At 63.3% G+C, this 42,657-nt stretch carries 53 protein-coding genes and 1 pseudogene; 23 read left to right on the top strand and 31 right to left on the bottom strand.

Features of this window, described 5'->3' with window-relative positions; all coding sequences use genetic code 11:
* Positions 1-81: 81 nt before the first annotated feature.
* Complete coding sequence (locus tag C9E82_RS20525; RefSeq protein ID WP_425325178.1) at positions 82-1,806, bottom strand: strawberry notch-like NTP hydrolase domain-containing protein; 1,725 nt, start codon at positions 1,804-1,806, stop codon at positions 82-84.
* Positions 1,807-1,982: 176 nt separating this feature from the next.
* On the opposite strand from C9E82_RS20525, the gene C9E82_RS20520 reads away from it, so the two are divergent.
* Positions 1,983-2,276: a hypothetical protein gene (locus C9E82_RS20520; RefSeq protein WP_119898110.1), complete on the top strand. Its 294-nt coding sequence runs from the start codon at positions 1,983-1,985 to the stop codon at positions 2,274-2,276.
* Between the two features lie 27 nt (positions 2,277-2,303).
* Here the strand turns inward: C9E82_RS20520 and C9E82_RS20515 are convergent, their stop codons facing one another.
* From C9E82_RS20515 to C9E82_RS20505, 3 genes are all read right to left on the bottom strand, one after another.
* A complete protein-coding gene (locus tag C9E82_RS20515; RefSeq protein ID WP_119898111.1) occupies positions 2,304-2,603 on the bottom strand; it encodes a type II toxin-antitoxin system RelE/ParE family toxin in 300 nt (99 codons plus the stop codon).
* Complete coding sequence (locus C9E82_RS20510; RefSeq protein ID WP_119898112.1) at positions 2,600-2,881, bottom strand: type II toxin-antitoxin system ParD family antitoxin; 282 nt, start codon at positions 2,879-2,881, stop codon at positions 2,600-2,602. The genes C9E82_RS20515 and C9E82_RS20510 overlap by 4 nt, the downstream gene beginning before the upstream one ends.
* Positions 2,882-2,993: 112 nt before the next feature.
* Positions 2,994-3,416: an antirestriction protein gene (locus C9E82_RS20505; protein WP_119898113.1), complete on the bottom strand. Its 423-nt coding sequence runs from the start codon at positions 3,414-3,416 to the stop codon at positions 2,994-2,996.
* A gap of 153 nt (positions 3,417-3,569) precedes the next feature.
* On the opposite strand from C9E82_RS20505, the gene C9E82_RS20500 reads away from it, so the two are divergent.
* Together C9E82_RS20500 and C9E82_RS20495 are read left to right on the top strand one after the other, a co-directional pair.
* The gene (locus tag C9E82_RS20500; RefSeq protein ID WP_119898114.1) at positions 3,570-3,845 is read left to right on the top strand and encodes an AbrB/MazE/SpoVT family DNA-binding domain-containing protein; all 276 of its coding nucleotides are present in this window, start codon (positions 3,570-3,572) and stop codon (positions 3,843-3,845) included.
* Positions 3,832-4,221, top strand: a complete 390-nt coding sequence (locus C9E82_RS20495; protein ID WP_119898115.1) for a type II toxin-antitoxin system VapC family toxin — start codon at positions 3,832-3,834, stop codon at positions 4,219-4,221. Before C9E82_RS20500 ends, C9E82_RS20495 begins: the two co-directional genes overlap by 14 nt.
* Positions 4,222-4,225: 4 nt before the next feature.
* On the opposite strand, the gene C9E82_RS20490 is transcribed toward C9E82_RS20495, so the two are convergent.
* From C9E82_RS20490 to C9E82_RS20440, 12 genes are all read right to left on the bottom strand, one after another.
* Entirely contained in the window at positions 4,226-4,870 is a 645-nt protein-coding gene (locus tag C9E82_RS20490) for an antitoxin of toxin-antitoxin stability system (protein ID WP_119898116.1), read from the bottom strand.
* Positions 4,863-5,276 carry a hypothetical protein gene (locus C9E82_RS20485; protein ID WP_119898117.1) on the bottom strand — a complete coding sequence of 138 codons (414 nt, stop codon included), beginning with the start codon at positions 5,274-5,276 and terminating at the stop codon, positions 4,863-4,865. The genes C9E82_RS20490 and C9E82_RS20485 overlap by 8 nt, the downstream gene beginning before the upstream one ends.
* A 74-nt stretch (positions 5,277-5,350) precedes the next feature.
* Entirely contained in the window at positions 5,351-5,545 is a 195-nt protein-coding gene (locus tag C9E82_RS20480) for a hypothetical protein (protein ID WP_119898118.1), read from the bottom strand.
* 9 nt (positions 5,546-5,554) lie between these two features.
* The gene (locus tag C9E82_RS20475) at positions 5,555-5,956 is read right to left on the bottom strand and encodes a hypothetical protein (protein WP_119898148.1); all 402 of its coding nucleotides are present in this window, start codon (positions 5,954-5,956) and stop codon (positions 5,555-5,557) included.
* 66 nt (positions 5,957-6,022) lie between these two features.
* Positions 6,023-6,580: a hypothetical protein gene (locus C9E82_RS20470; protein ID WP_119898119.1), complete on the bottom strand. Its 558-nt coding sequence runs from the start codon at positions 6,578-6,580 to the stop codon at positions 6,023-6,025.
* A gap of 97 nt (positions 6,581-6,677) precedes the next feature.
* Positions 6,678-7,046 carry a thermonuclease family protein gene (locus C9E82_RS20465; RefSeq protein WP_119898120.1) on the bottom strand — a complete coding sequence of 123 codons (369 nt, stop codon included), beginning with the start codon at positions 7,044-7,046 and terminating at the stop codon, positions 6,678-6,680.
* A 182-nt stretch (positions 7,047-7,228) separates the two neighbouring features.
* Positions 7,229-7,525 carry a hypothetical protein gene (locus C9E82_RS20460; protein ID WP_119898121.1) on the bottom strand — a complete coding sequence of 99 codons (297 nt, stop codon included), beginning with the start codon at positions 7,523-7,525 and terminating at the stop codon, positions 7,229-7,231.
* Positions 7,522-7,860: a hypothetical protein gene (locus C9E82_RS24230; RefSeq protein WP_147393080.1), complete on the bottom strand. Its 339-nt coding sequence runs from the start codon at positions 7,858-7,860 to the stop codon at positions 7,522-7,524. The genes C9E82_RS20460 and C9E82_RS24230 overlap by 4 nt, the downstream gene beginning before the upstream one ends.
* A gap of 92 nt (positions 7,861-7,952) precedes the next feature.
* Positions 7,953-10,088, bottom strand: a complete 2,136-nt coding sequence (locus C9E82_RS20455; protein ID WP_119898122.1) for a ParB/RepB/Spo0J family partition protein — start codon at positions 10,086-10,088, stop codon at positions 7,953-7,955.
* 89 nt (positions 10,089-10,177) lie between these two features.
* Entirely contained in the window at positions 10,178-10,462 is a 285-nt protein-coding gene (locus C9E82_RS20450; protein WP_119898123.1) for a hypothetical protein, read from the bottom strand.
* 45 nt (positions 10,463-10,507) lie between these two features.
* Positions 10,508-10,879, bottom strand: coding sequence for a DUF2958 domain-containing protein (locus tag C9E82_RS20445; protein ID WP_119898124.1), 372 nt, complete (start codon positions 10,877-10,879; stop codon positions 10,508-10,510).
* Complete coding sequence (locus C9E82_RS20440) at positions 10,876-12,039, bottom strand: ArdC family protein (RefSeq protein ID WP_425325177.1); 1,164 nt, start codon at positions 12,037-12,039, stop codon at positions 10,876-10,878. The genes C9E82_RS20445 and C9E82_RS20440 overlap by 4 nt, the downstream gene beginning before the upstream one ends.
* A 72-nt stretch (positions 12,040-12,111) precedes the next feature.
* On the opposite strand from C9E82_RS20440, the gene C9E82_RS20435 reads away from it, so the two are divergent.
* From C9E82_RS20435 to C9E82_RS20425, 3 genes are all read left to right on the top strand, one after another.
* Positions 12,112-12,516: a GFA family protein gene (locus C9E82_RS20435; RefSeq protein WP_119898125.1), complete on the top strand. Its 405-nt coding sequence runs from the start codon at positions 12,112-12,114 to the stop codon at positions 12,514-12,516.
* A 230-nt stretch (positions 12,517-12,746) separates the two neighbouring features.
* Positions 12,747-12,941 carry a DUF1127 domain-containing protein gene (locus C9E82_RS20430; protein WP_119898126.1) on the top strand — a complete coding sequence of 65 codons (195 nt, stop codon included), beginning with the start codon at positions 12,747-12,749 and terminating at the stop codon, positions 12,939-12,941.
* A 285-nt stretch (positions 12,942-13,226) separates the two neighbouring features.
* Positions 13,227-13,598: a hypothetical protein gene (locus C9E82_RS20425; protein ID WP_119898127.1), complete on the top strand. Its 372-nt coding sequence runs from the start codon at positions 13,227-13,229 to the stop codon at positions 13,596-13,598.
* A 115-nt stretch (positions 13,599-13,713) separates the two neighbouring features.
* Here the strand turns inward: C9E82_RS20425 and C9E82_RS20420 are convergent, their stop codons facing one another.
* Positions 13,714-14,031 (bottom strand): H-NS histone family protein, encoded by a 318-nt coding sequence (locus tag C9E82_RS20420; RefSeq protein ID WP_119898128.1) that lies wholly within the window; start codon positions 14,029-14,031, stop codon positions 13,714-13,716.
* A 189-nt stretch (positions 14,032-14,220) separates the two neighbouring features.
* Between C9E82_RS20420 and C9E82_RS20415 the strand changes: the two genes are divergently transcribed.
* Positions 14,221-14,490, top strand: a complete 270-nt coding sequence (locus tag C9E82_RS20415) for a DUF6429 family protein (protein WP_119898129.1) — start codon at positions 14,221-14,223, stop codon at positions 14,488-14,490.
* Between the two features lie 41 nt (positions 14,491-14,531).
* Here the strand turns inward: C9E82_RS20415 and C9E82_RS24660 are convergent, their stop codons facing one another.
* Entirely contained in the window at positions 14,532-14,675 is a 144-nt protein-coding gene (locus tag C9E82_RS24660; protein WP_170162066.1) for a hypothetical protein, read from the bottom strand.
* A complete protein-coding gene (locus C9E82_RS20410) occupies positions 14,672-15,847 on the bottom strand; it encodes an MFS transporter (protein WP_221036005.1) in 1,176 nt (391 codons plus the stop codon). The genes C9E82_RS24660 and C9E82_RS20410 overlap by 4 nt, the downstream gene beginning before the upstream one ends.
* 163 nt (positions 15,848-16,010) lie before the next feature.
* On the opposite strand from C9E82_RS20410, the gene C9E82_RS20405 reads away from it, so the two are divergent.
* Positions 16,011-16,472, top strand: coding sequence for a MaoC family dehydratase (locus C9E82_RS20405; RefSeq protein ID WP_119898131.1), 462 nt, complete (start codon positions 16,011-16,013; stop codon positions 16,470-16,472).
* A 2-nt stretch (positions 16,473-16,474) separates the two neighbouring features.
* On the top strand, positions 16,475-17,062 hold the full coding sequence (locus C9E82_RS20400) for a TetR/AcrR family transcriptional regulator (protein WP_119898132.1): 588 nt from the start codon (positions 16,475-16,477) through the stop codon (positions 17,060-17,062).
* A 68-nt stretch (positions 17,063-17,130) separates the two neighbouring features.
* Here C9E82_RS20400 and C9E82_RS24655 read toward each other — a convergent pair whose 3' ends face one another.
* Positions 17,131-17,346 (bottom strand): hypothetical protein, encoded by a 216-nt coding sequence (locus C9E82_RS24655; RefSeq protein WP_183154123.1) that lies wholly within the window; start codon positions 17,344-17,346, stop codon positions 17,131-17,133.
* Between C9E82_RS24655 and C9E82_RS24225 the strand changes: the two genes are divergently transcribed.
* The 8 genes from C9E82_RS24225 to C9E82_RS20370 all read left to right on the top strand — a co-directional run bounded on the left by C9E82_RS24225 (position 17,345) and on the right by C9E82_RS20370 (position 25,778).
* On the top strand, positions 17,345-17,605 hold the full coding sequence (locus tag C9E82_RS24225; RefSeq protein WP_147304493.1) for a hypothetical protein: 261 nt from the start codon (positions 17,345-17,347) through the stop codon (positions 17,603-17,605). The two genes, C9E82_RS24655 and C9E82_RS24225, sit on opposite strands and share 2 nt — an antisense overlap.
* A gap of 69 nt (positions 17,606-17,674) precedes the next feature.
* Positions 17,675-18,406 (top strand): class I SAM-dependent methyltransferase, encoded by a 732-nt coding sequence (locus C9E82_RS20395; RefSeq protein ID WP_119898133.1) that lies wholly within the window; start codon positions 17,675-17,677, stop codon positions 18,404-18,406.
* A 184-nt stretch (positions 18,407-18,590) separates the two neighbouring features.
* Entirely contained in the window at positions 18,591-20,027 is a 1,437-nt protein-coding gene (locus C9E82_RS20390) for a DUF6880 family protein (protein ID WP_119898134.1), read from the top strand.
* A gap of 326 nt (positions 20,028-20,353) precedes the next feature.
* On the top strand, positions 20,354-20,617 hold the full coding sequence (locus C9E82_RS20385) for a YjhX family toxin (RefSeq protein ID WP_116221548.1): 264 nt from the start codon (positions 20,354-20,356) through the stop codon (positions 20,615-20,617).
* Between the two features lie 8 nt (positions 20,618-20,625).
* Positions 20,626-20,793, top strand: a complete 168-nt coding sequence (locus C9E82_RS25140) for a hypothetical protein (protein ID WP_240643527.1) — start codon at positions 20,626-20,628, stop codon at positions 20,791-20,793.
* Between the two features lie 3 nt (positions 20,794-20,796).
* Positions 20,797-21,123, top strand: coding sequence for a GNAT family N-acetyltransferase (locus C9E82_RS25135; protein ID WP_276312092.1), 327 nt, complete (start codon positions 20,797-20,799; stop codon positions 21,121-21,123).
* A gap of 450 nt (positions 21,124-21,573) precedes the next feature.
* The gene (locus C9E82_RS20375) at positions 21,574-23,808 is read left to right on the top strand and encodes an AAA family ATPase (RefSeq protein ID WP_119898150.1); all 2,235 of its coding nucleotides are present in this window, start codon (positions 21,574-21,576) and stop codon (positions 23,806-23,808) included.
* On the top strand, positions 23,805-25,778 hold the full coding sequence (locus C9E82_RS20370) for a UvrD-helicase domain-containing protein (protein ID WP_119898135.1): 1,974 nt from the start codon (positions 23,805-23,807) through the stop codon (positions 25,776-25,778). Before C9E82_RS20375 ends, C9E82_RS20370 begins: the two co-directional genes overlap by 4 nt.
* 5 nt (positions 25,779-25,783) lie before the next feature.
* Here the strand turns inward: C9E82_RS20370 and C9E82_RS20365 are convergent.
* A pseudogene (locus C9E82_RS20365) lies at positions 25,784-26,647 on the bottom strand (IS3 family transposase); the annotation flags it as partial.
* Positions 26,648-26,750: 103 nt separating this feature from the next.
* On the opposite strand from C9E82_RS20365, the gene C9E82_RS20360 reads away from it, so the two are divergent.
* Positions 26,751-28,760: an ATP-binding protein gene (locus tag C9E82_RS20360; RefSeq protein ID WP_119898136.1), complete on the top strand. Its 2,010-nt coding sequence runs from the start codon at positions 26,751-26,753 to the stop codon at positions 28,758-28,760.
* 19 nt (positions 28,761-28,779) lie between these two features.
* On the opposite strand, the gene C9E82_RS24220 is transcribed toward C9E82_RS20360, so the two are convergent.
* Both C9E82_RS24220 and C9E82_RS20350 read right to left on the bottom strand, forming a co-directional pair.
* Positions 28,780-29,574 carry a pPIWI-associating nuclease domain-containing protein gene (locus tag C9E82_RS24220; protein ID WP_147393081.1) on the bottom strand — a complete coding sequence of 265 codons (795 nt, stop codon included), beginning with the start codon at positions 29,572-29,574 and terminating at the stop codon, positions 28,780-28,782.
* 55 nt (positions 29,575-29,629) lie between these two features.
* Entirely contained in the window at positions 29,630-30,475 is an 846-nt protein-coding gene (locus C9E82_RS20350; protein WP_221036004.1) for a hypothetical protein, read from the bottom strand.
* A gap of 423 nt (positions 30,476-30,898) precedes the next feature.
* On the opposite strand from C9E82_RS20350, the gene C9E82_RS20345 reads away from it, so the two are divergent.
* The 4 genes from C9E82_RS20345 (at position 30,899) to C9E82_RS20330 (ending at position 33,824) form a co-directional block, all read left to right on the top strand.
* On the top strand, positions 30,899-31,306 hold the full coding sequence (locus C9E82_RS20345; protein ID WP_119898139.1) for a cupin domain-containing protein: 408 nt from the start codon (positions 30,899-30,901) through the stop codon (positions 31,304-31,306).
* A gap of 4 nt (positions 31,307-31,310) precedes the next feature.
* A complete protein-coding gene (aac(3), locus tag C9E82_RS20340) occupies positions 31,311-32,126 on the top strand; it encodes an aminoglycoside 3-N-acetyltransferase (RefSeq protein ID WP_119898140.1) in 816 nt (271 codons plus the stop codon).
* A 92-nt stretch (positions 32,127-32,218) separates the two neighbouring features.
* Positions 32,219-32,812 carry a DUF6088 family protein gene (locus C9E82_RS20335; RefSeq protein ID WP_119898141.1) on the top strand — a complete coding sequence of 198 codons (594 nt, stop codon included), beginning with the start codon at positions 32,219-32,221 and terminating at the stop codon, positions 32,810-32,812.
* The gene (locus tag C9E82_RS20330; protein WP_119898142.1) at positions 32,805-33,824 is read left to right on the top strand and encodes a nucleotidyl transferase AbiEii/AbiGii toxin family protein; all 1,020 of its coding nucleotides are present in this window, start codon (positions 32,805-32,807) and stop codon (positions 33,822-33,824) included. The genes C9E82_RS20335 and C9E82_RS20330 overlap by 8 nt, the downstream gene beginning before the upstream one ends.
* 143 nt (positions 33,825-33,967) lie before the next feature.
* Here C9E82_RS20330 and C9E82_RS20325 read toward each other — a convergent pair whose 3' ends face one another.
* The 7 genes from C9E82_RS20325 to C9E82_RS20305 all read right to left on the bottom strand — a co-directional run bounded on the left by C9E82_RS20325 (position 33,968) and on the right by C9E82_RS20305 (position 41,404).
* Positions 33,968-35,662 carry a recombinase family protein gene (locus tag C9E82_RS20325; RefSeq protein ID WP_119898143.1) on the bottom strand — a complete coding sequence of 565 codons (1,695 nt, stop codon included), beginning with the start codon at positions 35,660-35,662 and terminating at the stop codon, positions 33,968-33,970.
* A 144-nt stretch (positions 35,663-35,806) separates the two neighbouring features.
* A complete protein-coding gene (locus C9E82_RS24650) occupies positions 35,807-35,983 on the bottom strand; it encodes a hypothetical protein (RefSeq protein WP_170162067.1) in 177 nt (58 codons plus the stop codon).
* A gap of 154 nt (positions 35,984-36,137) precedes the next feature.
* On the bottom strand, positions 36,138-36,623 hold the full coding sequence (locus C9E82_RS24215) for a hypothetical protein (RefSeq protein WP_221036003.1): 486 nt from the start codon (positions 36,621-36,623) through the stop codon (positions 36,138-36,140).
* Between the two features lie 54 nt (positions 36,624-36,677).
* Positions 36,678-37,115, bottom strand: a complete 438-nt coding sequence (locus C9E82_RS24210; protein WP_147393083.1) for a DUF6634 family protein — start codon at positions 37,113-37,115, stop codon at positions 36,678-36,680.
* A 93-nt stretch (positions 37,116-37,208) separates the two neighbouring features.
* Positions 37,209-39,548, bottom strand: coding sequence for an AAA family ATPase (locus tag C9E82_RS20315; RefSeq protein WP_119898145.1), 2,340 nt, complete (start codon positions 39,546-39,548; stop codon positions 37,209-37,211).
* A gap of 126 nt (positions 39,549-39,674) precedes the next feature.
* Entirely contained in the window at positions 39,675-40,667 is a 993-nt protein-coding gene (locus tag C9E82_RS20310) for a GIY-YIG nuclease family protein (protein WP_240643530.1), read from the bottom strand.
* A gap of 200 nt (positions 40,668-40,867) precedes the next feature.
* On the bottom strand, positions 40,868-41,404 hold the full coding sequence (locus tag C9E82_RS20305; protein WP_147393084.1) for a hypothetical protein: 537 nt from the start codon (positions 41,402-41,404) through the stop codon (positions 40,868-40,870).
* A 121-nt stretch (positions 41,405-41,525) separates the two neighbouring features.
* On the opposite strand from C9E82_RS20305, the gene C9E82_RS24205 reads away from it, so the two are divergent.
* On the top strand, positions 41,526-41,708 hold the full coding sequence (locus C9E82_RS24205; protein ID WP_147393085.1) for a hypothetical protein: 183 nt from the start codon (positions 41,526-41,528) through the stop codon (positions 41,706-41,708).
* A 455-nt stretch (positions 41,709-42,163) separates the two neighbouring features.
* Here the strand turns inward: C9E82_RS24205 and C9E82_RS20300 are convergent, their stop codons facing one another.
* Positions 42,164-42,463: a hypothetical protein gene (locus tag C9E82_RS20300; RefSeq protein WP_119898147.1), complete on the bottom strand. Its 300-nt coding sequence runs from the start codon at positions 42,461-42,463 to the stop codon at positions 42,164-42,166.
* Between the last annotated feature and the right edge of the window lie 194 nt (positions 42,464-42,657).

Raw genomic sequence — 42,657 nt, 5'->3', positions numbered from 1 at the left:
CGAAAGACCATCGAACATCGGCGCTTGCAGCACCGCAAGCTCGCCGCATAACATCAACCCCAAGACGAGGCCCGCTCTCCGCTAATCTAAGCCCCGATCTGAGCCAAATGTTCTGACGACGGACAGCGACAGCGGCGTGACCAGCAGCCGCTCCATGCCAAGCGCCGACCAGTCGCGCTGCGCATCCTCCAGCAGCTTGTCGGACTTCGAGATCCAGACCGCCTTGCGCCGCCCCTGCATCCAGTTGTCGAGGATGATCGCTGCGGATTCCCGGCCCTTGCCGACGCCGGTGCCATCGCCGACCATGAACCCTTGGCGGAAGCGGACGGCGCCCTTGGCGTCCTCCGGCGTGGCAGCAAGATTGTCGAGCGTGTCGTCCACCGTCCAAGCCCCGGCGAGGAAGCCCGTATGGGCCTCGCCGGCATAAATCACCGTCTCCAACTGCGCCTCGGACAACTTGCCGAGAATGTCCTTCGGCAGCGTCGGGCGGTAGCTCGGCTTCGGCGGCGCGATGCTCGCCATCGAGGCGGATTGCACGAGCTGGGTCGGATGCGCTTGCGCCCCGGCAATGCGGATCGTCTGAAGTCCGTATTCCTCATAGATCGCATCGGAGAGGCGGCCGCTCTCTGCCGGTTCCCAATCCACGGTCTCATAGGCGAGTGGAACGCCGTCCGGCTCGGCTAGCTGCGTGGCGGGTGCGGCTCGGGCTGCGCGATTGACATAGCCGCGCACGGTGCGGGGTGCGGCAGGTCGTGCGGTCGGCACGGCGACGGCACGATCGACCGGCAGCCGGGCCGGAAGCTGCTCGGCCAGCCAGCCCATCAGCGTGGCCACGTCCGGCGCGACGCCGATTGCTGTCGGAAACACGGCGGGATCGTCGGCGGGCAGCTTGTCGATGACGGTCAGTCGCGTGTCGATGGTGGTGCCATGCTTGGCATAGACCGAGCCGTCGATCGCGGCCGAGAAGCTGACGCGGCCTCGCTCCTGCAGCCGCGTCCAGGAGGCAGACCACGCCGGGTTGTCGGGCGCGAAGCTCGCGCCGGTGATGGTGACGAGCCGCCCGCCGGGCGCGAGGCGCGCCAGCGCCGAGGCGACATGGCGGAAGGCGGCATCGGCCATGCGCCCCTCGACATTGGCCACGGCAGAGAACGGCGGGTTCATCAGCACCACCGTCGGGACAAGGCCGGGATCGAGGTGATCGTCGATCTGGGCAGCGTCGAACCGCGTCACCGACAAGGCCGGAAAGAGGGAAGACAAGAGGCCGGCGCGGACCTCGGCCAGTTCGTTGACGAGCAGCGCGCCGCCGGCGATCTCGGCCAGGATGGCGAGGAGCCCGGTGCCGGCCGAGGGCTCCAGCACGCGGTCGGCGTGCGTGATCGCCGCCGCCGTCACCGCAGCGAAGCCGAGAGGGATCGGGGTGGAGAACTGCTGGAAGGTCTGCGCTTCCTCGGAACGCCGGGTGTGGGTCGGCGGGAGCCCGGCAATTTTCGTAAGCTGCGGCAGGATTGCCGACGGAGACCCGGCTTTGCGGAAAAGCGCTTTTCCGTATTTGTGCAGGAACAGGACCGTCGCCGCCTCGCAGGCGTCATAGGCCAGCTTCCAGGTCCAGGCGCCGGTGGCATCGGACGCGCCGAAGGCTGCTTCCATCGCGCCGCGCAAGGCGGCGGCGTCGACGCGCTGACCGCGCTCCAGATGCGGCAGCAGCAGACCGGCAGCGGTGAAGACGCAGGCTGCGGTCTCAGCGTCATGGTCGAGCGGAAGCGACGCGGTGGCGGATGCCGCCGCGGATGCGGAAATCATGTTCATCGGGGATTCCTCGGGAGAGCGGGACAGGATCGAGCCTAAGCGGCGCTCTCTCTCGACCGCACCGGCTCAAATCCCTTCAGGCCCACCTCTGGCTCTCCCGAATCCGCAGGCCCGGGGATTGATTTTGTTCCCTTTATGTTCTAAATTCGGAGCATGATCAGCACGGAGGACCCATCATGGAATCCACCAGCTTTGCCCTGCCCGCCACGCCGCGCCAGATCGCCTATGCCCGGTCCCTGGCGGTCAGGAACCACACGCTACTGCCTTGGGATGCGCTGCAGGACCGGCGGGCGCTCAGCGCCTGGATCGATGCCCAGGCAAGGATGACGCCGTCGATCCCGGACAGCCTGCCGAGCTCGAAACAGGTCGCCTTCGCGGAACGGCTCGCACGCATCAAGCGGCGCGCGGTCCCGGACGAGTGTTTCCGGGACCGGCAGTTGCTGTCGCGCTGGATCGACTGCAATCGGTAAGGCTCAGGAAGGTGCGATACGTTGCGATCAGAAAGTCGCTTCCCAGTTCCTGCCGGCGGCGAAGACCCGCAGGATGGTGACGGTCTCGGCGCCGACCGCGAAGGCGATGGTCAGGCGCCGCTCGAAGCCGACGATGCGCAGGCCGGGGCGGATGTCCGACCGCAGATGCCCGCGTTCGGAGCCGATGCCGAGGCGGCGGCAGAAGGCCTCCACCCTGTCGATATAGCGGATGGCGACCGCCGGAGAGGCGGCCTCGGCGATCCAGTCGTAGAGGCCGATAAGATCCTCCGCGGCTTCGGGCGCGAAGGCGACGCGGCGTTCCTTCATGAGCGCCCCGAGAGCATCCTCGCATGCCGGTCGCGAATGGCGCCGAACACGGCGTCGGCCGAGCGGGCGCGATCGGGGTTCGCTTCCATCGCGTCATAGACCGGGGCGACATCTTCGCGCAGCCAGCGTTCGACGGCGGCATTGCGCTCCTGCAAGGCGCGCAGGCCGGCCCGGATCACCTCGCTCGCCGAGGCATAGCTGCCCGAGGCGACCAGTTCGTCGATGAAGGCCGCATGTTCGGCCGGCAGGCTGACGGTGCGCTTCTCGGTGCTGGCCATATTGGGTCTCCATGCCGGTATGGGAAATTCATACCATGCTCTGCTGTCCTTGTCATCCCGCCCGTGAATCAAGGAACAAGCGTCCGACCGTCGGGCCGGGCGCTTGCAGGGGTCAGTCGATGGCCCGGAGGATCTCGCGTGCCTCGGGGTGATCCGTGGCATAGGCGTAAAGCCGGGCAAAACCGTCCGCCAGTTCGTCGGAATCGAAGCTGAACGACAGGTGCGAGAAGGCGAAGAGCGTGGCGATGATGCCGGCGGCGCCGGCCGAGACCTCACCCTCGTAGCCATTGCCTTCCCAGGAAAGGCGGAAGTGGGGCTTCGAGGTCGGCGCCATATAGAGCGGTTGGCCGGCAAGCTCGTAGAAATCCCAGATGCCGCCGCCGTAGTCAGTTGGGCTCAGCCGTTCCATGAAGCTGAACACCGCATATTCTCCGATGATCAGCAGGCGGTGGCCGAAAAGACGGGGAAGAAACTCCGTGCGGCGGTTATCTGGGACCAGCGTCGCATCGTTGAGTGCAGGGGGTGGGAGGGTCATGACATGGTTCTCCGGGAAGAGGAAAAGGGATGCGCTGCCGGAAGGCACTCTCGTCCCTCCACAGGCGCAGCCTCTTCCCGGCCCCCCTCTGCCTCTTGAACCGTGGGGTAAGAGCATTTATCTTACTCCTGTCTTACCTCTGGAGTTCGACCCATGGCCCAGCCCGATCCCCTGATCACCACCGTCTCGACCAAGGGGCAGGTCATCCTGCCCAAGGCGATCCGCCAGCGCCGGGACTGGGATGCCGGCACCCGTCTGGTTGTCGAGGAAACGCCCGAGGGCGTGCTGCTGAAACGGGCGCCGGCCTTCGCGCCGACCCGGCCGGAAGCTGTCTTCGGGATGCTGCCCTTTACCGGCGCGCCGAAATCGCTCGAGGATATGGAGGCCGGGGTGCTGGCCGAGGCCCGCCGGCGCCATGATCGCGATTGATACCAATATCGTCGTCCGCTACCTGACCGGCGATCACCCCGAGCAATCGGGGCGGGCGCGCGAGATCGTCGACGGGCAGCCGGTCTTCGTGCCGGTGACGGTGGTGCTGGAGACGGAATGGGTGCTGCGCAGCGCCTATGGCTACAAGCCGGGTGATGTCGCGCGTGCTCTGCGGGCCTTCGGCGGCCTGCCGCAGGTGACCATCGAGGATGCGGCAACCGTCGCCACGGCCTTCGAACTCGCCGAGCGAGGCATGGATTTCGCCGATGCGCTGCATCTGGGCCGCTCGGCGGGGCAGGAGACTTTCCTGACCTTCGACCGCAGGTTCGTGAAGGCGGCGCAAGCCGCCGGGATCAACCTCGTCCAAGAAGTCTGACGGGTCAGCCGAACCGCTTGCCATCGGCGGTGAAGGTGTAACCGTTGGTGGTGATGGCCTCGTCGACCGCCTCGTCCGAGGTCAGGTATTCGTATTCGCGCTCGAGCTGGCGGTAGAGCCAGCGAGAGAGATCGCGCAGCGCTTCGGTGACGACGTCCTCGGCATCGGCGGTCATGTTCTGCCAGGTAGGACTGTCGCGGGTGACGGAAATCGCCATGCAGTATTCGTGGCAGTAATGCCCGCAATGGCTGGCTTCGGCGCGAAGCTGGTAGAAGTTGCGCCGCTGGACAGCCTGAAGGGCATCGGCGATGCCGTGCAGGATCGTGTCCAGCGGCGCATGGGACCGGATCTCGGCCGGAGCGTTCTTCCGGTAGGAATAGTGGCATTCGAAGCAGGCACCATCGCCTTGCGACCAGAAGCCCGTGAAGAAGATGCGCGGCTCCTGCCGCGAGCCGCCGCCCATGAGTCGGACGGTGCGGGTCTTGAAGCGGATGCCGAGGATTTCCGCGATCCGCTGGAAATCCTCATAGACCGCATCATACCAGTCGTAGTCGAAGCCGCCGTCGCGATACCAGGCGCGGGCCTTGTCCTTCGCCGTGTCTGAAAGCTCGTCGAGGCGATAGACCGTGGTTTCGATGACCTCAGGCATAGGGATCGCCTCCGTCCAGAACGATTTCCAGCCAGTTGCCGCTGTCGATCCGGTCCACCGTCTCGCCGGTGGCGAGATCGAGGGCGTGCGCGCCGCCGCCGAAGGCGTTCACCCTGGCCTGGGAACAGGTCGTGGCGAATTGAAACCCCCATAATCCGGTCAGGCCGAATTCGGCGGCGCAGCGCTTGACGAACCGGATCAGCTGTTCGGGATCGCCGCTGACGTCGTCGCGAATCCAGAGTTGGCCGCTGTTCTCGGGCTGAATCGAGAGCAGGAAACCATCGGAGGGCAGGTCTTCCATACCGTCCTCATTCGCGAGGGCGTCATGGAGCTCCAGCGCGCGGGCGGCATTTTCCGGGCTGCCTACATCGAGGATGCAGGAGAAATGGGTGAAATAGTCGGCCATGTCAGGCTCCTTCCTGAAACGGGAAAGCCCGGCGCGAGGCCGGGCGAGGATGAAGGGTGATGACGCGGAAGGCGTCAGAGGCGAAACTGCGCCATGAGCCGTTGGGCATCGGCGTGGTGGCGCAGCATCTCGCGATAGAAGCGCTTGCGCGCATCCCGCTTCGCCGGATCGCGGAGGGCGGATCGAGCCAGCTTCCGGCGCGCGGCGCGGATGACGGTGCGGTTGCTGTCCCAGACCAGGATGTCGAGGCGCAGATAGGTCGCATGCATCGTGGCCTCCTAAATGTTGATGCGTTCGCACAGGGCGTCGATCCGGGTCAGATCAGCACCGGCATGCGCACCGACCCTGGTGAGGATGCTCCTGAGCGGCGGGTCGCCGTCGCGGCGTGCAAGGGCGACTTGCAGGAGTCGCAGGCCCGCGAGCATGGCGTCGCGCTCCTTGCCAGTAACGCTGATGTTCACGAACCCCTCGATGATCTCGCCGTCTTCGAGCCGACGGACACCGTCATATTCGTCGATGTCGTAATCGTCGAACTCCGATATCTCGCCGGTGGCGACCCACTCGCCATCGTAGTTGGTGCTTTCGGCAAGCGCTTGAGCCTCTTCCGGCGTGGCGGCCTCGACCACGGTTTCGTAGTAGACGAAGGCGTCGCGACCTTTGCGGACGACATATTTCGGCATGGGGAACTCCATACGGATTGGGCCCGGCGAGCCGCCGGGTCGAATGGGCGAAAATCGAGAACGAGGTCAGGCGGCCCGCGGCAGCCGCAGCAGGTCAGCAGCCGTCTCGCGCCAATAGGGATCGACCAGTCGCGCTTCGAGCAGGCTGGCGCGAGCGCGGTGATCACGGGTGGAGGCCGCATCGCCGCGTCCGGATGCCGAGAAGGCTATGCTGCGCAGACGGCTGGCCTCGGTGACGACGCGGCGGGCCTCGGTGTCGGAAGCGACGGGTTGCTGCCAGATGACGATGCCTGCCCGGATTTCCCCGGCGAGGACCAGGCCGAGATCGCGATCCTGAATGATCACGATGCGCGGGCGAAAGCGCAGCGTATCGTCCGTGTCGATCCGGATGTCGCCGTGTGCGACGCGCCGGTTGGCGATCATCATGGCGTCTTTAGGCGACGGGCATTCGCCGATGACGGCCATGCGGTCGAAACCGTCGGCATCATCGAGGCCATGGTAGCCGACAGCACCACAGCAGGAGATGCGCAGCGGCAGCTTCTGGGCGTGGCGCAGCCGCGGCAGCACCTCGCGCGCGACGATTTCGCCGATGGGAATGAGTCCGGCCTGGCGGGACAGGGTCATGGGATATCCTCCGCGACGGGCGGCGGAAGCCTCTCTCCCGCCTGCAACCCGTCACGGCCAACCGGCCCGCCCTCTCACTCTCGTTCCCGGGTTTGGATCAGCACCAGGGCTCCCGCCGCCCGGCCCAGGTTCTGGCCAGCCCTTCGCTGACAAGGATGTCGCCGACATCGCGGCCGTCGACGCGGATCGCCGCCAGGGTCCGGCCATAGCGGTCGGTGCCCTGGCGCAGGATCTCGATCCGCCGGCCTCGCAGGAGTTCGGCAAGCCGCATCTTCGATCGCAGCGCGAGGTCGGATTCGGAAGCGCAGCGGCCCTCGATCTCCGGGGCGTCGATATTGAAGATCCGGACGGCCTCTCCTTGCCGTCCCGGACCAAGCCGGACGGAATCCCCGTCCCAGACCCGGATTTCCGCCGGTTCGCAGGACGCCGTGCAGAGCAGGACGGAAACGACGATATGGCTGAGCATGGCGGAGGGCTTTCATCTGGACGGGCGAAGCGGGTATCCGCCGACGGTTTTTCCCGAAGCGGGACGAGATCGCAATGCGGATCGGCCGCAGGTTCGGGCCACGGTCAGCGGCAGGGCGGCCATTGCCGGGTAGGACGGCGGGGGATGCGGTCCCCGTGCCCAGGTGCAGCTTTCATGGCCGTTCAGTCCCAATAGCCGTCGGCGATTTCACGGGCGATCATCGCGCGGGCCTTCATCATCACATCGTCGCCGGAAGTGTCGATATGCCCGTAGAACCGCGTCCGGGCGCCATATGCGGTCCAGTCGGCATAGCGGCAATATTCGCGGGCGTCGAGCCGGAAGGCGCGCATGTCCTCGGCCCAATGCGGTTTCGGCTCGACGACCACGGTGACGCCGCCCCGCGTTTCCTCCCAGGGAAGCGAGCGTTCCGAGGGCGGATTGCGGCGGTCGTCGGCGAAGATCTCGTCGACCGTCATCATGATGCGCCTCCATCTTCGGTCTCTGGAGCGGGGTTTGCGGGATCGGCGGGATCGGGATCGCCGCATTCGATGCGGCAGGTCATCGTCGAGAAATACTCGCCGTGATCGGCCATTCGTTCGAAATACTCGCTGCCGATCTCGTCGGGTGGTGGCGGGGCGTCGTCGAAAGCATCGTTCCACCACTCGCGGGCAATTCGGGTGCGCCAACTGGCGGCGTGTTCCGGATCAGTAAAGACACGAACATCCGTGCCATGCGGGTGCTCGTATATGGCGACATGAACGGGTTGCCGGGCGATGTAGCCCGAGGGCTGGTTGGTAGAGGTTGGCATGGTCACCTTTCCTCCTGAAACGAAAGCGGCCCGGCGCGATGCCGGGCCTTGGGTTGAAATGAGGCAAAGCGGGGCGCCCGAAGCCGCCCCGCGCGAGGTCATTCTGCCGCGACCGACTCCGCGGCATCTTCTTCGTCCGAGGGAACTGCGTCCTCGTCACCGGCGAGGAAGGCCGGCAGGTCGAAGCCCTCGTCATCGGTGATTTCGGCCTCCACTTCCGGCTCGGGCCTGCGCAGCGGCTCCGGCAACCAGCCGGTATCGGCCAGCAGGCGCTCGGCCTCCTTGGCCATGTCGCCCTTCTTCAGATGCCCGATCAGTTCGGCGGCATGATCGCCGGCACCCTCGCGTACCGCCTCGATGATCCGCGCCTTGGTGACGCGGCCGATATAGTTGCCGACGGTCGGCTTCCATCCCGCCTCGACCAGATCCAGGCCGGTGGCCTGGGCCAGCCGGTCGGCTTCGCGCAGGCGGCGCTCCAGACCCTGCTGGCTGATACCCGTGCCGCTGTAGGGATTGGGGCGTTCGTAGAGTGCATTGACCCCGAAGCTGACGCAATGGGCGAGCAGGGCATGGCGGCTGGCCTGGTCGAGCTGGTCCAGCCAGTCCCAGAGCCGGTCGTCGTCCTGCCCGAGCGGAATGTCGCGCTTCCAGGCCTCGTGGCGCTCGTCGATCCGTTTCGCCGAGTCGCTCTCGCCCAGTTCCGGCGATTGCACCGGCAGATGCACGTCGCGCACCTGGGCCTGGAGTGCGCAACCGGAGACATGCGCGCCGAAGCAGTCGAGCACCAGCTTGTGCAGCAGCGCGGTCATGGCGATGCGGGGATTGGAGGCGACGGCATCGCGCAGGGCCAGGGTCCGATGCGCGGTCAGTTCGATGACCAGCCGCTCGGGCAGCGGCTTGATGGCATCGCCCTCGTCGTCTTCCTCCTCGGATTCGGACGGCTCGCCGCCGATGGTGATGATCGCCCGCTGGTGGCTGCCGGGTTCCGCGCCATCGGGCGTGGCGACATCGGTGCCGTCACCACCTTCGCCGTCGGGATCGGTGGATGCTTCGTCCTCGGGCCGGACGAAACCGCGCTCGACCAGCGGCGAGCCGTCGCCGTCGATACAGATGAAGACCCCGGCGCGGGCGATCTCGGCCGGGTCGTAGACCACCGGACGGAATTCGAAGGCCCGCAGCGCCTGCTCGATCTCGTCGAACCGTTGATAAACCTCGTCCGGCAGGTCGCCGGCCTCGGCATATTCGGCTTCCAGCCGGTCGTACTCGTCGCGCAGTGCCTCGCGGGTGGCGCGTTCCTCCTCGGTCAGGGCGACCGGGGTGCCGGTCAGTTCGCTTAGCCCATGGTCATGGCCGTAGGGGAAGCTGACCGCGACCTCGATCCATTTCCAGCCCTCGGCGGCGATGGCCTCGGCCTCGGCTTTCAGCTTTTCGCCGACCAGCCGGTCGAGCAGGATCGGATCCTGCAGCCAGCCGCCCTCGTCCTGCTGGAAGAGATCGCGCAGGACATAGCCGCCGGCCGCCTCATAGGCCTCGATGCCCACGAAACCCGCGCGCTTGTCCGAGGCGGGCACGGTGGTCTCGGTCAGCATGCGGCGAATCTGCCAGGGCTCCTTGGCCCAGTTGTCCTTGATCGCGTCCCAGACCTGTTCCTGTCGGGCATGATCCTCGACCACGGTGAAGGCCATGAGCTGTTCCAGCGTCATGCCGTCCCCGGCATAGGTCTCGAGCAGTGCGGGCGAGACCGAGGCCAGGCGCAGGCGCTGCTTGACCACCTTCACGTCAACGAAGAAGGCGGCGGCGATGGCCTCCTCGGTCATGCCCTTCTCGCGCAGGGCGAGGAAGGCGCGGAACTGGTCGAGCGGATGCAGCGGTGCACGTTCGATGTTCTCGGCGAGCGACACCTCGTCGATCAGGATATCGGCGCCGGCCTCCGAGACGACGCAAGGCACCGGCGCGGTCTTCGCCAGACGCTTCTGCTTGACCAGCAGTTCCAGCGCCCGGAAGCGGCGGCCGCCGGCAGGCACCTCGAACATGCCGGTCTCCTTGCCGCCGTCATCGACGACGGGGCGGACATGCAGGGACTGGATCAGCCCGCGGCGGGCGATGGACTCGGCCAATTCCTCGACCGAAACGCCCGCCTTCACGCGGCGGACGTTGGACTGCGAGAGGGCGAGCTTGTTGAAGGGGATGTCGCGCGAGGACGACAGGGTGATCTTCTGAACGGCATTGGCCATAAGTCTTGCTCCGCGACGGGCGCCGGGAGCCTCTCTCCCGAACCCCAACCCGTCGCAGACCTTCCGTCACTCCTCTGACTCTCCCGCCCTCAGGCCGGGGCCGAAGGCGAAGCGATCGAGCCCGCCCGGACGGATCGCCAGACCCCCTTGCCGTTCCGCGAGAGCCGCCAGCGCTGCGCGGAGATTTCCGTGCCCTTGGCCGTCCTGCGAGCCGGGATGTCGAGGAGATAATCCGCGCCCTCCTGTTGCCATGCGCCCACGACCGTCATTCCGTCGCCGAACTCGACGAGGCAACCCGGCGGGTCGGCGCCGTCATTCTCGACGGTGACGCGACCATGCGGAAAGGCATGGCTATGTGTGAAGGTGAACCGCATTCGTGCCTCCGGTTGTCGCGCGACATCATCACTGGGCGAAGCCTATCAGATATTCGGTGTCCTGGCCCGGGCAGCCTGATAGAGGTTTCTCTCGGCCTCCCGGATGCTGCCCGTCCGCCGCGCCGCCTCGACCCAGACCGAGATCGGAGCATCGCCGGTGAACAGGATGTCCCGTTCTATCCCCATGCCGAAGGGCAGGCGGATCGCCTTCATCTCGGTGAAGGACCAACAGCCGAGTTCGGGACGCTCGATATCGGCGAGGCCGGACATGAGGTCGCCGTCCTCGTCCAGTGCGGTGGCCAGCCAGACGCCGGCGCCGAAGGGGTTGAAGAACTTCACCACCGGCACATGATCGACATCGCGCCGGCGGCCGTTGGCGAGAAGCCGGTCACGCAATCCATCGGTCAGGAGGATCATGCCATCGCCCTCCCATCGGTCGAGGTCGCATTCGTCTCGCTATCGTGCTCGGCGGGCAGATGCGCCAGGATCCAGTCGGCGGCCTTGCTGGCCTGCGAGGCGGCGCGGACGATGGCGCGGGAATCCTCGCGCATCACGTCGAGCCAGGAGGCCAGGTAATCGGCATGGCGCACCGTCGGCACGATGCCGAGCGAGGCGCAGCAGAAGGCGGCGCTCATCTCGGCGATCAGCTCTTCGAAGGCGTATTTCCTGGTGCCGAAACTGCCGGAGAAATCCCGGTTCAGCCGCGAGGCATGGCCTGTCGCGTGCGAAATCTCGTGCAGGGCGGTGCGGTGCCAGTTGATCGGCTCGAAATAGGCTTGCGGGGGCGGGACGACCACATGGTCGAGGGCCGGGACATAATAGGCCCGATCCCCGCCGATGCGGAAGTCGATGCCGGTGGCCTTGATGAGCGCCTCGACCCGCGGCTCGATCAGGCCGGGGGGCGGAGGTGGCGCGGCCATGGCGATATCCTCGGGCAGCCCCTCGCATTGCGCGGTGTTGAACACGGTGAACCGCTTCAGGAAAGCGATCTTCCCCGGTTCATCGCCGGTCTCGTGAGCCCGCCGCTTTTCGTCCTCCGGCGTGAAGCGGTCGGCATAGACGACAGTGGTGCCGCGCTCGCCCTTGCGGACATGGCCGCCGAGCGACAGCGCCTGGCGGAAGGTGAGCCAACCCTGTCCGGGGAAACCATGCTGGACCACGGCGCCCCAGAGGATCAGGATATTGATGCCCGAATACCGCCGCCCGCTGCTGGCATTCTGCGGCAGGCCGAGCGGGGCCTTGGCCGTGGCCTTGCCCCAGGGTTGGACCCAGGGAAAGCGGCCCGCTTTGAGCTCGGCGATGATCTTGCCGGTGATTTCGTCGTAAAGATTCGTGCGCTTGCTGCCGCCAGCGCGGGCGGTGCGGTCCTGTCTGGCCATCGGGATGATCTCCGCGACGGGCACCGGAAGCCACTCTCCCAGCCACAAACCCGTCACGGCAAACCCCGCCCGCACTCTGCCTCTCTGGGAGACATTCCAGGTATTCGCTGGACTCCGGTATTTCCGCGATCTACCGTGATATCTGTCGAGCCTGAAAATCGTATCGGGCCTCGACCTCCTCGCATCGCCAGCCGCCATGGATCATGGCTCCGGCCTGCGCTTCAGCCCACAAATCAACGCAATCTCGCCGCGCAAGCGGAAGGAGTTTCCATGGTCGATGCCATATGCGCCTGCGGTGCTCTCAGACTGTCCTTCGGCAAACCGCCCGAATTGACGGCGCTCTGTCATTGTTTCGCATGCCAGAGAAGAACCGGCGCGCCGTTCAGCGCCAATGCGTTCTATTCGGTCGAATGCGTCGAAATCATCGGAACGTCCACGGAATTCATTCGCATCGCCGATAGCGGCCGCAAGGTCCGGATGCGTTTTTGCCCGATTTGCGGCTCGACCGTCTATTGGCAGGCCGAGGCTGCGCCGTCCTGGATCGGGGTGGGGGTCGGCTCGTTCGCCGATCCGACCTTCGCGCCGCCGGTCGTGTCGGTATTCGAGCAGTCGAGACATGCATGGGTGCGGCTTGACGAGAAGGTTGAGCGTTTCCAAGGGCTTCCAACCGGCTGATCCTGGCCGAGGAAACTGACAGGTTCCGGGTGATGCTGGTCTCGTCATGCCGCTCGCACGCATGGCCATGCGCGTCGGACAGCATCGAAAGGCGTCCAGGCGCCCATGCTGCGGCGCAGAATGCATAGCGGCCTTGCCGGTATCACGGCTACTTTGCACGATTTGCCCGGCATATATCCGTCTTGTCCGAAACGAGCCCGATGATTGGGCAAGATGAAAAAGGTGTCGAAATGTCCGCTGTCGAAATGAGCCATAACCATGCTGCCGCCGGCTTTGGTGGGGTCTTTGCGCGCGTGACCGCGATGATCGCCGCCTGGAACGACGCCCGCATCACCCGCCGCGAACTGAATGCGCTGACGGATCGCGAGTTGAACGATATCGGCTTGGCTCGCGGCGATATCGAGCGTGTCGCCCGCGGCATCTGAAGTCCTCCTGAACGATGAACGGACCCCGTGGCGGTGCTGCGGGGTTTTTTCTTGCGCGTGCGAGTAAGGGCAAGGTTCATCCAGCTCCGAATGTGACCATCGCCGCACTTGCGCTGTCACGTGCCGAAGGCTTTCACCGCAAATCCCGCTGTTCCCGGTGGAAAAGGGCATACGGCTGCTCGGCGTCACGCTATCCTCGCTGGAACCGCAGGGCGAGGACGGCAGAGAGGAGCAGCTCAGCCTCGGCCTGCCTGGGCTGTAAGAAAGATTGATCGGGAGGGGAGAATGAAGCGGAAGGACGAGGAACGGGCCGCCGCAAGCCTGGCCAGGGGCATGGCGATGATCTGCGTCCGCAACACCATGCTGGAAGATCTTCACGCCGGGTATGTGCCGATGACGAAGACCGGGGATTTCTCCGATGTCGTCGTCATTGACGGGACGGGCAGACGCATTCCCTGGCTGGAACTGTCGCGGCTCGACGACGGTGAGATGCGCGACCTGATGCGCCAGGTGGTCGATCGCCTCTACACCTTCATGCTGCGCATCGAGGATCCGGCGTTCCGGGATGCCATCGATCCATGGATGAATGCGGCGGCCAGGTGGGACGATCCTGTTCTCGATCCCGGTCTGGCAAAGACCGGGTCGTGGACGGAATGACCTTGTCGCTGCCGGAACGGGTGATGAAGCGCCGGGCAGCAGGCGTAAATCATTCGTAGGGGGCGGAAGGACATGCAGGCAGCTTAAGGGCGTGACCGCACGTCCGGCCCGTCGCTCAGATGGCGAAATCTTCCAGAGACCTGCCGGCTTCCAGCCCTTCGACAATCCAGGCGGGCTTGCGGCCGCGACCGCTCCAGGTGATTTCCGGGTTTTCTGGGTGACGGTATTTCGGGGCAGAAGTCGCGCGCTTCCGGGAAGAGGTGACGTCGACCAGATCGCCCAATGAGAAGCCGTGCTCCTTCGCCACCGCCTCCGCCGCGGCGCGGGCCTCGGCTTTGCGGCGATCCTCGAATGAGGCGATGGCTTTCGCAACGTTCTTTTCCAGCTGCTTCAATTCGGTCAGTGACAGGGCATTGAGATCGATATCGGTCATGGGGATCCTCGCTTTTTCCGGTCCCCGCTTAAACGATTGGATGTGACCCGGCAATTATTTCAGTTGGCCATGTTTCCGGCAGGATTGCGATGTCCCGTAAGCCGTATTGCCTCGGTCTTCGCAGTCAAGCGCCTTATCGGATAGCATGGGGTATGAAAGGAGGGTGAGTCACCGGGAGGAAATAACGCGATGGAGATTGATGAAGACAGGATAGATGACGCGGTCCTCGCGCTGCTTTACCTGACGCTTGACCGCAATGGCCGGGCGTGGAAGGGACACGACTGGGGCTCTATGAACCGGCTGCACGAGAAAGGCTTCATCGGCGATCCGGTCAACAAGGCAAAATCCGTCTGGCTCACTGACGAAGGGATAGCCAGATCGGAAAAGCTTTTTCGCGAGATGTTCGGCAAGGGGGAAGACCGACGCTCGGTCGACGACGAGAGCAGGATTTCCGAATGATTATTCTTCTCTATGGAGCGTGGGTTTAGGGGACACCCTTTTCAGCACAGCATGAAGGCCGTGAGCAATGCGACGGGGAGCCCATAGGCCCGCCACAGCAGCAGCCCCGCGGCGACCAGGCCCAGGGCGATGGCGCAGGCCAGCAGCCGCTGGGTGCGGGTCAAGGGCGGCAGTGCCTCCTTCATTCCGTGGCCAGCCTTGCAACCGGCGCGTCCCTGATCGGCCAATGCAGCAAAGCGGCAAGCACGGCGATGGCGATCGAGATCTGCCAGGCGAGGTCGTAGGAGCCGGTCGTGGCATAGGCATATCCCGCCCCCCAGGCCCCGAAGAACGAGCCGAGCTGATGGGACAGGAAAACCATGCCGAACAGCGTCGAGACATAGCGGACGCCGAAGATCTGGCCGACGAGACCGCTGGTCAGGGGCACGGTGCCGAGCCATAGAAAGCCCAGGGCGCAGGCGAACAGCGTTGCCGACAGCGAGGTGATCGGAAATGCCAGGAACAGCGTCATCACCACCGCGCGGGCAAGGTAGATCCCGGCCAGCACATGCTTCTTGCGCCAGCGATCCGCCGACATGCCGAAGACATAGGAGCCGAGGATGTTGAACAGCCCGACCAATGCCAGCGCCCGCGCGCCCACCGCAGGGTCAAGGCCCTTGTCCACCAGAAACGCCGGCAGATGGGTGCCGACGAAGGCGACGTGAAAGCCGCAGACGAAGAAGCCCGCGTTCAGCAGCCAGAAGCCGGAATGGCCCGCGGCCTCGCGCAGGGCCTCGCCGAAGCTTTGCGAACCGGCAGTGCCGGCCTCCGGCAGCTTCGGCCGTCCGGCGATCCCAATGGCCAGCAGGACCATCGTTCCGGCCAGCGCGGCATAGATCAGCAACGTCCCGCGCCAACCGAAGGTGCCGATCAGCCCCTGCGCCACCGGCACCAGAAGGAACTGGCCGACCGAGCCGCCGGCGGTCACGATCCCGGCCGCCAACCCGCGCTTCTCGGGCGGCACCGCGCGCACCGCCGCCCCGATGGCCACGACGAAGGTCACGCCCGTCATCGCAAATCCCACCAGAACGCCCAGCGTCAGGTTCAGCCCGAACGCACCCGAGATCCCGGCGGCAAGCGCAAGGCCAAGGGCATAGAACGTCCCGCCCGCCGCCGCCACGCGCCCGGCCCCATGCCTGTCGGCCAGGGCGCCGACCAGGGGCTGCGCCAGCCCCAGGATCAGGTTCTGGACGGCGATCGCCAGCCCGAACGCCTCGCGGCCGACGCCGATCTCCAGCTCGACCGGGCGCAGGAACAGGCCGAAGGACTGCCGGATGCCCATGGCGATGGTGACCAGCGTGGCCGCGCAGATGAGCACGATCCATGGATTGCGGGGCGAGGATGTGACGGGCGGCATGGCTTTCCTGAGGCTGGGAATCGGATCCGGGACGGGCTTGTCAAATTAGATAATTATCATAATCTATATTGACCCGTCCAGACCGCACCGCCGGGACATTCCCGGCCAGAGAAAGGAATGCCCCATGGAAAGCAACGAACCGCCAACCCGGCTCTGGCTCGACGATCTGACGGTCGGGCAGGAGTTCCTGAGCGATGCGCATCCGCTCGATGCCGAACAGATCGTCGCCTTCGCCAGTGAGTTCGATCCCCAGCCTTTCCACCTGGACCCGGAGGCGGCACGGCAGAGCTTCTTTCAGGGCCTCGCCGCCAGCGGCTGGCATACCATGGCGATCACCATGCGGTTGCTGGTCCAGAGCATGCCCTTTGCCTGCGGGATCATCGGGGCGGGCGGGGAAATTTCCTGGCCGCGCCCGACAAGGCCGGGCGACATCCTGCGGGTGAAAAGCCGCATCGATGAGATCCGGCCATCGCGCTCGCGACCCGATCGGGCTATGGTCCTGGCCCATAGCGTGACGCTGAACCAGGCGGACGAGATATTGCAGGACTTCAGGGCGAAGCTGCTGGTCTTCAGGAAGGAAGCATAGCGATGGGACGATCCTCGGCCGGGCAGGCGCTGCAGAACCGCGCCAGGATCGTGGAGATCGCCAGTCGCCTGCTCCACGAGCGCGGCGTCGAGGCGGTTTCGGTCGCCGACATCATGGCCGCCGCCGGCATGACGGTCGGCGGCTTCTACAAGCATTTCGCCTCGAAGGAGGCGCTGGTCGAGGAGGCGAGTGCCTTTGCGTTCGCCGACGCGCTGTCGCTGTGGCGCAAGATCCTGGGCAAGACCGGCCGGACCGCGGAGGAATTGCGCGCGGGGCTGGTCGAACAGTATCTGCGGCCCGACCCGCAACGGCATTGCCCCATCATCGCCTTCGCGCCCTACGCGGCCGGAAAGGATGACGGATCATCGGCGCGCGAGGCCTATGACAAGGGCACCGCGGCGCTGCTGGAAACTTTTTCCGCCGGCTCCGCGCCGGATGGGACGACGTCCGACGCTGAACCGCCCGACCCCGAGGCTCTGCTCCTCTTCGCCGCCATGATCGGCGCCCGGGTTCTGGGCGAGGCCGCAGGGGATGTTCCCTGGGTCGGTGCCGTCAGAAAGGCCGTGGTGGAGGCGGTGGCGAAAAGCTGAGCACGGCCATGATCGGCTGCGATGCCGTCGCTCGCGACGGCTTCGAAGTGATCGCTTATGTGCTGAAATCAAATGGCATCCCCGGGTCGATCGGGATATCGGCGGGGCAGGGGGCTGAAGCGGATGCTTGGCGCGGGCTTTTTGCCGTTTTCTGCGATGTTGCCATGTATCCTGCGCGGTGCGGCAATCGACAGCTGTTGCTCGTCGGAAAAAGGGTGCGCCGAACCCTTGAGCTTGTGCGAGCGTTGAGCCGGTTGCGATGCCTTGGACAGGAAAGCCGCCATGAGGATGATGACGTTGCCCCTTTGCGTGACACTGCTGCTCGCCGGATGTGCGGAAGGCGTGCCGGAGGCGCCCGGCGAAGGTAGGCCGATGGATGAGGTGCCTCGCCAGCAGCGCCTGCCGAATGGCGACCGTCAATACGGTTTCAAGAACGGCTGCGTCATCGTCCTGGAACCGCAGCGCGCCGTGGTCAAATCCGAAGGAGATGCCTGCGCCCTGCACCATCGCGACATTGCGCTGCTTTATGCCTCGGCGGATTGAGGGCGCAGGTTTCCCGGTTGCGCGGGGCGCGGAACCGTGTCCTGTTCATCGCGACGCTTGGGGGCGAGCATGGCACAGAACATCTACGACAATCCCGATTTCTTCGCGGGCTACAGCCAACTGCCCCGGCAGGTGCATGGGCTGGACGGTGCGCCTGAATGGCCCGCGATCCGCGCCCTGCTGCCGGATGTGGCCCACAAGCGCGTGGCCGATCTGGGCTGCGGCTTCGGCTGGGCTTCACGCTGGTTTCGCGAGCAGGGCGCGGCCTCGGTCACGGGGTTCGACCTGTCGCGCAACATGATCGCTCGTGCGCGGGCGGACACTTCGGACCCGGCCATCGACTACCGCATCGCCGATCTGGAGGCGCTCGACCTGCCCGAGGCGGCGTTCGATCTGGTCTACAGCGCCCTGACCTTCCACTATGTTGCGGATTTCGTCCAGCTGATCCGTATGATCCACAGGGCGCTGGCGCCCGGCGGCGATCTGATCTTCACCATCGAACATCCGATCTTTATGGCCGCAGCGCATCCGCACTGGACCCTGGACGAGGATGGCCGCAAGACCTGGCCGGTCAACGGCTATTCCGTCGAGGGCGAGCGCCGCACCGACTGGTTCGCCAAGGGCGTGCTGAAGCATCACCGGACGCTGGCCACCACGCTCAACACGCTGATCGGCGCTGGCTTCGCGCTGCGCCGGGTCGAGGAATTCGCGCCGACAGCAGAACAGATTGGCGAGATGCCCACCCTGGCCGAGGAACTGGAACGGCCGATGATGTTGTTGGTCGCCGCGCGCAGAACATGACTCCTTGCGCCGCCCGCGGTCTTGCCTGGGCGGCCGTCGCACAGGCCTTGGCCGGTTTCCAGGCTCCATGCGCGATTGTGGGGCCGTCGGGCTTTCTGGATCTGACCTTGCGCGCTTGTTGCACCGGCATGTGTGAGGCAATCTCGGCGGTGCAGCGCAGGAAGCAGAGTCCCATAGCACCACCATGTCGAGAAAAACCCTGAACAAAGCCAATCTCGGAAAGCTGGGGGCGGAAAAGCTCGCCGAACTGGTCATGGATCTGGTGGAGGGGAGTGCGGCCCTGCAACGCCGCGCGAGGATGGAACTCAGCGCCGCCCAGGGCCCGAAGGAGTTGGCCGCCGATATCCGCAAGCGGTTCGCGTCGCTTCGACGCTCGACCGGCTTTGTCGACCGGAGCGGGCAGCGGGCACTGGTCAAGGACCTCAGCGGGTCGCTGGGAATGATCGAGACCAGGGTCGCGCCGTATGATGCCGACGAGGCGTTCGAGTTGCTCTGGTCGTTCCTGCAATTGGCCCCGTTGCTTCATGAGCGCACGGACGACAGCCATGGGTCGGTCGGCGATGTCATGCGGGAAGCCGTGGACGCCATCTCGAAGCTGTCGCCCAGGATATCCGTGAACCCCAGGGCGCTGGCGGAACGAATCCTCGATGCGGTGGCCGACGCAGGCTATGGCGAATTCGACGGGATCATCCCAGCGACGGCAGAGGCCCTCGGTCCGGAAGGACTGGATCATCTCAAGCGGATCACCGAGGATTGGGCGTCGTCGCGCCCCAGCGAGCACGAGTTGGCGAAATACCGGGGCTTCGGTTTTTCGTCTTCCCCCGAAGACAGCGTCCTGCGCAACAGGCAGGGCACGAGGTCGATCATCCTGGCGGATGTCGCCGACGTACAAGGCGATGTCGATGCCTATTTGGCCCGGTATTCCGCCGAGCAGCTGACTTACGGCACCATCGCGCCCGATGTCGCGCGCAGATTGCTCGATGCGGGCCGCATCGACGAGGCCTTCGATATCGTCGCTCGCGCCCGGGCCGCCGAAGACGGCAAACCGTTTCGGATGTTCCGCTACGATCTCGACGAGGTCTACGAGGAATGTCTCGAGAAGCTGGGCAGGCACGATGATCTGCGCAAGCACCTGTGGGACACGTTCGAGCAGGTTCTCAGCGAGCGCAGCCTGCGGAAATACCTGAAATCGCTTCCGGACTTCGATGACGTAGAGGCCGAAGAGAAGGCGCTCGAATTCGCCGAAACCTACCCCCATCTCGGTGCCGCGATCGGCTTTCTTGTGGGCTGGCCCAGTCACGAGCGCGCGGCCCGGATCGTGATCCTGCGGGCGCAGGAACTGGACGGAAATGCCTACCATCTGCTCTCGACGGCGGCCGACGCCCTTGAAGCCGGATATCCGCTTGCCGCCACGCTGATGCGCCGGGCGATGATTCAGGACAGCCTGGATGGCGGGAAAGCGAAGCGATACCGTTATGCCGCCCGCCACCTTGCCGAATGCCGGTCATGCGCACCGGCCATCGAAGATCACGGCGGTTTTCCCGCACATGAGCAGTTCGTCGCGGCACTCAGGCAGAAACACGGGCGGAAATATGGCTTCTGGCAACTGGTCGATGGGTGAGGTTCGCCCATTTTTGCCGATCGGGCAGAACTCACGTGGCAACGCAGCATTTCGAATACCATTCGGTTGCGGTGCGGTCGGGTTGAGCCGGAAGACATACGGAATGTTTCAGCCATTCGATTGAGGCGGCATGCAGCGGCCGCTCTCTTGACGCGCAATGGCAGAGCGATTACCCATGGGTTCGTTCCTAAATCCAGCCGGGAATTGTCGATGTCGGAGCTTGTGCAGAACCACTGATCGCCACCGGATGCCGGGGTGATCGCAAACCGGGCCGAGTGCTTGCGCTCCTTCGCCTGGTGCTTTGTGGTTCTGGAACAGGCAACATCATGAACATCTCGAAAGACGAACAGCGCGTGTTGCACGTGCTGGCGCAGGGCGGTCTCATCCGCTACACGCGCGCATCCAACGGTAAGCTGATCGAGGCCGATTGCTTCACCCATGACGGGTCGCTGCTGGTGGGCTGCACGCTCGACATCATTTCGCGGCTGCGGCGAAAGCGGCTGATCGAGTCGCGCAACTCCGGCCCCTACCGCATCTCGGGGACGGGCCGCCGGGCGGTCCGCTCGCAGCCCGACAACCGCACATCATGAGGACCAGCATGGACATCCGCCTTGAAACCCCGGCCGACGCAGCCGCCATCCGCCAGATCACGCAAGAGGCCTTCGCCGGGGCCGAGCATGGTTCCGGCACCGAAGGCGCGATCATCGACGGCCTCAGGGCGGCGGGGACGCTGACCCTGTCGCTGGTCGCGGAGGAGGGCGGCTAGGTCATCGGCCATGCCGCCTTCTCGCCCGTGACCATCGCCGGTCGCGATGCGGGCTGGTTCGGGCTTGGTCCGGTCTCGGTGCGGCCCGACCGGCAGGGGCAGGGCACGGGCAGTGTCCTGATCCGCGAGGGGTTGGCGCGGCTGCGCGACATGGGGGCGCAGGGCTGCGTGGTGCTGGGCGATCCCGGCTATTACCGGCGCTTCGGCTTTGCCGTCGATCCGGGCCTGACGTTCGAAGGAGTGCCGCCGGAGTATTTCATGGCGCTGGCATTTGCCGCCGTCTCGCCCTCGGGCGCCGTGACCTATCAACCGGCCTTCTACGAAAGCTGAGGCGCGGCGGGCGGCACCACCAGCGACGCCGCCCGCCCTGGTGCTTATGCGTCAGCGTCAATGGCGGTCAGCCCGGCGGCGACGCAGCCAGCGTGGATAATGCCCGCAGGCGCGCCGACCACGCCGATGCCGTCCAGGCCCGCAGGGCGGGAAGCCGTCATTCGCTGCAAAAGCATGAGAGCCCTTGGGCATCCAAGAGCGCGTCACTCTGGAAGACGGGCTGCGACCAAAAACTAGGCACCAAGGCCTCCGGCGTTGCGCCTCAAGGCCGGTGAGAGGCCCACCACCCACTATGCGATTTCCACCGCCCCCCTGTGAGCCCGCAAAGCGAATGGCCTGACATGTGAAGACTGGCAGGGCCCCTGGCGGTTGAGCACGGCTACAAAACCGCAGGACAAGTATATATACATACACCAGCGCAGCAATTCCTGCGAGGGGGACACCGATATTATGAAACTTACACGCATTGAAGTCTTCAATTTTCGCAAATTGCGTGGCGCCCGCCTCGACATGTCGGATAAGCAGACGCTACTCGTCGGGGCCAACAACAGCGGCAAGACATCGGCCATGAAGGCGCTGCGCAAATTCCTCAAGGATCGCGGCGGTATCGACACCCGTGATGTGACAGCCTCAAACTGGGCCGCGATCGAACAGATCGCGGGCGCCTGGACACAGGAGGCCGAGGCGGATCTCAGCTCGCTCCTAGCCCAGCTTCCGTTCCTCGACGTCTGGCTCCATGCGGACACGTCAGAGCTCCACCATGTCGCGCATCTGATCCCCACACTTACCTGGACTGGCGGCCTGCTCGGCGTACGTCTGCGCCTTGAGCCCAAGAAAGGGGCCGACATCAAGGCGGGCTACCTTGCCGCGCGCGGAGCCGCCGAGGCGCTGCAGCCGGATGGCGCAACGGCCAACGGTTTTGCGCTTTGGCCGCGCGATTTTCGGGAATTTCTGGACAAACGCCTGAAGGACCTGTTCGAGTTGAACGCCCATCTTTTGGACCCTGGAAGCTTTACAGCGTCTGGAGCAGTGTCTCCGCCGCCCCTGCCACCCCTGTCAGAGGGGATCGGTCCCAACCCATTTGCCGGTCTCCTGCATATTCGTGAGATTAACGCGCAACGTGGGTTCGCCGATGCCGGTGACGGGAAAGGCGATGATGGTGAGCTCGTCCATGCCGCTAGCCGCAAGATCGCAAGCCAGATACAGCCCTATTTCCGCAAACATATTGACCCCGAAACGGAACCAACGTCGGACGACGTCAAAGCGCTTGAGGCGATTCATGATGCCGAGACCACCTTTAACGCCCGTCTCAAGACTGGCTTCGCCAATGCCATCGAGGAACTCGAAAAGCTCGGCTACCCCGGCGGACTCAACAATCCAAAGCTCTTCATTGCTACGCAGATCAAACCCATTGACGGACTCGATCACCCTGCGGCTGTACAATACGATATCTCGGGCGGCACATCCGGGGTGAAGCTGCCCGAAAGCTACAACGGTCTGGGCTTCCAGAACCTAATCTCCATGGTGTTTCAGCTCATGCGTTTCCGGGATGACTGGATGCAGGTAGGCAAGTTCAAATCACAGGCGGTGACCTCGGACGACAGGGGCATCGAACCCTTGCAACTGGTGCTGATCGAGGAGCCGGAAGCGCATCTGCATGTTCAGGTACAACAGGTCTTCATGGCCAGGGCCCACAAGGTACTGCGTAACCATGACGATCTGAAGAAGGAGGACTCGGCCTTTACCACGCAGCTGGTCGTAAGTACCCATTCGGGCCATATCGCGCACGCCGCAGCGTTTGAGGAGCTGCGCTATTTCAAGCGCGAGCTGCCAGGTCAAGGAGTTGTGCCCACTGCCGCTGTGGCGAATATGACGGGACTCTTTGGCGGGGACACACTAACCCAACGCTTCGTGACTCGCTATCTGTTGAGCACCCATTTCGATCTGTTCTTCGCCGACGCTATCATCGTGATCGAGGGTGCTGCAGAGCGGATCCTGCTGCCGCACCTGATCCAACATCACTACCTTGACTTGGCTGCGGCCTACCTTTCCTTCCTTGAACTGGGGGGCAGTCACGCGCATCGGTTGCGGCCTCTGATCGAGGCGCTAGGGCTGCCGACACTGATCATCACCGACCTAGACGCGATGGCAGAGGTTGATAAAGGCGGTAAGGTCGTCAAAGAATCGGCCCTGCCTTGCTACGGGACCGCTCAAACCACCGCAAACCACGTGCTAAAGGCTTGGCTCCCAAAGCTGGCGGAGATCGACTTGCTTTTAGCCCCTCCCCCAAAGGCCGTGTGTCACACCGCCCCCGACCGCCCCATCGCTGTCAGCTACCAGACCCCGCAAACTGTGACGCAGGGTGGTCAGACCAAGGACATCACGCCCAGCACCTTCGAGGATGCTATTGCTCTCGCCAATAAGGAGGCGGTGAAGGAAGCCGGAGAGGCCGAGCTGGCTTGCCGCATGACCCGTGCCTTTGCGGAGTTCATCTCCACCGCGCCCACGCCTCAAGACCTCGCGAAGTCACTTTTTGAAAGGCTAAGAAAGTCCCCGGACAAAGCTGCCTTTGCTTTGGATCTTCTTTACATCAAAGACATCAAGACGTTGCGCGCGCCGCCATATATCGACACCGGCCTTACCTGGCTCGCAAGCCAGCTGAAGAGCGGGGAGGGCGCGTTGTGACAGACGTGACAGACGCCACCCGCGACGCTGGCGCTGACGCGACGATCCGCGCGTGCCTGTCCCTCGATCAGCCGCGCAGCTTCTTTCTCTTTGCCGGGGCGGGATCGGGCAAGACGCGCTCTCTGAAGCAGGCACTGGAGGGGTTGGACACACAGACCCTGACCACCTTGCGCAAGCACAGCCGCAAGGTCGCCGTGATTACCTATACCAACGCCGCCGCAGATGAGATCACGCGCCGCGTCAAGGCTGATCCGGTGTTTCAGGTGCAGACCATCCACAGCTTCGCTTGGTCGCTCATCGAGGAGCGCACGGCGGATATTAGGGGCTGGCTGGAGAGCCGCTTGCAGACAGAAATTGCCGAGATCCAGGCAGCCCATGCGAAGGGCCGGGCGGGCACCGACGCCCATGACAAACGCGTCAAGAAGATGGCCTCCAAGACAAAGCGGCTGGAGCGCCTGGCCGAGATCCGCGCCTTCACCTACGCGCCCGTGGGGGACAATTTTGGCCGCGATGCGCTGCAACATACCGAGGTCATTGCGCTCGCCGCGCATTTCCTGACTGAAAGCGAGACGTTCCAGAACATCGTTCTGGCGCGCTACCCGTTCATCCTGATCGACGAGAGCCAGGACACGATGAAACCATTGATGGAGGCGCTTTTGACCTTCGAGGCGCGCCATCGCGGCCGCATTGCCCTAGGGTTGCTCGGGGACACGATGCAGCGCATTTACACCGATGGTTTGCGCGATCTCGACCAACGGGTGGGGGATTTCGCGCAGCCGGCCAAACAGATGAACCACCGCAGCCGCGCGCGGATCGTGGACCTGGCTAATGCGATCCGGCGCGACGATGATGGCCGCCAGCAGCGGGCGCGCGAGGACAAACCGGGTGGCACCGTGCGCGTCTTTCTTGCGCCAAGCGAGGGCACGGATCGCGCAGGCTTTGAAGCCTCCACCCGGGCGGAGATGGCCCGCATCACCGGAGACGCCGCGTGGCAGAACGCGGAGGCGATCAAGACCCTCACAATCGAGCGTCACATGGCCGCCGCGCGTCTTAGTTTTAGTGAACTGTTTGAGCCCCTGAGCAAACCCGACAAGCTCAAGGACGGGTTTCGCGATGGCACCTTGCCCGCGATGCGGCTTTTCACCCACCGGATCTTACCTTTGGTAACGGCACAAAGGAATGGGGATGCCTTTGCCGCAATGGCGGTGCTGCGCGACGGCTCACCGCTGGTCGATAAGAGAGGTATCCGGACGGGGCGCGGGGGCCAGGTGACTGGCCTCGACGTGGCGCGGGCGGGCGTTGCAGCGTTGATGACGCTATTTAAGGACGAACGAGATCCGAGTTGTGCCGAAGTGTTAGCGGTCGTGGCCGAGCACCGGCTGTTCCCGATCCCCGACCAGCTTCGGCCCTGTTTACCTGACGACAGTCCCGTGACCCAGGACATGGCAGACATTCTTGCCGAGCTTGGTCCCACTTTTGACGTGCAGGACTTGACTGCGCCCGAGGCCACACCAACCACCGAAACCACCGTCACCGAGGCCTGGACACAGGCGCTTGAGGCCCCGTTTTCCCAGGTGGAGCGCTACCTCGCCTATGTCGAAGACCGCAGCCCCTATGGCACCCACCAAGGGGTCAAGGGGCTCGAATTTCCCCGGGTCATGGTGATCGCCGACGACGTCCATACACGCTTCAAAGGCCTTGCCTCGTATGAGACGCTGTTTGGCGTGAAACCCCTAAGCGACGACTCCCGGAAAAAGGCGAGCGCGGGTGAGGAAACCACGATCGAGCGCACCCGCCGCTTGCTCTATGTCACCTGTACTCGCGCAGAAGAGAGCCTCGCGCTTGTGCTATATTCCGAGGCCCCCGACACGATCCGCAGGTTTCTGATTTCCAACGGATGGATGGTCGAGGACGAGATCGTGATGGCTGCGACCGACGGGACCTATCAGGAAACTGCATTGCGGCGCTGAACTGTTCAGTAATGACCGACGTCGGCGCGTGCTTCATTGCGAGTTCGATACACCTTGATGGCTGTCCGTTCGGTCTTCAGCGTTGAGAAGAAGCTCTCCATCGCGGAATTATCCGTTACCCGCGCGGCTCATCGAGCAGGTGATCCCATTGTCGGCCAGAAGCCTTTGAAACTGCTCGCTTGTATATTGCGATCCTTGGTCTGAGTGATGCAGCAGAGCATCGGCCTTGCCGCGTCGCCAGACCGCCATCATAAGCGCATCCATAACCAGCGACGCATCCCGATTTCCCTTCATGGACCAGCCCACGGCGCGCCGGGAAAACAGGTCCAGCACGACCGCGACGTAGAGCCAGCCTTCCGCAGTCCAGATGTAGGTGAAGTCGGCCAGCCATTTCTGGTTCGGCCGGTCCGCCTGAAAGTTCCAGTCGAGGAGATTGTCGGCGATGACCGACCGTTCCCTATCGTCCCTGGGCTTTCCCCGACGCCTGGGCCGCGCTCGTAAGGCATTGATCCGCATCAATCGTTCGACCCGGTGAAGCCCGCAGGCCAGTCCTTCTTCCAGGACATCCCGCCAGACGCGGCGTGCGCCATAGGTCCGGTCGCTGATCTTGAAGCTCGTCTCGATCGCTGCGACGATCTTCGCGTCATGGATCTCGCGGATGCTGGTCGGACGGCTGAGCCAGGCGTGAAATCCAGAACGGGACACAGCCAAGACCTCGCACAGCCAGCTGACGGGCCAGATGTGGCGATGCTTGGCGATGAAGGCGAACCTCATATCACCTCGCGCGCGAAAAAAGCAGCCGCTCTCTTCAGGATGTCACGCTCTGCCGGCACGCGGCAAGGCAACATTCTGGACGCACCGACTTCGACCGATCTCGCGATGAAACGAGGGAGGAAGCTGTTCTTTCAGGTTGAAAACACGGTCGGCACATGGGACTAATTCAGGACTTGAACGCACCCCGAGGCCCGATCAGTGCAGCAAATTGAAGTTAACGTTGAAAATGACCATATTCAGCGAATTACTACTGCGAAACCTCTAGCAGCCATTTCGGAACTCATCTGGAATGCCTACGATGCGGATGCGCGCGAAGTAAAGGTTGAGCTAGAAGCGGGTCAACTAACAAAGCTCGGCGTCATTCGAGTTGTCGACGATGGAATCGGCATTCCCGCCGACGAGGTCGAAAAATTCTTCAAATCATTGGGTGGATCTTGGAAGAAGCGTGCAATTAAGACCGATGGTGGCAGGGCAATTCATGGAGAAAAGGGGCAAGGACGTTTTAAGGCATTCGCACTCGGCGAGCGTGTAACGTGGGTTTCCTATCATGCCGGCAAGAAATTCTCGATCAGTGGTGAAAAATCGGATCTGAAGCGCTTCACGATTTCAGATACAATCCCGTCTTCAAGCACAGGCTGCACTGTGGAAATCGAGAATGTGGTTCGAGATTTCGAAATTTGGTCGGCAGACGGGTTTGCCGAGCATGTTCGGGATGTGTTCGCGCTCCAGCTCTACGAGGACCCTGCTTTCCGTATCATCTATGACGGAGAAGAAATCGACGCACGGGACGCAATTCGTGACGTGACGCCTTATGAAATTTCGGCGACCACCGAAGATGGCCATGAGTACAAAGCCACGCTCGACATCATTGAATGGAAAAAGAAGGTCGAGCGGAAGCTGATGCTTTGCCTACCCGGCCGTTTCAGTTTCCACGAAATGGCTCCGGGAATTCATGCACGTGGCTTTGACTTCACCACATACTTGACCGCAGACCATTTTCAGGACCTTGCGGATGATAATACAGAAGGGCTGGTAGAGCTCGATCCACCGTCCATGGCACTTGTCGATGCGGCGAAAGCCAAGTTACGCGAGCACTTTCGTGAGCGCGAAGCGGCGCGCTCACGTGGAAAAATCCAAGAATGGAAAGACGCAAAGATCTATCCCTATGAAGGGAGAACGTCTGATCCCATCGAGATAAACGAAAGACAAGTCTTTGATGTCGTCGCATTGAATTTGGCCGACTATAGCCCTGATTTCGATAGAGCTCCGTCCAAGCAGCAAAAGCTGATCCTTCAGCTCGTCAAGGCGGCAATTGAAACCGGACCGGGTGCCCTGCCCGCAATTCTGGAGAGTGTCGTAGACCTTCCCAAGGCGAAGCAGGAGGAGCTGGCAGACCTTCTTCGAAAGACTTCGCTTACAGCTGTTATCAATGCCGCAAAAGCTGTCACCGATCGCCTCGAGTTTTTGCGAGCCCTGCAAATTCTGGTATTTGACCCAAAGTCTAAACGTCAGCTGCTCGAACGGTCGCAGCTTCACCGGATTATTGCACAAGAGACATGGATTTTCGGAGAAAAGTTCAACCTGATGAACGACGACGAGGATCTGTCCGCGGTATTGCGAAGCCATATCGAATTGCTGGGTAGCGACAGTGACGCTGGCACTGCTCGGGATACACTCGCGCCAAATGCACCAGTTCTCGACGCCGAAGGCAAAGCCGCTATTGTTGATCTGATGCTGTCTTGCCGGATGCCTACGGCCACCGACGAAGAGCGCAAACACCTTGTCATAGAACTAAAGCGCCCAAGTCAGAGCCTCAACGAAGACGTCATCAACCAAATCAAGAAGTACGCAAAGGCCGTGGCGCTTGATGACCGCTTCAAGCACTCGAACGTGGAATGGGACTTCGTCGCGGTTGCGAACCGCTTCACAAAAGACGCAGAGTTCGAAGCGCGGCAAAAAGACAAGCCTCGTGGATTGGTCCTCGAAATCGATGACCCGATCAAGATCCGTGTTTGGGCCAAGACTTGGGGAGAGATCATCCAGGAGGCCGAAGGGCGTTTGACTTTTTACAAGCGCCGCTTGGAGTATCAGGCCAATGACAAGGAAGCTTTGCGGTATCTACGCACGATCAACGCAGACTACCTGAGTGAAGAGGTCAAGGAACGAATTTCGGTCCTTGATGCAGAAGAAGGCGTGGCGGCGGAGTAGGCTTCGGGCAGCGCTTTGTTCAGCTGTACCAGGACCTATCGTCGAAATGATGGGCAACCAAAGTCAACTTGGTAGGCTTTTCAACTGGCGCTTCGAACCTCAGCCAGAATGGAAAGTCGTGCTGAATTTCCGCTGCGTCGTGCTTAGAGCCATAGTGTAAGGTGACATTTGCGACACCTGAAAAGCGCACAGCGATCACCTGTGAACGCAATGCTTCAACTTCGATTTCGGCATCGTCGATCCAAGGGTCGATTGCGTATCCTTTGCCTGCCAGAATATCGATATTGTCGAAGGTCTGCTCGATCAACGCGTCCGACATTGCGCGATAGACATCGTCCGCCAAGGCCTCTTTAACGGCGCTTCGTCCTTCAGAAAATGACACAAGGAGGCCCTCAAGCGCCACCAATGCTTCATCGATGAATGACTTGATGGTCGCCTCGTCATTTACCAGTGTGTCAGGTCGAACATGTGTTGCTTTGTTCAGGGCTTCTATCGATCTGATCGCCGCGCGGTGCAAATCGTCGACGTCCAATCCTAACTGTTCAACAAATGCGTCTGATAGGCCACCCTGCGTGGAATAGATGGCCTTCTGGTACCGTGTAACGGTCTTCGTGTTTGGTTCTTGTTTAAACCAATCGCATGCCCGTACTTCATCGTCCGGCGCATCCGCATTCAGGATATGTCCAAATAGCTCTCGCAATCCAGCCGCTGCAAGATGCAATCGAACAGGATTGTTCTGATCGTTTGCGACCATGAGACTGCCCGCAAGTAAGTCGCGGGAAAACTGATCCGGAAGACGATCCTCGACTCTCACATGGTTACCCTTCTAGTCGGATCTGAGCAATATCATTTCGTCGGCAGGGCAACCACTAAACAAGCCGTCGATTTACCGCCTGATGGATGCCTTCAACAAAAGCTTTGATCAGGTCGGCTGTGTCCTGGACGAACTCCTTAGTGAATATGTCAAGTTCGTTGCCCTCACTATCGTAGCCATTCCGGTGGACGCAATCGTGGCGAAGCAACGCTGCTTTGAAGATGCTCGCCTTGTCGGAGGTAAGATCGAAAATTCGAATGCCAAGAGCAATGTTGTAAAGAATATCCACCTTCTTGAGGTTGTGGTACAAGACCTTGCGCAAGTGCGTGCGAACTTTGCGCTCGACTAGGTCTGGATCACTCGAGATTTCGAAAAGTGTGAATTTCTCTCTCCCCAGATCCTCGTCCTTCTCGATTAGTCGTTGCATGGCCCCCTTATCGCGCAAGACTTCATTGAGCAGAGTGTCGCCGAGATAGGCTTCCAGCGCGGTGATCTGTTGGGAGAAAATCATTCGATTGACGAGGTCATTACCACGCACGCCGCCGTGGTCTGCGAGCAAATCGCCGGTATGATGATATGACGCCATGAAAACCTGATAAGGGTTCGCAGGCGCCTCGTAGTCGAGCCAGTCGTCGGGTTCTGGCTCGCCGTGTTCAAGACCGTAATCGAAATCCTCAATGACCTCGTGCTTGCCGGCATCGGTGATGTGATGGTTTTCGATGCCTATAGGGTATTCCCAAAGCCCCCAGGTCAGATCGCCAAGTTCCGGATGGTCGATCGTCGCCTCATAATGGATCTCAGATCCCATCGAGCGATTGTCGCCGCCAACGGCATCCCAGTCTAGGTCGTGGCTTTCTATTTCAAATACTTCGTCGGTCGAAGCATGACGAATGCGCGCCACTCCTCTGCAATAAACTTCCATGTGCCCTCTGGCTAACTCGCTCTCATACGCTTAGGCGTGGCAGAATGGTTGCGAAATTAGCGGCGAAGCGCGGAATTTCACAGTGGAAATTTAACCTCTGCGCGCTCTTGCTTCCGAGCAGGCATGGCGTTGAGTAAATCAGCGTATACTTCTGCTTCGTGCGCTGCCCACCCCGGCCACGGCGGGCGCACTGATCGTCCGACTACTGCGAAGTGCGGTCGTTCGTGGTGAGCGCAGCGAGCTTCCGCTTCCCGCCCTCCTTTGCTGTTCATAAGTCGCGCCTGCGCTGCCGCCATTTGGGCCTGTCTGGCTTGCTCTCGGGCGGCCTCCTGAGGTGAGGAACCTGACAGCGGGGCCTCAGCGGGCTATCTGCTGGGGTCCATCAACCACCGGGAGGCAGCGATGAGCGACGAACACGCGGGCAAGGGCGTCCTGCATCTGCCGCCTGGCGAGGGACGGCGCTACGCCCTCGGCCGGATGACGGCGGTGTTCAAGGCCGACGAGGACGAGACGGCTGCGCGCTACAGCGTCTCGGAATGGTGGCTGGAGCCCGGCGCCGACGGCCCGGGCGCGCATTCGCATGAGGCCAATGATGAGATCTTCTACGTCATCGCCGGCACGGTCAGCTTCCTGGCCGGGGCGGACTGGCTGGACGCGCCGCAAGGGACCTTCCTGCGCATCCCGGCCGGCGTGGCGCATGATTTCAGGAACCGCACCGCCGAGCGCGTCGGTGTCCTGAACGTCTTCATCCCCGGCGGGTTCGAGCGCGACATGCCCGCCATCGTGGATTGGTTCAGGGACAATCCCTAGGTCGATGCGCGGCAAGGCCACGATCACGGCGGACCTTCGGCGGCTTGGCCTGCGGCCGGGCGACCTGGTGATGGTCCACGCCTCGCTGAAGGCGCTCGGCCCGGTCGAGGGCGGCGGGGCCGGGGTCGCCCAGGCGCTGCTGGATGCTGTGGCACCGGGCGGCACGGTGATGGGATATGCCTCCTGGGACCGCTCGCCCTATGAGGAGACGCTGAACGGCGCCCGGATGGACGAGGCCCTGCGCCGCGCCTGGCCCGCCTTCGATCCCCGGACCGCCGGGACATATCGTGGCTTCGGCCTGCTGAATCGGTTCCTTGCAGAGCTGCCGGGGGCCCGGCGCAGCGCCCACCCGGATGCCTCGATGGTCGCGGTCGGCCCGCTGGCCGGGACCCTGGTCGAACCGCACCGGCTGGGCCAGGCTCTGGGCGAGGGCTCGCCGCTGGAACGCTTTGTTCGCCTCGGCGGCAAGACCCTGCTGCTGGGCGCGCCGCTCGATGCGGTGACCGTGCTGCATTACGCCGAGGCCGTCGCCGACATCCCCGGCAAGCGCCGCATCAGCTACGAGATGCCGGTGCCGGGCCCGGATGGCCGGACGGTCTGGCAAGCGGCGACGGATTTCGACTCGAACGGCATCCTCGATTGCTTTGCGGTCGAGGGCCAGCCGGATGCGGTCGAGACCATCGCCCGCGCCTATGTCGAGACGGGTTGGCACCGCGAGGGCATGGTCGGCGCCGCGCGCTGCCATCTGTTCGACGCGCAGGATATCGTCGCCTTCGGCGTCGACTGGCTCGAGCGGCAGTTCGGATCGGTAAACCCTTAGATTCGCCGTGACGGCGCGGCCTGCCCCTATCCCGGGAGCGTTCGTTGCAAACTGTCAGAAAACTGCATATATTCCTGACAGGAGATAAACCCATGCAACGATTGACCGAACAGATCCTCGCGCATGCGGAGCGGCTTCCCGAGGGAACGCCGCTGACGGCGAAGGGCTTGCTGCATCTTGGCAGCCGGGCAGGGGTGGACCAGGCCTTGTCGCGTCTTGCCGAGCGCGGGCAATTGATCCGGGCCGGCCGGGGGCTTTACCTGCGCCCGGTCACCAGCCGGTTCGGCACCCGCGCGCCTTCGGTGGAACAGACCGTCGAAGCACTGGCGATGCAGCGCGGCGAGGTGATCGTGCCGAACGGTGCAGCGGCCGCGAACGACCTCGGCCTGACTACCCAGGTTCCGATACGGTCGGTCTATCTGACCTCTGGGCGCAGCCGGACGATGTCCCTTGGCAAGCAGATCGTGGAACTGCGCCACGCACCGCGCTGGCAGCTTGCTTTGGCCGACAAGCCGGCCGGTCAGGCTGTTCGCGCCCTGGCTTGGCTGGGGCCCGAAAAGGCCGATCTGGCGCTGAATGCCCTGAAGCGAAAGCTGCCACCAGCGGCATTCATGGAACTGGTGACGGCTGCGCCGCAATTCCCGGCCTGGCTTGCCAGAAGCGTCAGCAAGGCGGCCCATGGCTGAGGCGTTCTTCACTCTGTCGGCCGAGGACCGGCGGGAGGCATTGCGCGTGGCCGCCGATCGCTCCGGTCGTCCGCTGCATCTGCTGGAAAAGGATATCTGGGTAGTCTGGGCGCTGCAAACACTCTTCGGTTCCGCGTTCGGGGAGCACCTCGTGTTCAAGGGTGGAACCTCGCTGTCGAAGGCCTATGGCGTCATCCAGCGCTTCTCCGAGGATGTCGATCTGACCTATGACATACGCAGGCTGGTGCCCGATCTCGCCGGAGACGGCGAAGAGGTCCTGCCGAAAACCCGCAGCGAGGAGAAGCGCTGGTCCGCTGCGGTTCGCGAGCGCCTGCCGGAATGGGTGGAGAAGGATGTCCAGCCCTTGATCGCCGAAGCGATGACGAGGGAGGACCTTCCGGGCACCATCCGCATCGAGGGCGACAAGCTGTTCATCGACTATGAACCGGCCGGGCGCGGATCGGGCTACGTGTCACCCTCGGTGATGCTGGAGTTCGGGGCTCGCTCCACCGGTGAGCCGGCGAGTCCTCGGGAGGTTGACTGTGACGCTGCCGGCTTTGTCGAAGGCGTTTCCTTTCCCGCGGCCCGGCCGCGTGTCATGCATGCCGAGCGGACATTCTGGGAGAAGGCGACTGCCGCGCATGTCTTCTGCCTTCAGGCCCGCCTTCGCGGTGATCGCTTTGCCCGGCATTGGTATGACTTGGCCAAGCTGGATGAGGCAGGTCTTGCCGATGCCGCGCTGGCTGATCGCGACCTGGCACAGGCGGTCGCCGCGCACAAGCAGATGTTCTTTTCCGAGAAGGCCGCCGACCGTTCGATGATCGACTACAGTGCGGCTGTGGCTGGGCAACTGCGGCTTGTCCCCCAGGGCGAAGCTTTGGCGGCGCTTGGCGATGACTACCGGCGCATGACCGAGGACGGGTTTCTGCTCGCGGATGCGCCGCCCTTCGAGGCTGTCATCGAGCTGTGTGGGGACATCCAGGCCCGGGCTAATCGGAAACTAGGTGGGTAGCGTTCGGATTGGCGGCCCGGCTTGGCATTGACAGATTGGGCGGGAAGGGTAGGGTCAAGGAATAGGGCCAGTCACGGCTCCTACCATGTTCGAGCTTGGTTCTCGCGTTCACGGAGAGTAGCAGGAAGGGCGATTATCTCTTTCTATACAAAGACTTCAAGCGAGTGTTGGTCTCGGTGGTTGCAGGCCCCCGCAACCAGAAATCCTACACTTTCTTCAACCTCCTGTTCGCAGGAGGTTTTTTGCTGTCCGCATGCCTGATCCACCGCCAGGCTGAGGCCCAGGATCGCCGCCAGCGAGCCGTGCAGTTCGACCTGGGGCAGCATCCGCTTGCCCAGGCCGGGAACCGGCGTGACCACAATCTTGTCGATGAGTCCGCGGATCGCCTCGCGGGCTTCGCCCTCGGCCTCCGGCTCAGACAGTCCGGCGATCAGCGCCTGGATCCGGTCGTGATAGGTCTCGGCGATGCGCGGATGCAGACGGGTCGTCGTGGGGGTGGGGGCCGCGGCCAGGTCCTGCTCGAGCTGCTTCTGCCGGGCCTCGAGCTGTTCCATCTTCGCCCTGATGCGCTCGGGCGGCGTGCCGGCGAGCAGGGCGTTCACCAGCACGTCCTGGTCGCGGATGACCTTGGCCAGTTCCTTCTGCTTGACCGCGCGGTCATCGACATGGCTGGCGGCCAGGCGATTGCGCTCGGCGATGTATTCGGCGACGAAAATCTTGACGAGGTCCGGGTCCATCAACTGCTCGGAGAGGATCGACAGGATCCGGCCCTCCAGCTCCTGGCGGGTGATGCCGGTGCGGTTCGTGCAGATCGACTTGCCCTTGTTGCGGGAATTGCTGCAGCCGAAACGGTCCTTGCCCACGGTGGAGAAACCGCCGCCACAGCAGCCGCATTTGACCAGGCCGGTGAGCAGGAAGCGCGGCTTGCGCCGCTCCCAGGCTTCCTTGTCTGTCTGCTCGATCTTGCGGCCCTCCTGGCGGGTCTTGACCCGGTCCCAGAGCTCCTGGTCGATGATCCTCAGTTCCGGCACCTCGGTGATGATCCATTCGGATTCCGGGTTCGGGCGGGCCTGGCGCTTGCCGGTGCTTGGGTCCTTCACGAAGCTCTGTCTGTTCCAGACCAAACGCCCAACATAGAGCTCGTTGTTGAGCACGCCGGTGCCGCGTTTGGGATTGCCGTGGATGGTGGACTTGTCCCAGGCCCGGCCGCGGGGGCCGGGGATGCCTTCCTGGTTCAACAGGTCGGCGATGCGGTTCGGCGACAGGCCGTCGGCATAGCTCTGGAAGATGCGGCGCAGGATGGCGGCCTCGTCCGGATTGATCTCACGGTCACCGCGCCTGATCTCGCCATCCTCGGTCAGGCTGCGCAGCACCGTATAGCCGAAGGCATTGCCGCCGCCGGATTTGCCGGCCTCGACGCGGCCGCGCAGGCCGCGGCGGGTCTTGGCCGCCAAGTCTTTCAGGAACAGCGCGTTCATGGTGCCTTTCAGCCCGATATGCATCTCGTCGATGCGGCCCTCGGCCAGGGTCTCGATGGCGACGCCGGCGAAGGTGAGGTTCTGGTAGAGCGCGGCGATGTCGGCCTGGTTGCGGCTGAGCCGGTCGAGGGCTTCGGAGATCACGATGTCGAAGCGACACGCGCGGGCATCCTGCTGCAGGCGCTGGATGCCGGGACGCATCAGCGAGGCGCCGGAGGTGGCGGCGTCCTCGTAGCTGCCCACGATCTGCCAGCCGGCGCGGGCGGCGCGCTCGCGGCAGAGCCGGATCTGATCCTCGATCGACGATGCAGATTGCAGGTCCGAGGAATAGCGGGCGTAGATGACGGCGCGCAAAGTCATGGGCGGATCTCCGATGGGGCAGGCTTCAGCTTGGCGGTGAAGGAGCGGTGAGGGAAAGTGGGTGAACGGGTACCGAGATGGCACGACAGGTCGGGCGGATACGGTGTCGGTACCCTGCAGCCGGATCGCGCCGGCGGTTCTCGCTCAGCCCTGTTGCTCGGCGGCATGATCGGCACGGGCGGCGTCGCGCGCCATGGCGCGGACCAGGGCCAGCAACTGCTCTTTCTGCAGGGACGGCAGCACAGGCGACGCGGTGGGCGCGGGAGCGGTTGCTCCCGTCTTGCCCTTGCGCCGCGCGCTTTGTTGCCCTGCCTGTGCCAAATGCAATTCTTCCTCGGGCCGCGAAGAGCAAGGCTCCCGCGGGTCATCTCATCCATCAATCCGGTGTTCACCCGGGTCATGAGTTCATTATAGGGCATCGAGAGAAACTCCGAAGACGATCGGGACTGAGAAAATGCCGGAATATGTGGATAACCTATGTCGGAAGACGAAAAACTGGCGATTTTATGGGTTGCATGCCTTCGGAGGCTGTCTGTTCCGCAAGCACATCGGCAGGGAATTGAAAAAGAACAGGAAAGTTCCGGATAATTCTGTTTGGGAGATAAAATATCTCAAGAACCGGAAACGTCTTCTGCGAAAAGTCAAGAAGTAAAAATGCGCCGGCAGGCGCAACGCAGAATCTGGTCGAAAAAGAAATAAAATAGAAAAACCGCCGCAGGCGGATGCGCAGGAACATCGTCGGGAAGAAAGTGAAAAACCGGCGCCGCCTGGATGGCGCCGGAAAAAGGATCCCCGCAGGCTGCATGGATACCTCTCTGTAAGAAAAGAGATCCTGGATGGTGTCGGGCAATCCCGATCCGGCGCGCATACTCCTCGAGAGAAAGACGGTCTTGCGGGCAGGAAAGGGATGTGGGGCCTTCAACAAGGCTCCGGCGCGGGCTCTTCGCAGGATGCTCTGCACTCGACACGCAGGTGCGCTATGCAGATCCAGGGTATCTCATGCGCGATGGTGCTCTCAGCTATTCTCGGCGATCCGCTTGCACGCGGTGCGCAGGCAGTCCCTGATCAGCGTCAGCAGGCTTTGGGTTTCCACGAGATCCAGCGGTTGCAGGCCGTCGATCAGCAGCGCCATCGCTAGATTATCCGGTATGATCGGTGTTTCGTCGGGCGTTCCCGCAGATACGGGTGTCCCGAGACGATACCACCTGCTGACGGTGCGCGCCCAACCGCCGGCTGGACAGAGCGACAGCAGCCCCGAGGTGCAGATTGGGCCGTCGCGCAGCACGGGATGGCCGCTGACGCATCCCGCGAGTACGACGCTGCCATGCAGAGTCCTGAAGGTTTGCCAGTGCTGCAGAATCGGCGCGGTGGCGAGTTCGGCACGGGGCGGACCTGCGTCGAGAGTCGCGAGAACGGAACAGACGTGCCTGAGAACGTGATGCTGATGATGCATGAGATGCTCCTGTCGTCGAGAAGAGGAAAGCTTGTTGAGAAACAGGGATAGCCGCATGATTGGGCCGGCCTTGTTTGCGGCGGGGGCGCCGGATCAATCCGATGCCGTGGGCTCCGATGGGGAGCTGTCGGTTGGCTGATGCGCGTCGTCACCGCTCTGCGCATGTCGGTGACTGTTGCCCGGTGCGGGATGGTCGACGGGTCGTTCGGAGGCCGGGCCGTATCGCGGATGCTCGACAGTGGCGATCCGGGTCAGCCATGAGTGCAGTTCCGGCCCCGCCAGTTCGCGCTGGCGCAGCAGGGCTTTTGCCATGTCGCGCAGCAGGGATTCCTGCGCTGCCAGAATATCTGTGGCGCGCTGTTCGGCGGCTTCAAGCCGCTGGCGCACCCGTGCATGGATCACGGGATCGCGGAGCAGTTCGTAATCCGCCGCGGCGGTCCAGACCGGTCCATCGGCACCGAGACCGAGGATCACATCGATCGCCAGCGCGAGCCGGGTTGCCTGTGCGAGGTCGGAATCCGAAGTGCCGCCGGCACCGCCCGAGACATCGCCGAGCACCAGGCGCTCGGCCGCTCGGCCGGCCAGGTTGTAGGCAATCTCGCCTTCGAGATCCTCCAGCACGGCCTGCTGCGGGCCGCTCTGCCGGATCGTCTGACCGCCATCGGGCAGGATCAGCAGACGCTGAACGGTTCCGCATCCAAGGGCAGCGCAGGCGATCGCATGGCCACATTCATGCAAGGCCACCCGCCAGTCCGTGGCGGCTTGCGCAGGGTCGGCGTCGATGCCGAGATGGCGGCGGATCGCCTTTACCGATAGCGACGTCCTGTCATGCCGCGCATCGGAGCGCGCGGCACGGATTGCGGCATCCACCGCCCCCGCGCTCTGGCCGACGCAGATGGTCGCCAGCGCCTGAAGATCGTCATCGGCGATCTCGTCCCGTAAATGGCGTCGTAGAATGCCATGGATCGTGGCCCGATCCGGTAGCGGCACGGCGAGCTTGATGTCGAACCGTCCGGCGCGGAGCACAGCCGGATCGATGCGGTCAATGTGGTTGCAGGCACCGATGACGAGCACGCCTTCCTCACGGGCGATGCTGTTCATCTCGCCCAGAAACCCATTGATGACCTGCATCTGATAGCGACTGCCATGCGTGTCGCCATCCTCGCGCGAACCCACCGCGTCGATCTCGTCGATGAACAGGATGCTGGGTGCCAGCCGTCGTGCCTCGGCAAACGATTTGCGCATCTCGCGCAGCATGTCGCCGAGATGGCCGGCGCTTTGCCAGACAGCGAAGCTCCCTTCAACACAAGCGATACCGGCGCTGTTGCCCATCGCCCTGGCGAGCCATGTCTTGCCCGTGCCCGGCGGGCCATAGAGCAGCATCGAGTGCGACAGGTCCGTCCATTTGACCTTGCCCTGCAGCCAGAGGCGCAGATCGGCGATCATCCGGCGTGCCGCATTGAGCGCCGGGCTGCTGCCGCTCATCGCATCGAGATCGGGACCGTCCTGCTGCGACGAGTCGCAGAGTGCCGCGATGCGCTCCGCCACCTTGCCCGCCGTCGCGGCGCGCAAGGCCAGGCGCAATGCGGTGAAGGGCAGGGTCGCCAGCACGCGGTCATCGGGAAGCGCATCCCGAACCGCATCCTCATCGATGCGGCCGGTGGCACTGTGACTGTGACGCAGATGCGTGATCAGCACCTCTCGATTCAGAGCTGTCAGGCGGATGACATTCGGAATGCCCTGTTGCATGCCGGGCGGCAGGCAGCCTGCATCCGGCGCGAGCAGGATCAACCCGCCATCGCGCTCCAGGGCCTTGTCGATCCCGCGATGGAATGCCTGCTGTCCGGTCGCGGTGATCTCGTCACCGCGCGCTTCGGGCGCGAGCAGAATCGGCGTATCGTCAGGCCCGTAATGCTTCGGCTCCGTCGTCAGCGGCACGCCCGGCGCGAACAGCTGCTGGCGGATCAATCCCAGCGCAAGTCCAAGCTGGGCGGGCGCAATGCCAGTGATCAGGGTGATCGCTTCGGGTGCTGTATAGCGCCGCATATCGGCCTCGCTGCCAATCGTCGCCGCGAGGCGGATCGCCATCGACAAGCGGTGTGCAGGCAAGCGCGTGGCAGGGCGGTTGTCATCCGCAACCAACGCTTCATCCGCATCGGTATCGCACGGAGCGTTCCCCGTGTCTGATGGCAGATGCGGTTTGCCTTCCGCCTCGGACGACATGCTGGGCTGGCTGTCGCCCAACTCGCCTTGCACTTCCGTTTGCCGGAGTGCCGGCAATTCATCGACGGGGTCGGGATCGGCCGGCGCGGCTGCAATGCCGCGCGCCTTGTCGCGCGCCGCTTGCTGCGTGGCATACTCCGCTGTCAGTCGTGCAACCACCGCGTCGGCATAGGCTCGCCAGGATGGGATGAGGTTTGCTTGATGGGGCATGAGGGCATCTCCTCGGAAAAGGAAAACATGGCGGGGCAGGGCGCGCCGTCTGGCGCGCCCGCTATGCCGTCGCGGATGGGGGGGTGGCTCTGCGTCAGCGAAGCTGCGCTGCGAAGCGAGGGGCGGTCAGGCGGCCGCGGGCTGCGTCCCGATGCCGTGGAGCATCGACAGGATCAGCGGTGTTAGCGTCGCGTCATAGATCTCCGAGCGCACCCGGATCTGACCGCGATAACTGGCCGGATCGACGACCGCCTCGGGATGCGCGGCGCGCAGCCGGGCATGCAGTGCTTTCTCGGTGCGGATGGCTTGGTGGCCGGAGGCCATCTCGACTGTCCGCAGGATCTCGCAGGGCATGGCGCGGTCGATGCGCAGCTGATGCAGTAGGCGGGACTCGGGGTCGCGCGAGTAGCCCAGCTTCACCAGCTCGCGGCCGTTCGCCAGGGTGAAGCGCATGGCATAGAGATAGCTGTGCGCCGCCGCCCAGCCCTGGCCGCAGCAGCTGCATTCGAAGCGGCCGGTCTGCATGTTCGCGCGTGCGATGCGCTGCAACGCGCCACAGCCGGCGGCATGGGCGTAGAGCCTGTAGCTCGGATCGCCTTCCGGATCGGGACCGAGCAGCATCCAGCCGCGTTTGCGCGCCTCCGACGCTTCGGTCGCGGCGTGGCAGGTCTCGCAGCGCAGCGCCACTTTCCCGGCCAGGATGCGCTTGACCATCTCGTGCTGGCGGCGGACTTCATGGCCGCAGGCGGCGCGATAGAAGCTGTAATGCCGATGCTCGGGGTCACGCTGCAGATGCACCAGGCCTGCGGATTCGGCATCGCGCTCCAGGCGCTGCAGCATGCAGGCCGGACATTGCGGCTCGGCCGACATCAGGTTGAAAATGCGGCTGGCGTGGACATGGCCGCAGCTGCGACAGCGCAGTGCGAGATGATAGCGGTCGCGGATGCGCCCGGTGATGTTGAAGCCCTTGGCATGTGCAGCTTCCTGCCAGTGCGTGTGGATGGCGCCGGGGTAGGAGGAAAACTGTTCCGGAGGAAGGGTGTCCGGATGCACAGACAGGATGTTCTTCTGCTGGGGCTGGGACGACGACTGGTGGCTGGGGTGGCTGTTCAGGTTCATCTTGACATCCTCGATGAGAAGGGATGGCGCAGACATGCGGGGCCATTGCCGGGCCCAACGGGATCGGCAGATGCGGCGCGATGCGTGCGGTGTGGGGCCAGCCATGCCCGAGGAATCGGATGGCTGGTGATGATCGGTGCTGTGGGGAGAAATCCGCGTGCGGCTGCGAAACGGCAGTGCGCGCTGCTCAGGTCAGGCCGTCAGGCGGCAAGTTCCGCGCACGGCTCGGGGGCAGGGCCACCGATCTCGTCGCCATTCGTCTCGGCATAGAGCTGCAGCGAGGCGAGTTCGTCGATCAGACCGCGCGCCGTCCTCAGCATCTGCCTGACCGGCTCGGTGATGGGACCATTACCCGGCCGGTAGAGCTGCCCATCGAGGCGCGGCAGCAGGTAGTGCAGCCGCTGGAACATGCCGGGCTCTTCCGAGCCGATCATGGCGTCGATCAGGCGTGCTGCACGCTGCAGAAGCAGATCTTCGACACGGAAAGGACGTTCGCGCTGGATCGCCGACAACAGGGTCGCGACATCGGTAAAGGCATTCTCGGCATCGGTCAGCCAATGGCGACAAGCGACATCCCAGATATCGATGCCCTGAAGATCGCGCTCGGTTTCGGCATGGCGCGCGAGAGCGTCCAGCAGGCCCGAAAACATCCTCGAGATAGCGGTAGGGGGACAGCTGACCAGATGCGGCAGCACTTCAGTCGCCGCAAGCGGCGTGGTAGGGATGGCTTTAGCCATGGGCGGTCTCCTGATCCGAGATCGGTTGTGGTCAGAGCGAGGGTGGGAGGTGCAAACTCTTGCCTTCGCTCGCACATTATGACATTGTGAATTCATCAAGTCAACAAAGAAAAGCGATGTCATGCAAGAAAAACGCAGAATGGGCCGCCCACCTGTTGATACCGAGGCGATTACGCTCCGCCTGCCGCGCGAAATGATCCAGGCACTGGATGATCGTCGCCGCGAGGAATCGGACCTGCCAACGCGGCCGGAAATGCTCAGGCGCCTGCTTGCAGATGTGCTGCAAGTTTCGGATAGGGATTGACCACAGAACTTCGTGATGTCGGGCCATTCAGTTATGGAAATCCACATATCCGCACAGATGATCTGTATCGGCGGGTTTTCCTGGAATCAGAATGGGTTTCCGGTGGGGTCTGAGCAGGTTAGCCTGTTTTTGGGGCGGGAACGCTTGTCTGTTGTCCGATAATCTCTCCATGAACAGGCCGCCCCATATTATCGGGCCGGGAATACCGTTTTAATGCTGAAGGTGGGCCTCCTGACCTGCCAGGCGCTTGCACAGAACCGGTCTGCCGTCTCGGGATAATGTAAGTTTATGATTGAAAACAATAATAATTTTATCCCACTGATAAAAACGACTGTGGTCAAGCATCGAGTGATGTCGAAAAGCTGCTCGGATAAAATCGTGGGCCTGTCGGGGCTTCAAAAAAACAGCGCGGGCAGCAAGGATGCTGCCCGCACGCTCAACCGGAGGGTTGGATCTCAGCTTTCCGTCGAGACGCTGCGTTTTGTGCGCGCCCTGGAGGCAGGCTTTCCGAATTTCTGCTCAGCTGCAATTGCGCGCAGATAGCTGCCCAGAGTACTCGCGCTGATCTTGATGCCGCGCTTGTGCAACTCCTCCGAAATGTCTTTCAGGGAATAGCCCCCGCCCGTGATCTGGGCGCGGATATCCGGCGCGAGAGCAACCACAACATCGCGTGCGGTAAGTGTTGCCTTCGGCTTTGGCGGCAATCCTGCCAGCTCACTGCGGAGCTTCTCGACCGTGTCTGGTGTAATCTTCATGTCGGGTCCTTCTTCGATTTTCTGACCGACACTATTAATAAACCCATATTCCGTCACCGTGACAAGAGGCGCTGTTGCGCAAATCAGCTGATGACCGCACTTTCCCATTCCCCGGACACACTTATCCTGCGGCCACGGTCATCGGGATACCGAGCGCCGTGAAGCGGTTGAGGACCGCCGCGCGGATTTGGACC

Source organism: Paracoccus sigandri (assembly GCF_003709565.1).
In the GTDB taxonomy this organism is placed as follows: Bacteria; Pseudomonadota; Alphaproteobacteria; order Rhodobacterales; family Rhodobacteraceae; genus Paracoccus; species Paracoccus siganidrum.
Note: the sequence above shows the minus strand (reverse complement) of the source record. Positions and strands in the feature narration are given on the sequence as shown.

Bases quoted from the DNA above. Each gene is read 5' to 3' on its own strand.
- C9E82_RS20525 (WP_425325178.1), bottom strand. From the start codon at position 1,806: ATGAACATGATTTCCGCATCCGCGGCGGCATCCGCCACCGCGTCGCTT.
- C9E82_RS20520 (WP_119898110.1), top strand. From the start codon at position 1,983: ATGGAATCCACCAGCTTTGCCCTGCCCGCCACGCCGCGCCAGATCGCC.
- C9E82_RS20515 (WP_119898111.1), bottom strand. From the start codon at position 2,603: ATGAAGGAACGCCGCGTCGCCTTCGCGCCCGAAGCCGCGGAGGATCTT.
- C9E82_RS20510 (WP_119898112.1), bottom strand. From the start codon at position 2,881: ATGGCCAGCACCGAGAAGCGCACCGTCAGCCTGCCGGCCGAACATGCG.
- C9E82_RS20505 (WP_119898113.1), bottom strand. From the start codon at position 3,416: ATGACCCTCCCACCCCCTGCACTCAACGATGCGACGCTGGTCCCAGAT.
- C9E82_RS20500 (WP_119898114.1), top strand. From the start codon at position 3,570: ATGGCCCAGCCCGATCCCCTGATCACCACCGTCTCGACCAAGGGGCAG.
- C9E82_RS20495 (WP_119898115.1), top strand. From the start codon at position 3,832: ATGATCGCGATTGATACCAATATCGTCGTCCGCTACCTGACCGGCGAT.
- C9E82_RS20490 (WP_119898116.1), bottom strand. From the start codon at position 4,870: ATGCCTGAGGTCATCGAAACCACGGTCTATCGCCTCGACGAGCTTTCA.
- C9E82_RS20485 (WP_119898117.1), bottom strand. From the start codon at position 5,276: ATGGCCGACTATTTCACCCATTTCTCCTGCATCCTCGATGTAGGCAGC.
- C9E82_RS20480 (WP_119898118.1), bottom strand. From the start codon at position 5,545: ATGCATGCGACCTATCTGCGCCTCGACATCCTGGTCTGGGACAGCAAC.
- C9E82_RS20475 (WP_119898148.1), bottom strand. From the start codon at position 5,956: ATGCCGAAATATGTCGTCCGCAAAGGTCGCGACGCCTTCGTCTACTAC.
- C9E82_RS20470 (WP_119898119.1), bottom strand. From the start codon at position 6,580: ATGACCCTGTCCCGCCAGGCCGGACTCATTCCCATCGGCGAAATCGTC.
- C9E82_RS20465 (WP_119898120.1), bottom strand. From the start codon at position 7,046: ATGCTCAGCCATATCGTCGTTTCCGTCCTGCTCTGCACGGCGTCCTGC.
- C9E82_RS20460 (WP_119898121.1), bottom strand. From the start codon at position 7,525: ATGATGACGGTCGACGAGATCTTCGCCGACGACCGCCGCAATCCGCCC.
- C9E82_RS20455 (WP_119898122.1), bottom strand. From the start codon at position 10,088: ATGGCCAATGCCGTTCAGAAGATCACCCTGTCGTCCTCGCGCGACATC.
- C9E82_RS20450 (WP_119898123.1), bottom strand. From the start codon at position 10,462: ATGCGGTTCACCTTCACACATAGCCATGCCTTTCCGCATGGTCGCGTC.
- C9E82_RS20445 (WP_119898124.1), bottom strand. From the start codon at position 10,879: ATGATCCTCCTGACCGATGGATTGCGTGACCGGCTTCTCGCCAACGGC.
- C9E82_RS20440 (WP_425325177.1), bottom strand. From the start codon at position 12,039: ATGGCGGCTGGCGATGCGAGGAGGTCGAGGCCCGATACGATTTTCAGG.
- C9E82_RS20435 (WP_119898125.1), top strand. From the start codon at position 12,112: ATGGTCGATGCCATATGCGCCTGCGGTGCTCTCAGACTGTCCTTCGGC.
- C9E82_RS20430 (WP_119898126.1), top strand. From the start codon at position 12,747: ATGTCCGCTGTCGAAATGAGCCATAACCATGCTGCCGCCGGCTTTGGT.
- C9E82_RS20425 (WP_119898127.1), top strand. From the start codon at position 13,227: ATGAAGCGGAAGGACGAGGAACGGGCCGCCGCAAGCCTGGCCAGGGGC.
- C9E82_RS20420 (WP_119898128.1), bottom strand. From the start codon at position 14,031: ATGACCGATATCGATCTCAATGCCCTGTCACTGACCGAATTGAAGCAG.
- C9E82_RS20415 (WP_119898129.1), top strand. From the start codon at position 14,221: ATGGAGATTGATGAAGACAGGATAGATGACGCGGTCCTCGCGCTGCTT.
- C9E82_RS24660 (WP_170162066.1), bottom strand. From the start codon at position 14,675: ATGAAGGAGGCACTGCCGCCCTTGACCCGCACCCAGCGGCTGCTGGCC.
- C9E82_RS20405 (WP_119898131.1), top strand. From the start codon at position 16,011: ATGGAAAGCAACGAACCGCCAACCCGGCTCTGGCTCGACGATCTGACG.
- C9E82_RS20400 (WP_119898132.1), top strand. From the start codon at position 16,475: ATGGGACGATCCTCGGCCGGGCAGGCGCTGCAGAACCGCGCCAGGATC.
- C9E82_RS24225 (WP_147304493.1), top strand. From the start codon at position 17,345: ATGAGGATGATGACGTTGCCCCTTTGCGTGACACTGCTGCTCGCCGGA.
- C9E82_RS24655 (WP_183154123.1), bottom strand. From the start codon at position 17,346: ATGGCGGCTTTCCTGTCCAAGGCATCGCAACCGGCTCAACGCTCGCAC.
- C9E82_RS20395 (WP_119898133.1), top strand. From the start codon at position 17,675: ATGGCACAGAACATCTACGACAATCCCGATTTCTTCGCGGGCTACAGC.
- C9E82_RS20390 (WP_119898134.1), top strand. From the start codon at position 18,591: ATGTCGAGAAAAACCCTGAACAAAGCCAATCTCGGAAAGCTGGGGGCG.
- C9E82_RS20385 (WP_116221548.1), top strand. From the start codon at position 20,354: ATGAACATCTCGAAAGACGAACAGCGCGTGTTGCACGTGCTGGCGCAG.
- C9E82_RS25140 (WP_240643527.1), top strand. From the start codon at position 20,626: ATGGACATCCGCCTTGAAACCCCGGCCGACGCAGCCGCCATCCGCCAG.
- C9E82_RS20375 (WP_119898150.1), top strand. From the start codon at position 21,574: ATGAAACTTACACGCATTGAAGTCTTCAATTTTCGCAAATTGCGTGGC.
- C9E82_RS20345 (WP_119898139.1), top strand. From the start codon at position 30,899: ATGAGCGACGAACACGCGGGCAAGGGCGTCCTGCATCTGCCGCCTGGC.
- C9E82_RS20335 (WP_119898141.1), top strand. From the start codon at position 32,219: ATGCAACGATTGACCGAACAGATCCTCGCGCATGCGGAGCGGCTTCCC.
- C9E82_RS20330 (WP_119898142.1), top strand. From the start codon at position 32,805: ATGGCTGAGGCGTTCTTCACTCTGTCGGCCGAGGACCGGCGGGAGGCA.
- C9E82_RS20325 (WP_119898143.1), bottom strand. From the start codon at position 35,662: ATGACTTTGCGCGCCGTCATCTACGCCCGCTATTCCTCGGACCTGCAA.
- C9E82_RS24210 (WP_147393083.1), bottom strand. From the start codon at position 37,115: ATGCATCATCAGCATCACGTTCTCAGGCACGTCTGTTCCGTTCTCGCG.
- C9E82_RS20315 (WP_119898145.1), bottom strand. From the start codon at position 39,548: ATGCCCCATCAAGCAAACCTCATCCCATCCTGGCGAGCCTATGCCGAC.
- C9E82_RS20310 (WP_240643530.1), bottom strand. From the start codon at position 40,667: ATGAACCTGAACAGCCACCCCAGCCACCAGTCGTCGTCCCAGCCCCAG.
- C9E82_RS20305 (WP_147393084.1), bottom strand. From the start codon at position 41,404: ATGGCTAAAGCCATCCCTACCACGCCGCTTGCGGCGACTGAAGTGCTG.
- C9E82_RS24205 (WP_147393085.1), top strand. From the start codon at position 41,526: ATGCAAGAAAAACGCAGAATGGGCCGCCCACCTGTTGATACCGAGGCG.
- C9E82_RS20300 (WP_119898147.1), bottom strand. From the start codon at position 42,463: ATGAAGATTACACCAGACACGGTCGAGAAGCTCCGCAGTGAGCTGGCA.